Genomic DNA, 56,385 nt, shown 5'->3' on the forward strand with positions numbered 1-56,385 from the left:
AACCACTGAGCTAAGGGGCCGTGGCGGTGAATTATAAAGTAACTCCCCGCAGCAATCCAGCCATTCACACCTGCCTGCTGTTTTTATAAACAACGCATAATCAATCCTTTATACTTCAATTACGATGTATCGATCGGGAGTAAAGATGATCAACGATATTCTGGCCCCTGGCCTGAGGGTGGTGTTCTGCGGAATTAACCCGGGCAAGTCCTCGGCGCACACCGGTTTTCACTTTGCCCATCCGGGCAATCGCTTCTGGAAGGTGATCTATCAGGCCGGGTTTACCGACAGGCTGCTCAAGCCCGAAGAGGAGCAGCACCTGCTGGATACGCGCTGCGGGATCACCATGCTGGTCGAGCGGCCTACGGTGCAGGCGAGCGAGGTTAACCTGCATGAGCTGCGAAGCGGCGGGCGAGAGCTGGTCAAAAAGATAGAGGATTATCAGCCGGCCGCGCTGGCGATCCTCGGTAAGCAGGCCTACGAGCAGGCGTTCAGCCAGCGCGGGTCGCAGTGGGGCAAGCAGGCCATCACCATCGGCGTGACGCAGGTGTGGGTGCTGCCGAATCCGAGCGGGCTCAACAGGGCGACGCTGGATAAGCTGGTGGAGGCGTATCGGGAACTTGATGAGGCGCTGATGGTGCGGGGGCTTTAGGCCTGATGCCCTCACCCTAGCCCTCTCCCTCAAGGGAGAGGGAGACGTCTGTGCCGGCATTATTTTGTGGGGAGCCCTGAGCCCACAGGGAGAGGGGATAGGCAAAAAAAAGCTCCCAATCGGGAGCTTTTTGCTGTTTACCTGGATTAATCGTCCAGGAAGCTACGCAGCACTTCAGAGCGGCTTGGATGACGCAGCTTACGCAGCGCCTTCGCTTCGATCTGACGGATACGTTCGCGGGTTACATCGAACTGTTTACCCACTTCTTCCAGCGTGTGGTCGGTGTTCATATCGATACCGAAACGCATACGCAGTACTTTCGCTTCACGGGCGGTCAGGCCAGCCAGCACGTCGTGCGTTGCAGCACGCAGGCTCTCGGTGGTTGCAGAGTCCAGCGGCAGCTCGAGGGTGGTATCCTCGATGAAATCACCCAGATGCGAATCTTCATCATCACCGATTGGTGTTTCCATGGAGATAGGCTCTTTGGCGATCTTCAGCACTTTACGGATCTTGTCTTCCGGCATCAGCATGCGCTCGGCCAGCTCTTCTGGCGTCGGCTCGCGGCCCATCTCCTGCAGCATCTGGCGGGAAATACGGTTGAGCTTGTTGATGGTCTCAATCATATGCACCGGAATACGGATGGTGCGCGCCTGATCCGCGATAGAGCGGGTGATAGCCTGACGGATCCACCAGGTTGCGTAGGTGGAGAACTTGTAGCCACGACGGTATTCAAACTTGTCTACCGCTTTCATCAGACCGATGTTGCCTTCCTGAATCAGATCCAGGAACTGCAGACCACGGTTGGTGTATTTTTTGGCGATAGAGATAACCAGACGCAAGTTCGCTTCAACCATCTCTTTCTTCGCACGGCGGGCTTTCGCTTCACCGATGGACATACGACGGTTGATGTCTTTAACCTGCTCGATGGTCAGGCCGGTCTCTTCTTCAATCTGATGCAGCTTCTGCAGGCCGCGATGCACATCGTCCTTCACGTCGTGCAGTTTTTCAGACCACGGCTTGTTCATCGCGATAGCCGCGTTGAACCAGGTTTCGCTGGTTTCGTTGCCGGTGAAGAGGGTGATGAAGTTCTTCTTCGGCATTTTGCACTGCTCAACGCACAGCTTCATGATGATGCGTTCCTGGGTACGTACGCGATCCATCATCACGCGCATGCTGTTCACCAGGTAGTCGAACTGTTTTGGCACCAGGCGGAACTGTTTGAACACTTCAGACAGTTTCAGGATCTCTTCCTGAGCGGCGGCATGGCTGCGGCCTTTCGCTTTGATGGTGTCACGCGTCACTTCGTACTGGGTACGCAGCTCGGCAAACTTCTCACGCGCCAGTTCCGGGTCGATGCTGTTGTCATCATCCGCGGTGTCGTCGTCGCTCTCTTCCTCATCTTCGTCTTCGTCATCATCCATCTCTTCCTGAGACAGTTCAGAACCGACGTGAGTGGCGGTAGGCGCCATATCTTCTTCAGCGTTCGGGTCGACAAAACCGGTGATCAGGTCAGACAGGCGCGCTTCTTCCGCTTCAACGCGATCGTACTGCTCCAGCAGATAGGTGATCGCTTCCGGGTACTCGGCAACAGAGCACTGAACCTGGTTGATCCCGTCTTCGATGCGTTTTGCGATGTCAATTTCGCCTTCGCGGGTCAACAGTTCAACGGTACCCATTTCGCGCATGTACATGCGGACCGGGTCAGTGGTACGCCCGATTTCAGATTCCACGCTGGACAGTACCTGTGCAGCAGCTTCTTCCGCATCTTCGTCAGTGTTGTTGGAGGTTTCAGCCAGCAACAGATCATCGGCATCCGGTGCTTCTTCCATCACCTGAATGCCCATGTCATTGATCATTTGGATGATGTCTTCGATTTGATCTGAATCGACGATATCTTCCGGCAGATGGTCATTGACCTCGGCATAGGTCAGATAGCCTTGCTCCTTACCACGTTGGACAAGAAGTTTCAGCTGTGACTGCGGGTTTTGCTCCATAAGACGGTATCCACACTTAATTCGTTTGATTGGTGTCGGCGATGGGGCTGCCAACCTTTAAAGCGAGGGCGTACTTATATTTTTGCCGCTGCCTCTCAGTGCGGCTGCCGGGGGCTTCCCGATCGATATTCGGCACTTAAGCCGTTAAATACTTCATCCTTCACGTTGTCTCTGCGTTAGCTGCGTTCTCTCATCCTGGTCATGTACTTATGTACACTCCCAGGAGTTCGTTCACTTGCTGCCTTGATACAACGCGAATGATATTGTCTTTCACCTATTTCTTCGCCAGTTCCTGGTTAATCATCCAGAGCTCCCGGCGTTCTTCGCTGCTCAAACCGTGTGTGCGCTCGCGAGCAATCAACTCTTCCTGGCGCAGCTCAAGCATCGAATCAAACATATGGTTGAGTGAGTCGGTGAACGTTTTTTCTGCAATGTCCTTATCTGCTATATCGTCCCACATCGACAATTTTTCAAGGGTAGCGGCCTCTTTTGTGCCGCGATAATGCTCTAAAAGTTGTCCGGTGGTCAGACCTGGCTGAGACAAACAAGTGTTGACCAGTTCTGAAAATAAGCCAAGTCCGGGCAATTTTTCGTGGTTCAAACCCGCCAGCGACGGCACCTGTGGCGCAAGCTCGGGATTTTGTACCAGCAACCCTATCAGTATACGCATGGTTGTGCGTTTTAGCTGAGGCGCGGCGCGAACCGCACCGTTTTCAGCGTGTTTAGGCATTAAACGTTCAAGCTGGCTGTCATCCAGAATGCCGAGCTTGTTGCCTAACTCCTGACGCAGATAGATGCGCAGCGTTTCGCCTGGCACCTGGCTGATTAACGGCAGCGCCAGCGTACTGAGCTGCGCGCGCCCGTCAGGGGTACTCAAATCGACCTGCGGCATCAGGCTGTTAAACAAAAACGTGGAGAGCGGCTGAGCCTGCTCCATCCGCGCTTCAAATGCCGCTTTGCCCTCTTTACGCACCAGCGTATCCGGGTCTTCGCCGTCGGGCAGAAACATAAAGCGCAGCTGACGGCCGTCGGTCATGTAGGGGAGCGCGGTTTCCAGCGCGCGCCAGGCGGCGTCGCGTCCGGCGCGGTCTCCGTCGTAACAACAAATCACGTTGTTGGTCACGCGGAACAGCAGCTGGATGTGATCCGCCGTCGTGGACGTTCCTAACGACGCCACCGCGTAGTTAATGTCGTACTGCGCCAGCGCCACGACGTCCATATACCCTTCGACGACCAGAAGACGCGGAGGTTCCGCGTTATTCTGTTGCGCCTCATAAAGGCCGTAGAGCTGGCGGCCCTTATGGAAAATATCGGTTTCCGGGGAGTTGAGGTACTTCGGCAGGGCATCACCCAGCACGCGACCACCAAAACCAATTACCCGGCCACGCTTGTCGCGGATGGGGAACATCACCCGTTCGCGGAAGCGGTCGTAGCTTCGTCCCTGGTCGTTGGTGACCAGCATGCCTGCATCGATGAGAGACTTACGATCTTCGCTATTACCGCCAAAACGCTTTAACACGTTGTCCCAGCCGGGCGGGGCGTAACCAATAGCGAAACGCGCAATGACATCGTCGCTCAGTCCGCGCTTGTTCAGATACTGACGCGCAGGCTCAGCCGCAGAGTGCTTAAGAGACTGTTGGTAAAACGAATTCAGGCCATCCATCAGTTGATACAGCGTTTGCCGTTGATGGCGCTCGATCTGACTTGGCCCACTGCCTGCTTCATACGGCACTTCAAGGTTATGCATCGCCGCCAGCTCTTCGACGGTTTCAACGAACTCGAGCTTGTCGTAGTTCATCAAAAAATCGACGGCATTACCGTGTGCGCCACAGCCGAAGCAATGGTAGAACTGCTTTTCACCGTTTACGGTGAAGGAGGGGGTTTTTTCGTTATGGAACGGACAGCACGCATGGTAGTTCTTGCCCTGCTTTTTCAGCTTTACCCGCGCGTCGATGAGATCGACGATGTCGGTTCTGGCGAGCAGGTCATTGATGAAAACGCGTGGGATTCTTCCGGCCATATGCCCCAAAATTTTAAGCGACTTATAAACGAAAACAAGCCGCGCATTCCTTCCGGAAGCACGGCCTTACGACTATTACTCTGTCTGTCAATTGAGGGCTTTGGCCCTCAACCAATTAGTACAGACGAGTACGGCGTGCGTTTTCGCGAGCCAGTTTCTTCGCGTGACGTTTCACAGCGGAAGCTTTAGCGCGCTTACGTTCGGTCGTTGGTTTTTCATAAAACTCACGACGACGAACTTCAGCCAGAACACCTGCTTTCTCGCATGAACGTTTGAAGCGACGCAGTGCTACGTCGAACGGCTCGTTTTCACGTACTTTAATTACCGGCATGTAACTCTCACCTTTAATAAATTCGGTTTGCCGCTGGCATCAACGCCAGCTTATTTCAAAATGGTGCGGAATTTTACTGCAAATGCTGCTGCTTTGTAAAGCACCGATGCGATTTTGAAAGGGACTTTAATAAGGGTGAGGAGTATACACGAGCCTTCTTCCTGGGGCGAACAAAGTTTTACATCAACCCGCCCAGGCTCTACACTGCGCGGTATTGAAACGAGGTAAAACAAGTCATGCGTGTACTGGGTATTGAAACATCCTGCGATGAAACCGGCATCGCTATTTACGACGACGAAAAAGGCCTTCTGGCCAACCAGCTGTATAGTCAGGTGAAATTGCACGCTGACTACGGCGGCGTCGTGCCTGAACTGGCCTCTCGTGACCACGTGCGTAAAACGGTTCCCCTGATTCAGGCGGCGCTGAAAGAGGCCGGGTTGAGTTCAAACGATATCGACGCCGTGGCCTATACCGCGGGCCCGGGCCTGGTCGGCGCGCTGCTGGTTGGCGCGACGGTTGGCCGTTCGCTGGCCTTCGCGTGGGATGTTCCGGCCATTCCGGTTCACCATATGGAAGGGCACCTTCTGGCGCCGATGCTGGAAGATAATCCGCCTGAGTTTCCGTTTGTGGCGCTGCTGGTTTCGGGTGGGCATACGCAGCTGATCAGCGTGACCGGCATTGGCAAGTATGAGCTGCTGGGCGAGTCGATCGACGACGCCGCCGGTGAAGCGTTCGACAAAACCGCCAAGCTGCTGGGGCTGGATTACCCGGGCGGCCCGATGCTGTCCAAAATGGCGTCCCAGGGAACGGAAGGGCGCTTTGTCTTCCCGCGTCCGATGACCGACCGTCCGGGGCTGGATTTCAGCTTCTCTGGCCTCAAAACTTTCGCGGCCAATACTATCCGCAATAATGATAACGACGAGCAGACGCGTGCCGACATCGCCCGTGCGTTTGAAGATGCGGTAGTCGATACGCTGATGATCAAGTGCAAGCGCGCGCTGGATCAGACAGGCTTTAAGCGCCTGGTGATGGCCGGTGGCGTCAGCGCCAACCGCACGCTGCGCGCGAAGCTTGCTGAGATGATGCAAAAACGTCGCGGGGAAGTGTTCTATGCACGTCCGGAGTTCTGTACCGATAACGGGGCAATGATCGCCTACGCCGGGATGGTGCGTCTGAACGCCGGTGCAACGTCCGACCTGAGCGTGTCCGTGCGTCCGCGCTGGCCGCTGGCGGAACTGCCGGAGGCGTAACCCTCACCCTAACCCTCTCCCACAGGGAGAGGGGATCATAGGACTACACCCGCAGCATCCCTTTCTCTTCCAGAAACGCAATAATCGTCGTCAGGCCGTCGCCCGCTTTCAGGTTGGTAAACGTCCACGGACGCTCGCCGCGCATGCGGTTGGTGTCGCGCTCCATCACCTCCAGCGAAGCACCCACGTACGGCGCGAGATCGGTTTTGTTGATCACCAGAAAATCGGATTTGGTGATCCCCGGCCCGCCCTTGCGCGGGATTTTTTCCCCTTCGGCTACGTCGATCACGTAGATGGTGAGATCCGCCAGCTCCGGGCTGAAGGTTGCGCTCAGGTTATCGCCGCCGCTTTCAACGAAGATCAGATCCAGGTTGCCGAACTTCTCGCTGAGCGCTTCTACCGCCGCCAGGTTCATCGAAGCATCTTCGCGGATGGCGGTATGCGGGCAGCCGCCGGTCTCCACGCCGACGATGCGCTCCGGCTCCAGTGCGCCCGCTTCGGTAAGAATGCGCTGATCCTCTTTGGTGTAGATATCATTCGTCACCACCGCCAGGTGATACGTGTCGCGCATTGCTTTGCAGAGCGCTTCCAGCAGCGCGGTTTTACCCGACCCCACCGGGCCACCCACGCCCACGCGCAGGGGATGTTTGTAATCAGCCATGTTGCTTCCTCAGGAACGGAATAGTCGTGAATATTGTGTTTCGTGCCGCGCAGAGGCGATGGCGGACAGCGGCGTCGCCGCGCCTATCTCGTCGTCACTGCATAAAAACGCCTGTTCAAACCGGGCAGCAAAATGGTCGCTCAGTTCGATAATCAATTGCTGCGCCGCCTGCTGCCCAAACGGCACCAGCTTGACGCCCGCCATCACCGCGCTCTCCATCCAGCTGTAGCCGAGGCTCAGGGCCAGCTCGCGCACGCTAATGCCCCAGCGCGCGCCGAGCCACGCCATGCCGCAGAGCTGGCTTTGCAGACACAGCGCCAGCCACGCGGGCGGACAGTCAGGCTCCCAGCTTTTGATGAGGCGCGTAAAGGCCGCCCCACGGTTGCGCTCTTCTTCGCGCAGCTCGCGCGTTTCCCGGCAGGCGAGCAGCCAGGACGTCCAGCGCGTGGCCGCCGACAGATCGTCCTGCTCGCAGGCCTGGCAGAGACGGTGAAACAGCGGCAGATCGACGCAGAAAAAGCTCTGCTCCATCTGCTGGATTTGCCAGTGCTTAAAGGCCCCCGCGTCGGTAACCCAGCCTGCTTCAACGGCCCACTCCAGTCCCTGCGACCAGGTAAACGACCCGACCGGCAGGCTGCTGCTGGAGAGCTGCATCAGGCGCAGCCGCTGGCGGGAATCATCCATTAGCTCATCAGCGCCAGCAGGGCGGAGACGATCAGCCCGCCGCCGAAGGTTTTACGCAGGCCGTCGTGACGGCGCAGCAGCAAGCCTGCGGCGAAACTGGCGCACAGCACGGTGGCGCTGGCGAACATAAACCCGCTGGTGAAGAGCCAGAAGCTGTGGCCGGACATCTCCACGCCGTGCGCCCAGCCGTGAAACATCGCCAGAGCCGGTACCGCCAGCAGCAGGCGGTTTTCGGTTTTAAACATCATCACGCCGGATACCGCCAGTGAGGCGATGATCAGCATCTCCATGCCGCTGAAGCCGCCGAGCAGGCTGCCCGCAATGGCACCGACAAGCATCATCCCGAGAGTGGCAAATGGCAGCAGGAGCTTGCGTCCGCTCAGCGCAGAGAGCACGCCCGCGCCGGTCAGCATCAGCAGGTGATCGAGCCCGGTCAGCGGATGGAGAAAACCGGCCTGAAAGCTGTCGGTGCCGTGGCCGGGGTGGGCGAGCGCCGGAACGGAAAAGGCCAGAAGCAGCAGAGGTAAATACTTACGCATGATGAATCCTTAATGTGAATGGGCGTGAGAGTGGCTGTGGGCATCGCTGGTATAAGCACCCGCTTCCGGTTCAAACGGCAGGCTGGCAAAGGCCACCTCCAGACCAAACTGGCGCAGCATGTCGTCGAGCACGTGATCGTGGTGATAGCGCAGCTCGCCGGGCATGATCTGCAGCGGCACGTGGCGGTTGCCCAGGTGGTAGCAGGCGCGGGCGAGCAGGAACGGATCGGCGCAGCGCACCACGGAGACGGACTCCGGCGCGGCGATCACCTCGATCACCTCGCTGCCGTCGTCGGTGGTCAGCAGGTCGCCCCCGCGCAGCAGCAGGCCGCGCGGCAGCATCAGCCCGGCTTCGCGACCGTCGTTCAGCGCCACGCGGGCGCGGCTTTTTACCCGCACGTCAATCGGCAGCGTGACGCTGGCGGTAATCGGGTGCGCATGGTCCAGGCGTTGGGTTAAATAGATCATTATTACTCCTCAAAACAGGAAATAGCGTTGCGCCATCGGCAGAACGTCAGCCGGTTCGCTGGTAATCAGTTCGCCGTCGACGCGCACCTCGTAGGTTTGCGAATCGACGGTGATATTCGGCTGCAGGCCGTTGTGGATCATGTCCGCCTTTTTCACCGTCCGGCAGCCTTTCACCACCGCGGTGGCGCTTTGCAGGTTGAGTCGTTGCGGGATGCCGTTGGCACTGGCGGCCTGCGAGACAAACGTCAGCCGGGTGGCGTGGCGCGCGGCGCCCAGCGATCCAAACATCGGGCGGTAATGCACCGGCTGCGGCGTGGGGATCGAGGCGTTGATATCGCCCATCGGCGCGCAGGCGATCATCCCGCCCTTGACGATGGTGGCGGGCTTCACGCCGAAGAACGCCGGGGACCAAACCACGAGATCCGCCAGTTTGCCCGCCTCGATGGAGCCCACTTCATGGGCGATGCCGTGGGTGAGCGCCGGGTTAATGGTGTATTTGGCGACGTAGCGCTTTACGCGGAAGTTGTCGTTTTCGCCGGTCTCTTCCGGCAGGGCGCCGCGCTGGACCTTCATGCGGTGCGCCACCTGCCAGGTGCGGATAATCACTTCCCCGACGCGGCCCATGGCCTGAGAGTCTGACGAGGTGAGCGAAAACGCGCCGATGTCGTGCAGCACGTCTTCAGCGGCGATGGTCTCACGGCGAATGCGCGACTCGGCAAACGCCACGTCCTCGGCGATATCCGGATCGAGGTGATGGCAGACCATCAGCATGTCGAGATGCTCGTCGATGGTATTGACCGTGTAGGGCAGCGTCGGGTTGGTGGAGGAGGGCAGAATATTCGGGTGCGCGCAGGCGGTAATGATATCCGGCGCATGGCCGCCGCCTGCCCCCTCGGTGTGGAAGGTGTGAATAGTGCGCCCGCCAATGGCGGCCAGCGTGTCTTCCACAAATCCGGACTCGTTCAGCGTGTCGCTGTGCAACGCCACCTGAATATCCATCTCGTCAGCGACCTCCAGCGAGCAGTTGATGGCCGCAGGCGTCGCGCCCCAGTCTTCGTGAATTTTCAGCCCGATGGCGCCGGCGGCAATCTGCTCGCGCAGGGCGTTCGGGTTGGAGCCGTTACCTTTGCCGAGCAGGCCGATATTCACCGGCAGCGTATCGGCAGCCTGCAGCATGCGGGCGATATACCACGGTCCTGGCGTGCAGGTGGTGGCGTTGGTGCCCGCCGCCGGTCCGGTGCCGCCACCGATCATGGTGGTGACGCCGGAAACCAGCGCCTCTTCCGCCTGCTGTGGGCAGATCCAGTGGATGTGGGTGTCGATCCCGCCAGCGGTGACGATCTTCCCCTCGGCGGCAATCACTTCCGTTGCCGCTCCAATCGGGATCGTCACGCCAGGCTGAATGTCCGGATTGCCGGCTTTGCCGACGGCAAAGATCCGCCCGTTCTTGACGCCGATATCGGCCTTCACGATCCCCCAGTGATCGACGATCAGCGCGTTGGTCAGCACCAGATCCACGCAGTCGTCTGCGGTCATCTGTCCCTGACCCATGCCGTCGCGGATCACCTTCCCGCCGCCGAACTTGACCTCTTCGCCGTAGGTTGTGAGATCGTCTTCCACTTCTATCCAAAGCTCGCTGTCGGCCAGCCGCACCTTATCGCCGGTGGTAGGGCCGAACATATCGGCGTAAGCCCGGCGCGAAATTTCAGCCATGTTTCACCTCTCCCATCACCTCGCCGCGAAAACCGACTATGCGCTGTGCGCCCGTAACCTCAACCAGCGTCACTTCGCGCTTCTGGCCGGGTTCAAAACGCACGGCGGTACCCGCCGGAATATGCAGCCGGTAGCCTTTGGTGGCTTCCCGGTCAAACTTCAGCGCCGGGTTGACCTCATAAAAGTGGTAGTGCGATCCGACCTGGATCGGCCGGTCACCGTGGTTTTCGACGATGACGCGCCGGGTTTCACGCCCGACGTTGAGGGCAATATTGCCGGGCTGGATCTGGTATTCGCCTGGGATCATCACGCGCTCCTTAGACGATCGGGTTATGGACGGTGACGAGCTTGGATCCGTCCGGGAAGGTCGCTTCGACCTGAATATCCGGGATCATCTCCGGCACGCCCTCCATTACCTGGTCGCGCGTCAGAACGTGGCGGCCCGCTTCCATCAGCGAGGCGACGGTTTCGCCATCGCGGGCGCCTTCCATAATGAAGGCACTGATCAGCGCGACCGATTCCGGATAATTGAGCTTTACCCCGCGCGCAAGGCGGCGTTCGGCAACCAGCGCGGCGGTGAACAGCAACAGCTTGTCTTTTTCTCTGGGGGTCAGTTCCATAACGTTTCTCTTATGTCTGCCAGATACGCGGCGAACAGGCGGTTTTGGTGGTGAGAAGCGGGCGAAGCGACTGCCAGACGTCGCGCATCACCCGCTGGCAAATCAGGTTATCGTGGGAGAGAAAACGCACCGACAGCAAATCGTCAGTGAGCGTTGCGCCGGCAAAAGTACCCAGCGGGGCGAGCCGCTCGCGCACCGTGTCGAGGTGCGTTTCACCGGCCGGGTAGAACAGCAGCGTGCCGAGCCACGGATGCCCGGCAACGGGCGTGAGATCGCCGTTGCTGAGATGCTGACGCTCAATCAGGCGCGGCGCGTCGTCGACCCAGACCTCAAGGCGGCTCTCCAGCGTGCCGTGGCTGAAGGTTTCATTAATCACCGGGCGTCCCAGGCAGTACAGCTCCCACGCCAGCAGCGTGCTGGTGGACTTAAGGTGAAAGACGGAGCGCAGCGCGGCATTCGCGCCGGGAAAGACAATGGTGTCCTGCGGCAGCCACTCGAGCGTGGATCCATCATCGAGATAAAAGTGCTGATTGAGGCAGGCCTGCGGGCCGCTGCTGCGATAGAACTTACTGGCGCCGGGCATGGTGATAAGCACATGGCTGTTGGCATCCAGCCGGACAGAAATATCCAGCGTATCGCCGCCCACAACGCCACCGGGTGGGTGCAGCAGATAGAGGTGGCAGGTTTCGCCTTCAGGATAAAACGGCCGCTGAACGGTAAGCGGCCCGAGGTGATGAGCGGAGTGCAGGAGGGTTTTCTCAGGGGTGTGACAAAACTGCAGGGCAAGCGACGCCTGCCAGCCTTTATACGTATTATCAGTGACCTGAGCTGCTAACATGCTGCATCCATCTGCTCATCATCGGGGTCGTTTCAGTATGCCCTGGCAGAATTGAAGGCTGTCATATGAGTCGCTTATGGATAAAAACGGCTCATGTGATTTTCGCCCAGCGGCGCTACGCTTGCACGGGCCTACAAGATAATGCGCAGTGTAGGCCGGGTAAGCGCGGCGCCATCCGGCAGGAAAGCCTAGCGGTAATCCTCCGCATCCACGTCATACCCGGACGGCTCCCAGCGGATCGCCAGCAGGGAGGCCAGGCCGATAAACGGCGCCAGGGCAATCACCCAGAACACGGCGGTGTCGAGGGAGGCGACCAGCAGCGGGAACAGGAACAGCGACAGCGTGGAACTGCTGCGCATTAGCGTCTGGTTGAGACCCACGCCGACGCCGCGCAGTGAGGTCGGGTAGCTCAGCGAGGCAAACGTCATGGTATGTGCACCCGGACCAAATCCCTGACCGAACAGGAACAGTGCCAGCATGCCGACGGCAACCACACCTTCCGCTGCGCCTTCTGGCCGCCCTACCAGCGCCAGCCCGAGTAGCGCGACCAGCTGGCAGGCGTAGCCCGCAAGCGACATCCGCCAGGCACCGAAGCGCGGCACGTAGCGTACCGCCAGCAGCCCGCCGACAAAGGCAAACAGCAGGTTAAGCACCAGAGAAATCAGAATGGTGGTGAGCATCGACTGGACAAAGAAGCTGGAGATGATCACCGGCAGGCCAAACGCCACGGCGTTATAGGCAAACGACGAAACGACAGACAGCAGCGTGGCGAGCGTCGTACGGCGTAAATAGATGCCGCGAAACAAATTCAGGTAGTTGGACCATTTCGCTTTATTGACGACTGGGGCGGGCTGGCTGAGCGCGTCCTGCGGCACGTGGGCATTGATGTTATAGGACTGGCGCAGGATCGAGGCTGCCTCTTTCAGGTTGCCCTGATTCGCCGCCCAGACCGGCGATTCGCTCATGTAGCGGCTGCGGATGGCGATAATCACCAGCGCCGGTACCGCGCCAAAGCCCAGAATCAAACGCCACAGCCAGTCGCTGTGGCTTCCCGGCAGCACGGCGTAGAAGAAGAGCACCAGCAGGTACGAGATGCTGATGGCGGCATACCAGGTGGGGCACCACATCGCGACGCTGGAGGCCTTATTCCCCGGGCCTTTGAGTTTGGCAAACTCGCTTAAAAACGCCATCGCCACGGGAAGGTCGATCCCCACGCCGAGCCCCATCACAAAGCGGGCGCCCGCCAGCACGTATTCGTTAGGTGCCAGCGCACAGGCGATGGCGGCCACCACGAAGAAGAGCATGTCGGCCATAAAGACCCGGTAGCGGCCAATCTTGTCCGTGAGGTATCCGCCGAGCAGCGCCCCGACAATGGCCCCGAAGGTAATGGCCGAGGCCACCATGCCGGTGCCTGCCGGCGTAAGGTTAAATTCTCGGGTGATGTCTTTTATGCCGAAGGCCAGCGCGCCGAGGTCGTAGGCATCGAGAAAAATTCCGCCCAGCGCGATACCGATGACGATGCGCGCATTCGCCCGTCCCTGAGAACCGTCATTGACCAGCCGCGAGACGTCAGCGGCGCTGCGCACCCACTGGATGTCGCCGTTCGCTGAATGTTGTGGTGTTGAAAGGGGAGTGGTGTCTGTAATGTCTGCCATTTTCTTCTGATGTGGTTGTGTTGTGTCTCTAACAGTTACCACAGGCAGAAGGTGGCCAAAATCACATTTGGCTATAAGGCATAACTAACCCTTCGGAGCGTCTTTTTTCTTTCTCTTGAGCTTCGTCCAGATTTTGGTCTCCTGACGACGCCACAGGCGCTGAATATTATCGTGATGGCGCAGCAGGATAAGGCAGGAGAGCATCGACACCGGGAAGGTAAACTGGGGTTTGAACCACCAGACGTAGAACGGGGCAATCAGCGCGCTGACAATGGCGCCCAGGGACGAATAGCCGCTCAGAAGAATGGTCAGCAGCCAGGTGCCGGCCATGACGCCGGTTAAATCCCAGCCGATAGGCGCAATGGCGCCAAAAGCCGTAGCCACGCCTTTGCCGCCTTTAAAGCCGAAGAATACGGGCCAGATATGACCAACGCAGGCGGCAATGGCAATGAGCCCCAGCCAGAACGGCGTAACGCCCAGCGCATACGCGCCCCAGACGGGTAGCATCCCTTTCAGAACATCAAAAATCAAAACCGCTACGGCTGCTCCCTTGCCGCCAATTCGTAGTACGTTGGTCGCTCCCGGGTTCCCGGAACCACTTTCACGCGGGTCAGGTAACCCGGCGATGCGGCAGACCAGAATGGCGCTGGAGATTGAGCCGCAAAGGTAGGCGAGGAGGATCATTCCAGGCGCGATTGCACTCATAACGCTGTTCCGTTTTGAAAATGTATCTGTATTCTCAGCATCTGTGGATAATACGCATAATTCGCCGGAAGTGGTATCCGGTTTAGCCAAAAAGCAGGCAGGTCGTGATGGATATTGTATTTATAGAGCAACTTTCGGTAATCACCACTATTGGTGTTTACGACTGGGAACAGACCATCGAGCAGAAGCTGGTGTTCGATATCGAAATGGGCTGGAATAACCGCAAATCGGCAAAAAGCGATGACGTGAACGATTGTCTGAGCTATGCCGACATCAGTGAAACGGTCATCGCCCACGTTGAAGGGCAACGCTTTGCGCTGGTCGAGCGGGTGGCGGAGGAAGTGGCTGAACTGCTGCTCACCAAATTCAATTCGCCGTGGGTGCGCATCAAGCTGAGCAAGCCGGGCGCGGTGGCGCGAGCCGCTAATGTCGGCGTCATCATCGAGCGTGGCACAAATCTGAAAGGACAGATTTAACGTCATAATAGCTAAACCATTTTAGGTTATACCGGTCTTAAAGCTGTATCTTTCACGGTAGCCGTTGGGGCGACCGTTTTTTTATATCTTTTTAGGGGTTTATAGATGAGCGATATGCACTCGCTGCTGGTGGCGGCAATACTGGGTGTGGTCGAAGGATTGACGGAATTTTTACCCGTTTCCAGTACGGGCCATATGATTATCGTTGGCCATCTGCTGGGCTTTGAAGGCGATACCGCAAAGACGTTCGAAGTAGTCATTCAGCTGGGTTCGATTCTGGCGGTGGTGGTGATGTTCTGGCGTCGTCTGTTTGGTCTGATCGGCATCCATTTTGGTCGTCTTCCTCAGCGCGAAGGTGAAGGCACCGGCCGTCTGACGCTCATCCATATCCTGCTCGGGATGGTCCCAGCGGTGGTGCTGGGCCTGGTTTTCCATGACGCCATCAAGTCTCTGTTTAACCCGATTAACGTGATGTACGCGCTGGTGGTGGGGGGCTTCCTGCTGATCGCCGCAGAAGTGCTGAAGCCAAAAACGCCGCGCGCGGAAGGCCTGGACGACATGACGTATCGTCAGGCGTTTATCATTGGCTGCTTCCAGTGTCTGGCGCTGTGGCCGGGCTTTTCGCGTTCAGGCGCAACGATTTCTGGCGGGATGCTGATGGGCGTGAGCCGTTATGCCGCGTCGGAGTTTTCGTTCCTGCTGGCGGTACCGATGATGATGGGTGCCACCGTACTCGACGTTTATAAGAGCTATCACTTCCTGACGGCTGGCGACATTCCGATGTTCGCCGTGGGATTCATCACCGCGTTTATCGTGGCGCTGATTGCCATCAAAACCTTCCTGCAGTTGATCAAGCGTATCTCGTTTATCCCATTCGCGATCTACCGCTTTATCGTGGCGGCTGCGGTGTACGTGGTCTTCTTCTGACCGATAGCCCTCAGTCTTTCGGCTGAGGGCAATGCTTTTCCTTCCAGTCCGATACCGCCTGAATTCGCCGTTTTGTCAGCTCTTCCCGAATCTCCGGTCCTTTGAATCCCGCGTCGACAACGTCTTTCGTCGGCACCGCTTTTGCCACTTCCCAGGCTTTACGCAGCAAACGACCCTGCGGGTAATCGCACGCTTCAAACCCGGTACGACCGCGCACGTCCGCTTCGCTGGTGAGCGCGATTTGCTCCACGCGCTGGGGTTTGCGCCAGGCGTCGATGTTATCGAAAAGCTTGACGATGGTGGCCGGCTTCAGGATCGGGAAGGTGTGGATCAGGTCGTGGAACTCGGCGACCAGTTTCGCCAGATCGCGGATCTCGTTCGGTACGCGCAGACGCTGGCACAGCCCCTCGACCAGCTTCACCCCTGCCGGGCCGTGCCCGTGGTGGCGAGGCCAGAATTCTTTTGGCGTTAAGCCTTTGCCGAGATCGTGGCACAGGGTGGAAAAGCGTACGTCCACGTCCGGGCTGAGCATGGCCGCCATGCTGAGCGTCATCAGCGTATGCACGCCGGTATCAATTTCCGGATGCCATTTCGCCGGGGCGGGAACGCCAAACAGCGCGTCTATTTCCGGGAACAGCACCTTCAGCGCGCCGCAGTCGCGCAGGACCTGGAAAAAGACCTGCGGGTTGCGCGTGGTGAGGGCATTTTCCGTCTCTTTCCAGACGCGCTCTGGCGTCAGGTGTGCAAGCTCGCCCGCCTCGGTCATGGCGGTCATCAGCGCCATTGTCTCATCGGCAATACGGAAGCTGAGATGGGCGTAACGCGCGGCAAAGCGCGCCACGCGCAGGACGCGGAGTGGATCTTCAGAAAACGCGGGGGAGACGTGACGTAAAAGACGGTTGCGCAGATCGTCCTGGCCGCCATAAGCGTCAACGATCTGGCCGTTTTCGTCCTGCGCCAGCGCGTTGATGGTGAGATCGCGGCGCAGGAGATCTTGCTCCAGCGTGACGTCCGGCGCGGCATAGCAGGTGAAGCCGGTATAGCCCGAGCCCGATTTCCGCTCGGTACGCGCCAGGGCATACTCTTCGCGGCTTTGCGGGTGCAAAAACACGGGGAAATCGCGGCCTACCTGCTGGTAGCCCGCGTCGAGCATCTCTTCAGGGGTGGCGCCAACCACCACCCAGTCTTTATCTTTGACCGGCAGACCTAACAACGCATCACGTACCGCACCACCGACCAGATAACTCTTCACGCCTTACACTCCCGTTTTCTCTTTTCCAGAATGATACGTAAGTCTGGCAGAGAAGACGAATTAGTTCATCCAGCGGTCTTTACGCTTACGGCTTGGGATCAGATGCGGCAGTACCAGGCCCAGCACCAGACCAACGCCCAGCACGCCGCCGCCATACATGAACCACTGCATGATGATGGTGCGCTGTTTGTCATCGAGCTGCAGATTGGCGGCATTCACTTTCTTCTGCGCGACAATCAGCTCATTTTTCAGTTTCTGGTTCTCTTCTTTCAGACCGTTAATCACGCCGTCGCTTTGCGCCACTTTCTGCTGCATTTCAGCGGTGCGCTGGTTCCAGGTTCCGTCGATGTTGTTCAGCTTATCGGTCAGGGTTTTCACCTGGTTTTCCAGATCCGGGACGCGGGTGCGCAGGCTTGGCACGGTGCTCAGCTCTTTCAGCGGGATCCAGGAGGTGCGACCGGTACTGTCGCGTACCTGGCCGTAGTTGGTGTCCGCGTTGGTTTGTAACAGCGTGACTTCCTCGCCGGCATTTACCGTGCCCACGAGGCGATAATTATCTCCAGGGCCACTGCGTACCCAGGTGTTCAGTTCGTCAGAAACGTAACGCTTCTCTTCAGCGTGCACTGCGGTTGCGGCGCTAAAAGCGAGTAAAGTAAGTCCAATCAGGCGTAATTTAAGCATCATTAGTCGTTATTTTCATAAATAGTGGAACGATAGTAGTGGCAACAGTGTCTCTACGCAAAGCATTCATCAGCAATCAGAATCATCTGTGTCACGACTCTACACATTTACGCCCGTCAAATTGCTCATTGCATGGCAATTTGGCGCAAAATACTATGTACTGACAAACAAATGGCGAGGAAGTTCGCCCTCATTGACGCGTCTGTGACGCCCGCAAAAGTACAAGGCTATGGCTCAGGAAATCGAATTAAAATTTATCGTCGAAAAAGACAGCGTTGACGCACTCCGCCAGCATCTGCATACGCTTTCCGGCGAACACCATGCACCGGTACAACTGCTTAATATCTATTACGAAACGCCGGACAACTGGCTGCGCCGCCACGATATGGGGCTGCGCATCCGCGGTGCGAGCGGTCGCTACGAGATGACGATGAAAATTGCCGGCCGCGTGGTCGGCGGTTTGCATCAGCGCCCGGAATACAATATCGACATCAGTAAGCCAGAACTTGAGCTGGAACGTTTCCCGACTGAAGTCTGGCCGGAAGGTGAGCTGCCTTCCACGCTGGCGGAGCAGGTGCAACCGCTGTTCAGCACCGATTTCTGGCGTGAAAAATGGCTGGTGACGGAAGGCAAAAGCCGCATCGAAATCGCCCTGGATTTGGGGGAGGTGAAGGCGGGAGAGTTTCAGGAGCCGATTTGCGAACTGGAGCTTGAGCTGCTGGAAGGGGATGCGAATGACGTGCTGAAGCTGGCGCGCAGGCTGGTAAACCAGTCCGGATTACGTCAGGGGAGCCTGAGCAAAGCCGCTCGGGGTTACCATCTGGCCGCCGGGAATGCGCCGCGCGTGCTGAAAGAGACGACCATTTTGCACGTTGCGCCGAAAGCCAGCGTTGAACAGGGCCTGGAAGCCGCGCTGGAGCTGGCGCTTTCTCAGTGGCAGTACCATGAAGAGCTGTGGGTGCGAAACGTGAAAAACGCCAAATCCCACGTGCTGGCGGCGATTGCCCTGGTGCGCCATACCCTGACGCTGTTTGGCGGTATCGTTCCTCGAAAAGCGAGTGCTCACTTACGCGATCTGCTGACGCAAACCGAAACGCTGATGCTCTCCGACGTCTCTGCGCAAACGGCGATCTACAGCCCGCAAACCGCGACGGCAAAACTGGCGCTGACCGAGTTCCTGGTGACGCGCGGCTGGCGCCCATTCCTGGATGCGAAGGCAGAGGCCAAAATCGCGGAAAACTTCAAACGCTTCGCGGATATTCATCTTTCCCGTCATGCCGCTGAGCTGAAGACCACTTTTGCTTATCCGCTGGGCGACCAGTATGGCGATCAGCTTCCCCGCCTTTCGCGCAACGTCGACAGCATGCTGCTGCTTTCCGGCGCTTATGATGGCGCGAAGGCCCAGGCCTGGCTGGAAAACTGGCAGGGACTGAAGCATGCCATTGAAACCCGTCAGCATATCGAGATTGAGCATTTCCGTAACGAGGCCATTTCGCAGGAGCCGTTCTGGCTGCACAGCGGAAAACGTTAACTCTGGCAAGGAACCCCAATAATGCCGCTTTCTTCGCAGTTACAGCAGCAGTGGCAGACCGTTTGCGAACGTCTGCCTGAGTCATTACCGGCGTCATCGTTAAGCGAGCAGGCAAAGAGCGTGCTCGCCTTCAGTGATTTTGTACAGGAAAGTATCGCCGCCAACCCGGACTGGCTGGCGGAGCTTGAGAACGTACCGCCGCAGGCAGACGAGTGGCGGCATTATGCTGGCTGGCTGCAGACTGCACTTGAAGATGTGGCGGATGAGGCCACGCTGATGCGCGTCCTGCGCCAGTTCCGTCGCCGGGTGATGGTGCGCATTGCCTGGGCACAGGCGCTGGAGCTGGTGAGCGAAGAGAGCACGCTGCAGCAATTAAGCGAGCTGGCGCAAACGTTGATTGTCGCCGCGCGAGACTGGCTCTACGCCGCCTGCTGTAAAGAGTGGGGCACGCCGTGCAGCGAGGAAGGGGTTCCTCAGCCGCTGTTGATTCTGGGAATGGGCAAGCTGGGCGGCTGCGAGCTGAACTTCTCCTCCGATATCGACCTGATTTTTGCCTGGCCGGAGAACGGCTCCACGCGCGGCGGGCGTCGCGAGCTGGACAATGCGCAGTTCTTTACCCGTCTCGGCCAGCGCCTGATTAAGGCGCTGGATCAGCCCACGCAGGACGGTTTTGTTTACCGCGTGGACATGCGTCTGCGTCCGTTTGGCGACAGCGGGCCGCTGGTGCTGAGCTTTGCGGCGCTGGAAGATTATTACCAGGAGCAAGGACGCGACTGGGAGCGTTACGCGATGGTCAAAGCGCGGATCATGGGCGACAGCGACGACGCTTACGCCAACGAGCTGCGCGCCATGCTGCGTCCGTTCGTGTTCCGTCGCTATATCGACTTCAGCGTCATCCAGTCCCTGCGAAATATGAAAGGGATGATTGCCCGCGAGGTGCGCCGCCGTGGTCTGAAGGATAATATTAAGCTCGGCGCGGGCGGCATCCGCGAAATCGAATTTATCGTTCAGGTCTTCCAGCTTATTCGCGGCGGACGCGAGCCGTCGCTGCAGTCCCGTTCATTGTTACCGACGTTGAGCGCCATTGCTCAGCTGCATCTCCTGCCGGACGGCGACGCGCAAACCCTGCGCGAGGCCTATCTTTTCCTGCGTCGTCTGGAAAACCTGCTGCAAAGCATCAATGATGAACAGACTCAGACCCTGCCGGGCGACGACCTGAACCGGGCGCGTCTGGCCTGGGGAATGCGCGTGGAAGACTGGTCAACGCTGACCGAACGGCTCGATGCCCATATGGCAGGCGTACGCCGAATTTTTAACGAGCTGATCGGCGATGACGAAAGTGAGTCGCAGGACGATGCGCTCTCCGAACACTGGCGCGAGCTGTGGCAGGATGCGCTTCAGGAAGATGACACTACGCCGGTGCTGACGCACTTAACCGACGACGCGCGCCATCGCGTGGTAGCGCTGATTGCTGATTTCCGCCTTGAGCTGAACAAACGCGCCATCGGCCCGCGAGGCCGTCAGGTGCTGGATCACCTGATGCCGCATCTGCTGAGCGAAGTCTGCTCGCGGGCGGATGCGCCGGTGCCGCTGTCGCGCATGATGCCGCTGCTGAGCGGGATTATCACGCGTACCACGTATCTTGAACTCCTGAGCGAGTTCCCCGGCGCGCTGAAGCACCTGATTACGCTCTGCGCCGCGTCGCCGATGGTGGCCAACAAGCTGGCGCGCTACCCGCTGCTGCTGGATGAGCTGCTCGACCCAAATACCCTTTATCAGCCGACGGCGACCGACGCCTACCGGGACGAGCTGCGTCAGTATCTGCTGCGCGTGCCGGAAGAGGACGAAGAGCAACAGCTGGAGGCGCTGCGTCAGTTTAAGCAGGCCCAGATGCTGCGCGTGGCGGCCGCGGATATCGCCGGAACGCTGCCGGTAATGAAAGTGAGCGATCACTTAACCTGGCTTGCGGAAGCAATTATCGACGCGGTGGTGCATCAGGCCTGGGTGCAGATGGTGGCGCGCTACGGCCAGCCGAAACACCTGGCCGACCGTGACGGTCGCGGCTTCGCGGTGGTGGGCTACGGTAAGCTTGGCGGCTGGGAGCTGGGCTACAGCTCCGATCTGGATTTAATCTTCCTCCACGACTGCCCGGTTGACGTGATGACCGACGGCGAGCGCGAGATTGACGGGCGGCAGTTCTACCTGCGCCTGGCGCAGCGCATCATGCACCTGTTCAGCACCCGCACCTCGTCGGGCATTTTGTATGAAGTGGATGCCCGTCTGCGCCCGTCCGGCGCGGCGGGTATGCTGGTTACTTCGACGGAGTCCTTCGCCGATTACCAGAAGAATGAAGCCTGGACGTGGGAGCATCAGGCGCTGGTGCGCGCCCGCGTGGTATATGGCGATCCGCAGCTCAAAACGCAGTTTGACGTCATCCGCAAGGAGGTCATGACCACCCCGCGCGACGGCAGTACGTTGCAGACCGAAGTGCGCGAAATGCGCGAGAAAATGCGTGCGCACTTAGGCAATAAACATCGCGATCGCTTTGATATTAAAGCCGATGAGGGCGGAATTACCGATATTGAGTTTATTACCCAGTATCTGGTACTGCTGCACGCGCACGACAAGCCGAAGCTGACGCGCTGGTCCGATAACGTGCGCATTCTGGAACTGTTGGCGCAAAACGACATTATGGACGAGCAGGAGGCGCAGGCCTTAACCCGCGCCTACACCACGCTGCGCGACGAGCTGCATCACCTGGCGTTGCAGGAGCAGCCGGGGCACGTGGCGCTGGACTGTTTTATCGTTGAACGCGCTCAGGTAACGGCCAGCTGGCAGAAGTGGCTGGTGGAACCGTGCGTAACAAATCAAGTGTGATATTATCGCGCGCAAATTGTGAATCTTTCTGGAGTCAGGAATGAAAGTAACACTGCCAGAGTTTGAACGTGCTGGGGTAATGGTTGTTGGGGATGTGATGCTGGATCGCTACTGGTACGGGCCGACCAGCCGCATCTCTCCGGAAGCACCGGTACCGGTAGTTAAGGTCGACACCATTGAAGAGCGTCCCGGCGGCGCGGCAAACGTGGCGATGAACATTGCCTCTCTGGGCGCGCATTCGCGTCTGGTGGGCCTGACCGGCATCGACGATGCGGCGCGCGCGCTGAGCAAGTCGCTGGCGGACGTGAACGTGAAGTGCGACTTCGTTTCTGTTCCGACCCACCCGACGATCACCAAGCTGCGCGTGCTGTCGCGTAACCAGCAGCTGATCCGCCTCGACTTTGAAGAAGGGTTCGAAGGCGTTGATCCTGAGCCGCTGCACGAGCGTATCAACCAGGCGCTGGGCAATATTGGCGCGCTGGTGCTCTCTGATTATGCAAAGGGCGCTCTGGCCAGCGTGCAGACAATGATCCAGTTGGCGCGTAAAGCCAGCGTGCCGGTGCTTATCGACCCGAAAGGGACCGATTTTGAGCGCTATCGCGGCGCGACGCTGCTGACGCCAAACCTGTCAGAGTTTGAAGCGGTGGCGGGCAAGTGCAAAACCGAAGAAGAGCTGGTTGAGCGCGGCATGAAGATCATTGCTGACTTCGAGCTGTCCGCGCTGCTGGTGACCCGCTCCGAGCAGGGAATGACGCTGCTGCAGCCGGGCAAAGCGCCGCTGCATATGCCAACCCAGGCGCAGGAAGTGTACGACGTAACCGGTGCCGGTGATACGGTGATTGGCGTCCTGGCGGCGACGCTGGCGGCGGGTAACTCCCTCGAAGAAGCGTGCTACTTTGCGAACGCGGCGGCGGGCGTGGTGGTCGGCAAACTCGGGACGTCTACCGTTTCGCCTATCGAGCTGGAAAACGCCGTGCGCGGTCGTGCCGATACCGGTTTTGGCGTCATGAGCGAAGACGAGCTGAAAGTGGCCGTCGCCGCTGCGCGCAAGCGCGGTGAGAAAGTGGTGATGACCAACGGCGTGTTCGACATCCTGCATGCGGGCCATGTCTCCTATCTGGCGAATGCGCGTAAGCTCGGCGATCGCCTGATTGTGGCGGTCAACAGCGATGCGTCGACGAAACGCCTGAAGGGTGAAACGCGACCGGTGAACCCGCTGGAGCAGCGTATGATCGTGCTCGGCGCGCTGGAAGCCGTGGACTGGGTGGTGTCGTTTGAAGAAGACACGCCGCAGCGCCTGATTGCCGGTATTCTGCCGGACCTGCTGGTGAAAGGCGGTGATTACAAACCGGAGCAAATCGCGGGGAGCGAAGAGGTCTGGGCCAACGGCGGTGAGGTGATGGTGCTCAACTTTGAGGACGGGTGTTCAACCACCAACATCATTAAGAAGATCCAGAAAGACAGTCAGTAAAAAACGGGCCAGTTGGCCCGTTCGTTTTCCTCCCTCTCCCTGTGGGAGAGGGCTGGGGTGAGGGCATCAGGCCGCACTTACTCCTGGTCATCCACCGGCGGAATCGCCGGCGCCGGCTTCACTTCTTCCGGGGTATTGCGGTTTTCCAGCTCGGTCAGACGCTGTTCCAGCAGCGCCAGCTTTTCGCGGGTGCGCAGCAGAACCTGCGTCTGCACGTCAAACTCTTCGCGGCTCACTAAATCAAGGCGAACTAACTGCGCCTGCAGCGTCTGGCGGATTTTCTTCTCAACGTCATCACCAAATTCACGAATGCCTTTTGGCATGGACTCGTGAACCTGACGCGCAATTTGCTCAATTTTCTTCGGGTCAATCATAGTGGCTTCCCTTGATAAAACGGTGTTGATGAACATTGTAGCGCGTCATGCTCCAGGATAAAGCAGATTTGTTTGAAGCTTATGCATTGCCCAGGTTAATCAATAGCGTTATAGTTATCTCGCTTATTCTCAGGGCGGGGCGAAATTCCCCACCGGCGGTAAATCAGCTTAACGCTGAAAGCCCGCGAGCGCTTTGGGTGAATACTCAAAGGTCAGCAGATCCGGTGTAATTCCGGGGCCGACGGTTAGAGTCCGGATGGGAGAGAGTAACGATCCAGCCGGGCATGGGCCCGCTCACGTTATCTTTTTGCCGCTTGTACGGCGCTCCTAAGACTGCCCTGATTCTGGTAACCATAATGTTAATGAGGTTTTTTTACCATGAATCAGACGCTACTTTCCTCTTTTGGCACTTCAACTCAACGTGTTGAACATGCACTGGATGCACTGCGCGAAGGCCGCGGTGTGATGGTGCTTGACGATGAAAACCGTGAAAACGAAGGCGATATGATTTTCGCCGCCGAAAACATGACCGTTGAGCAGATGGCGCTGACCATCCGTCACGGTAGCGGCATCGTATGCCTGTGTATTACCGAAGATCGTCGTAAGCAGCTCGACCTGCCGATGATGGTTGAAAACAACACCAGTGCTTTCGGTACCGGTTTTACCGTGACCATCGAAGCGGCGCACGGCGTGACTACCGGTGTATCTGCGGCTGACCGTCTGACCACCGTTCGTGCAGCGATTGCCGATGGCGCTAAGCCGTCCGACCTGCATCGTCCAGGCCACGTCTTCCCACTGCGCGCGCAGGCGGGCGGCGTGCTGACCCGTGGCGGTCACACCGAAGCGACTATCGACCTGGTGACGCTGGCAGGCTTCAAACCTGCGGGTGTGCTGTGCGAGCTGACCAATGATGATGGCACCATGGCGCGCGCGCCGGAGTGCATCACCTTTGCGCGCCTGCACAACATGCCGGTGGTGACCATTGAAGATCTGGTGGAGTATCGCCAGGCGCACGAGCGCAAAGCCAGCTGAAATTGCTGATGTGAAAAAGCCGGGGAAACCCGGCTTTTTTGTGTCTAGTGGTAGTTGATTTTGAACAGCACGACGGTTTCAAAAGGGCCGGATGTGATGCCTTCCCCCTCAGCTTGCGAGAGTTCAGCAGTATAGGTGGTCTCATGCTGCAGCGCTGACCCGGTAAAATCGGCATATTCATCGTACTGGTTGAACGTATAGGGCTGCGCGCCGTTGAGAATGCGCAGCTTTAAGCCGTTGCCGATCAGCAGCGCGGTGTCATTGGCCGTGAGCGTTTTATCGGTATAGAACGACGAGTCGATTTTAAAACCGTCTGAACACTGGGCATCCTGCGTTTTGGTCGTTTTTACGGTGAAAGTGCGGTTACGCGTTCCCTGATTCACAATATCGCGCGCGCTGAACGTGCCGAAATCAATCTCCTGATTTTCAGGCGTGATGCTGAACGTTGCCCCGCAGTCCAGCACGGTAATATTTTGCAGGCCGTTAATGTGATATTTGAGGTTTTTGGCATCCCAGAGGGCATTTACGCCACCTTTACCGTCAAACTGGACGACGATGTAATCTCCCAGTGAGCTGACGTAGCCCTGCGGTGGAACTGCCTTGAGCTTAACATACAGTCGGAAGCGCGCCGCGAACGTGCGCGAAGTATGCATATCCAGGGCATTACCCGTACAGAGATAGTTCTGCCAGCCCAGCTCAATGATCTGCTCCGGTGTATATGTGTTGAAGGTGTTATTGTCCAGGCACTGGTGCGTGTCCACGCCGAAGGTCTGCCCGGAGGCATCGTAATCCATCCCTTCATACGTTACCCCCAACTCGTAATAAGGATCTGACGTGGAAGGGTAGGGGTTCACCCATGCGAACACATCCTCGTTTTCATAGTTGGAGGCGGTATTTCTGTCGCAGTAAACCGGGATTCTAATGTCGCTGGATTCCCAGATTTTTTGCCCCACCTTCGCGTTGCTGGGAATGGAAAATTGAGAGACCGTTTTGGTTTGCTCAACGGGGCCGTTTTGGGCACCAAGATAGCAGTTCAGCGCCAGCGCCTGCTTAAGAGGCAGCAGCACCAGCGCAAAAAGAAACAGGTTAACGAGACGTCGCATGTTGCCCCACCTTTCTCGGCGTTAGCGTGCAGGCAGACGAACCGGAACACGCCAGATCGACCTTACGCAATGCGCCGTAATCATCAATATAACCGATGCTGTATCCGCTGTTTTCTGGCTCACTCAGCGTGAGTGTGCGGGTGGCGAAAGGCGCGAGCATCAGGCTGTCGAAGCCAGGCAACATGGTTTTGCCGTTGTTGCTCAGCCACGCCAGCGTGATGAAGTACGGCGTAGGGTTATGCAGCGTCATGGTTTTACCCGACAGGGTGATGGCGAGCTGCATTTCCGTTTCCTCCCCTGGCTTTTTGCGAATAGCGTCGGGACGCCAGAACAGCTTAATGCGGCTTTGCATGGCAACCTGCATCACGCTGCGATCGTCTTTCTGGCTCTCGCTTTTAGGCGGCACTTCGCGCAGGTTGAAAAAGAACAGGGTCTCTCTGTCTTTAGGCAGCTCGCGTGTTGCGGGCTGTTTGACTACCCGCACCTGCGATGAGGTGCCGGGCTCAATACGCTGCACGGGAGGAAGTACCATAAAATGGCTGTCCTCTTTGCGGCCTTCTTCATCTTCAATCCAGGCAAGCGCCAGATAGGGAAGCGCTTTACTTTGGTTTTCAATCGTCAGGCTGCTGGCTTTGTCGCTTTCGGGAAAGACAATACGCGTGCGATCCAGGTTAATCGCCGCGTAAGAGGCGCAGGAGCCAAAGAGAAAAAGGGTTGCTGCTAACAGGTGTGATTTCATCATGATATCTACTGGCAGGGCAGCATAAGCTGCGTCGTGTTTTCCAGAGTGGCAGGCAGGGAGAAGCGGCATTGCTGGCCGTCTCCCCACTTCACCGTAAAATGTTGTTCCGCTTTGACCGCACCCAGCCAGAGATGGCCATTTTCGGCAACGATGCCGACCTCGGTGCCGGTATCCTGGTCGCGAACCTGCGCGCCGAGGGGCGGCGTGCCGGTGGCCGTACGCAAAATGCCGACAATATCCTGCCCCTGACGGGTGGTAATTTGTCGATAGCCAATGGCACCTTCGGTCCATGTGGAGCGGATCACGCGATTGTCGACATCAACGCCATCCGGCAGCGTGCTCAGATTGACCTGAACGCTGGCGGGTAAATAGCTCGAAAAAGCGGGTAACACGCCGATCCCAAACGCGTTGGTGGCATCACGCATCATATTCAACGGGATGTTACCTATCCCATCGGTGCTGACCATCACGCGTGGTTCGTTGCCATAGCTTCGGCGATGCAGTGCGGCACCGTAAGCCGTTGCGGTGAACGAGCCGTTCCAGCTTGCGCTAACTGAACGGTATTCGTTGGCCTTGTAGCTTCCGGAAAGATTGAGATCCCCCATCCCGGAATAATGCTGATAGTTGCCGCTGAGCTGCGCGCCAGCGTCGGGCTTTTCACTTTCGGTACCCGCTGATATTCCCCAGGTGTTATTTCTGTCTGAGGAGTCGTACCAGGAGAGCATCTGGCTCGTATTGTCACTGTTTTTCAGGTCGTAGTTCAGGCGATGATCGGGATCGAGAGGGACGCTTAGCGAGACGTAAAACTGGGTGTCATCGTTCTGATCCTGATAATGGGTTTTGCTCCAGGAGGCCGTGATGCCGAGGTTTTTCCAGCGACCCATATCGAAGTTATAGCCTGCGGTAAGCGTGCCGGTGGTGGAGGGGGCTCTGTCCCACCAGGTCTGGCGCAGCATGCCAAGATACAGGTTCAGCGACAGGGCAGGTATGTACTGGCTGGCGGTAATGCTCAGGGTCTGCTTTTCCGTCTCCTTATTGTCCTGCTCATTTTCAAGAAAACGGGCGTAGCTGAGAAAGCGGCTGTCTGAATAGCGGTAGCTGGCAAGCGTCAGCTGGCTGCCGGTGGTATCAAAACGCTTGCTGTAGTTGATGCGGTAGCTGTAACCCGTCTGTTTATCTTTACCGGTGGGCTGGCTGGTGGCCTGCGTGACATCAAACGAGAGTGCGCCCAGCACATCCAGGTTTTGCCCGATGCCCGTAGCCAGCGCGCGATAATCACTGCCGCTGTTCAGTACGCCGCCGTACAGTGAGGTGTTGGACAGCACGCCCCAGGAAAATTCGCTGCTCAAAAACGCATCGCCTTCAATGCGGTGCGAGCTGTCCTCGCGGGCTTTCCCTCCCGACAGTTTGTAGCGAAGCTGGCCTTTGCGGGTAAGGAACGGCACTGACGCCGCAGCAACCTGAAATGTGCTGGTTCGTCCATCTTCTTCAGCGACCTTGACGTCCAGGGTGCCCTGTACGGACTGATTGATATCCTGAATCACAAAGGGGCCCGGTGGTACGTTGGTTTGATAGATAATTCGATCAGACTGGGAGACGGTCACGGTCGCATTGGTCTGGGCGATACCGGAAATTTGCGGCGCATAGCCGCGCAGGGACCAGGGCAACATACGTTCGTCGCTGATAAGCGATGCCCCGGTATAGGAGAAACCGTCAAAAATATCAGACTGTAAATCAGATTCGCCCAGCGTCAGCCTGGAGCCCAGCGTGGGCAGTGGGCGAAACAGATAAATGCGGGAAAGGCGGCCATCGCTCTGCGACCCGTCCTCGTTGTGATTAAGCGCGTACTGATAATCCCCGCGCAGTCGCCAGCTGCCGAGATTCACCCCGGCGGTGCCGTAGGTGTTGACGTTATCACTGCTTCCGCCCTCGTCGGGCTGGTAGCGGCTGGCGAACAGGTTGTAGTCGAGCAGAACGCCAGAGATCCCAGAATCCCAGGTTGCCGGGGGCATCCAGTTGGTTGAGCGATACTGTAGCCAGGCCTGAGGTATCGTGACCTCAAGGGTTTGCGTTGCCTGAATGAAATCAAAGCGTACTTCCGGTAAGCCGGAGAAATCGACGCAGCCCTCTTTTTCAGGAAGGGTGCTGCGTATTTTATCGTCAAGACCAAAGGTGTCGGCCAGATCTGAGGGAATGCATACCGCCGTGGCATCGCCTGCTTTCTGCCAGGTTAACGGCCAGCCATTCGCCAGGAGTATGTTATTCACCGAAACGGTAACAAAATAACGGCCGGGCGTAACGCCAGTTTTTTCTTTAAATTGAGAAATATCAATATTTCCGCGCTGGTCTTTATCAATGGCATTAATATTAAACTCAACCGCGGGAAGGGAGAATGATACAAAAAAGCCGGCAATGATGATTATTAATAATGAACTGTATTTCATCATTCAGCTCTCGAATAATATAACAAAGAGGGCTGGCAATATATTGCCAGCCGAAATGAGCTATTACGGCGCGATTATTTATAAGCCAGCACGTAATTTGCGGTGGACTCCACCAGACCCGCCGTGGCTGTTTTACCGGAAGCTACTTCCATCTGCGCTTTGAAATGCAGCGTTTGGGTTGCGGAACCTGTAGACAGATCGAGCGTTTTTTCTGTACCTAACGTGATTGGGGATTCTGCGCTGTCGAGCAGGCGCACACCCACGTTCTGCGCGCCGCCCGCGTAGGTATTGCTCATCAGGCTGGTGTCCGTCGCGTCTGTCGCTGTGCTACTGAAGGTCACATCGACTTTGGTTACTGGGGTACCGGTTTCGTCTGACGGATCAAGCTGGCAGTTTTCAATATTAATATCGACCGGCACCGCCGTTGATTTTTTGTTGGTATTAATCATGGCCGTGGTGATCTGGCCAAGGTCAATCTGTTTATCTACGCTATCGGGTGCAATGTTACATGGCGCATCAATAACGACGCCCTTAAAGGTGATTTTTCCAGAACCCTGGTCAGCGGAACAGGCGGTACCAGAAAGCAGGGTCGTTAAGGCAAGCGCTAACAACGTTTTTGAAGCCTTGTTCATAAATAGTCCTTATTATAAATTTGAGCTATAACAGCATTTTATGTTGAAGGCTGCATTCTAGTTCTGATTGTAACAATCTGTTATTAAAAATAATTAAAGCCTAATTAAGTTTTATTTTATTTATGATTTTGGTGAATGAGAGGAAGTAAAGAAACAGAATATAAAAACGGGCAGAACAGCAGGTATTGCTGCTCTGCCCGTGACTTCTGTGCAGATGGAGAGACTAAAATACGATCAGCCAATCCCTGCTGACTGTAATAACACCAGGCTAAGTCCCATTACGGACATTCCGCAAAGCACGCCATAGCTGGGGTTGTTATTGGGGTCGATCTCTTTTGCCAGCGGCATCAGTTCATCTACCGAAAGCGCGACCATAATCCCGGCGACCGCTGCCATGATGGCGGCCATCACAACGGGGGAGACCAGGCTACCCAGGATCAGCCAGGCCAGCACGCCGCCGAGAATTTCTGCCATCCCTGATATCCCTGCCCAGAACACGGCGGTGCGCTTTGAGCCGGTGGCGGCGTAAACCGGCCCGGCGACGGCCAGTCCTTCAGGAATATTGTGTAAGGCGACCGCCAGCGCGATGCCAAAGCCCATTTCCAGATTGCTGCTGGCCGTCACGTAGGTGGCGACCCCTTCCGGGAAGTTATGCAGGCTGATGCCCAGCGTCAACAGAACCGCCGTTCGCTTAATATTCCGCGGCATGGGCGTTACGTTTTTCTGCATTAAATCCTGCGGGTGCGCGTGCGGCAGCATACGGTCGAGGGCAAAGTATCCCAGCAGGCCAAAGACAAACATGCCGTAACCCAGCAGCGGAGACATGCCTTCTGTGCCTAGGGCGGCAGGGAGCATCTCCATCAGGGAGATGAGCAGCATGATCCCGGCAGCAAATCCCAGTGAAAAGGCCAGTACGCGGTTAGATGGCTTCTGGCCAAGCACGCCGAGGATCGCACCGATGAAGGTCGCGGCGCCCGCCAGTATGGTCAGGATCAAGGGGACTGACATGCATTGCTCCTTATGATAATGATTCTCATTAATGGTAGTGATTCATTGTGCGCAAAGCGAGAGAGCGCGCTCTGTTTTACACATTCCTTACATTCAAATTTCCTGATGATGATCTTCACGCTTATCTGCGTTCATCTTTGCCCGATTGGGCGTAATGTAGCACCATTAAATTGACACCTTCTGTAAGGATATCACCATGACTTCTTCCCGTATGCCAGCCCTGTTTTTAGGCCACGGTAGCCCAATGAACGTTCTGGAAGACAACGTCTACACCCGCGCATGGCATCATCTGGGCGAGACGCTGCCGCGTCCAAAAGCAATCGTGGTGGTGTCTGCGCACTGGTTTACCCGTGGGACGGGCGTGACCGCGATGGAAACGCCAAAAACCATTCATGATTTCGGTGGCTTCCCGCAGGCGCTGTATGATACGCATTATCCGGCCCCCGGCTCGCCCGAGCTGGCGCAGAAGCTGGTGGATTTGCTGGCACCTGTCCCGGTAGCGCTGGATAAAGAAGCCTGGGGCTTTGACCATGGCTCGTGGGGCGTGCTGATCAAAATGTATCCTGAAGCGGATATCCCGATGGTGCAGTTGAGTATCGACAGCACCAAACCTGCGGCATGGCACATGGAGATGGGCCGTAAGCTGGCATCGCTTCGTGATGAAGGCATTATGCTGGTGGCGAGCGGCAATGTGGTGCATAACCTCCGCACGGCGCGCTGGCACGGTGAAAATACCCCGTACCCGTGGGCGACCTCTTTTAACGACTACGTAAAAGCGAACCTGACCTGGCAGGGCCCGGTCGAAGAGCATCCGCTGGTGAACTATCTGGAGCACGAGGGCGGTTCGCTCTCTAACCCGACGCCGGAGCACTTCCTGCCGCTGCTGTACGTTCTTGGCGCGTGGGATGGTCAGGAACCGGTGACGATCCCGGTCGACGGTATTGAGATGGGGAGTTTGAGTATGCTGTCGGTGCAGATTGGGTAATAAAAGCAAAACGGCAACCGCAGGTTGCCGTTTTTAGTGTTTGCACCCTCTCCCGTGGGAGAGGGTCGGGGTGAGGGCATCAGGCTGCACTCTACTCCACGAAAATGTGCGGATAGAACCGTGACAGATCCTGCGTGATCAGCGCGCGATCTTCGCGGATGCCAATCCCTGCAGGCTGGTCGTTGATGAGCCAGCTGCCAATCAGCGTATAGCTGTCGCCAAATTTCGGCAGTTGATAGAACTCCTGGACGATCATCCCTTCCTCGCCGTAAGGCCCTTCAACCGCTTCCAGCGTCTTACCGTTTTCGATAATCGACACGTTCGCCCCTTCGCGGGAGAAGATCGGCTTAACGACGTATTTTTCCATTTGCGGGAAATCGTCTTCCGCAAAGTAGGCTGGCAACAGGTTCGGGTGGTTCGGGAACATTTCCCACAGCACTGGCAGCAGTGCTTTGTTGGAGATAATGCTCTTCCAGGCCGGTTCCAGCCAGCGTACGCCAGCATCTTCCAGCTTGGTGGAGAACATCTCGCGCAGCATGTATTCCCACGGGTAGAGCTTGAACAGGTTGCTGATGACCTGATCCTGCATATCCGTAAACTGACCTTTTTCACCCAGGCCGATATCCTCGATATAGAGGAACTCGGTCGCTACCTCCGCTTCGGCGGCGCAGTCCTGCAGATACTGAACCGTTCCGCGGTCTTCTTCCGTATCGCGGCAGCAGGCGAGATGCAGCAGGTTGAAGCCATGCTGTTCGCGCAGCTCGGCAAAACGCTCAATCAGCTTTTCCTGCAGGCTGTTGAACTGGTCGCTGCCTTCCGGCAGGTTTCCGGCATTAGCCTGGTCTTCCAGCCAGATCCACTGGAAGAACGCCGCTTCGTACAGGGACGTCGGCGTATCGGCGTTGTTTTCCAGAAGCTTAGGTTCACCCACGCCGTCCCACGCCAGGTCGAGGCGAGAATAGAGCGACGGCTGGCTGGTTTTCCACGACTGGCGCACAAAGCCCCAGGTGTGCTTAGGAATGCGGAATTTTGCCATCAGCTCGTCGCTGTCGATGACTTTTTCCACGACCTTGAGGCACATCTGGTGCAGCTCTGCCGTCACCTCTTCCAGTTTTTCAACCTGGGCCAGCGTGAGCTTGTAATAGGCGTCTTCACACCAGTACGGCTCGCCGTACATGGTGTGGAAGTTAAAACCGTATTCGGTGGCTTTTTCACGCCAGTCCGGGCGCTCGGTGATACTGACTCGCTCCATGATCAGCCGCCCATTGAGCGAGTCGAAGACCCGGTCGCGCTGCGCTGCATGGTGGTTTGTTTCGCCACAGATTCACCAAAGCCACCGCGGGTGATGGTGCTGGTGGTGGCCGGTTTTGGTGCCATCGCCGTTTTAGGCACGGTCGTGGTACGGCCAGGCGTTGCTGCACCGTAGTTTTTACCGGTGGCGTCTGTGTATTTACCGTATGCCGGGCTGTTTGGGTTTTTGGAGCTAAACAGCGGCTGCTGCTGGTAGCCCGCGCCGCCGCTCATCATGCGGCCCATCATGTAGCCCGCCATCAGCGGCATCCAGAAGCTGCCGCTAGACTGCGCCTGCGCCTGGTTTTCCGGCGCCATGCCTGCCTGAGCAGGAGCCTGCTGGCACTGGCCTTCGCCGAATTCCGCCACGCAGTCTTCGCGCGAAGCATATTTCGGTGCAGTACGTTCCGCTTCTTTCAGCGCGCTGTTATAAGCCGTCTTACATTCGGCAGCTTTACCGGTTGCGGCCGAGCAGTCGTCGGCGTTTTGATACATCGAGACCGTTTCGTCGCTTTGCTCACAGCCTGCCAGCATAAAGACGGCGGTGACCGCCAGTGCAACAGGGGTGAGGTGACGTGCGTTCCAGCTTTTGCGGAACGACGCGTGATTCATCGTTTTTGTCCGTTTCATATTTGTCTTCCAGGACCCAGTGGTAATAACGCTCAGGATAGAGGATGAGTGGTTGAAAATGAAGCGAAGAGGGGCGGAATGAGGGGGATCTTTACGTTGGCTTACGTTCGGGTGTGATTTTGCGCCGGGTGGCGCTGCGCTTACCCGGCCTACGATCAAGTAGGCCCGATAAGCGAAGCGCCATCGGGCAATGCTTAATTACGGAACGGATTATTGCCTTTGCTGGCAGGCGTAGTGGTACGCGCGGCAGCTGGCTGTGCAGCAGGGGTATTGCTGTCACCGTTGAAGTTATCAACTGCGGCAACCTGCTCCGGGTTCTCCGGTGCAACGCTGTCCGGAGAGGTGGAGACCGGTTTACCCAGCGCGCTGTTCAGCATCTGCAGGTCTTGCTCGTTCAGCGTACCCAGAGCCTGTTTGATATTCAGCTGGTTAATCAGGTACTGGTAACGTGCGCTGGAGAGCTGCTGTTTCGCGTTATAAAGCGTGGTGGTCGCGTCCAGCACGTCAACGATAGTACGTGTACCGACGGAGTAACCCGCTTCCATCGCATCCAGGGAGCTCTGTGCAGACACAACGGCCTGTTTATAGGCGTTGATGCTGCTGATCGACGCGTTCACGTTATTGAAAGAAGAACGCACGGTCTGCACCACGTTGCGGTGGGCGCTTTCCAGCTGCTCGCTCGCGCCAACAAAGTTGTACTGCGCCTGTTTCACCTGGGAGTTGACCTGACCGCCCTGGTACAGCGGCAGGGAGAAGCTCAGGCCCACTTTGTTCTGACCCTGGTTGCTGTCGTCGTACTGGGCTGAGTTGGTTTTAGAACCGCTATAGGTCGTATCAGAGACACCGGTAGACGCGCTCAGGCTCAGGGTTGGCAGATGGCCGTCCTGCGCCTGACGAATTTGCTCGCGGGCCAGGTCCTGGCTCAGACGCGCCTGCAGCAAGGTCAGGTTGCGGTTTTCCGCTTCTTTCAGCAGGGCGTTAACGGCCTGCGGTTTATCCGTTTTAAAGCTGTCGACGTTCAGGGACGCCAGTTCAGGATAGTAATTCCCGGTAACCTGGCGAAGAGATTCCAGCGCGTTATCGAGATTGTTACGCGCGGTCACTTCGTTGGCCAGCACGGTGTCGTACTGTGAACGGGCGTTCTGCACGTCGGTGATCGCCACCAGACCCACGTTGAAACGCTGGGTGGTTTGATCTAACTGACGGTAAATCGCCTGTTTCTGCGCTTCGGTGTAGGACAGCGCGTCAATCGCGCTCAGTACGTTAAAGTAAGCCGTTGCAGTGTTCAGGATCAGCGTTTGCTGGTCGGTCTGATAGGTCACATCCTGGATACCCGCGCTCTTTTCCTGCAGGGTCAGGGCGCGCCATTTGGACATATCAAACAGCGTCTGTGTTAATTGCAGTGAGGCGCTGGTAGCATTGGAGTTAACGCCGTTAGCGTCGCGGAAACCGTTGCTGTAGGTATAATCTGCACCTAAACCTAACTGTGGCAGCAATGGGCTACGCGCTTCGTTAATCTTTTCAAACGCAGCATCACGATCGGCCGCTGATTTACGTAAATCAGGGTTGCCCAGACGTGCCTGCTGGTAGACCTGTAACAGGTTTTCCGCCTGGCTCATTGCACTGAAGCCCGTCAGGCTCAGGCCGATAAGGATGGGGAGCAATTTCTTCATTTGCATTCCTTGTTGTGAAGCAGTATTAGCGCTGATCTAATTAAAAAATAATTGCCGATTCTAACAGAATCATCCACACCAAAAGGTTGGCGTTACGTGCCATCTGGCGGTAATTTGCACCAATCTATCATATAGCCTTACAAACGGCAGCCAAACAGCCTTGAAATTCATAATTTCATCACCATTGCTACCAGGACTCGACTCATGCAAAAACCAGAAAAGTTGCCCGTGACATTCGCCAAAAACGATGTAGAAATTATTGCACGAGAAACGCTTTATAGCGGTTTTTTTTCAATGGAACTTTACCGTTTCAGGCATCGCCTGTTTAACGGTGAAATGAGCGGCGAAATCAGACGCGAAATTTTTGAGCGCGGGCATGCGGCAGTCTTGCTACCCTTTGACCCAGTGCGCGATGAAGTTGTGCTGGTGGAACAGATCCGCATAGCTGCTTATGACGTGAGCGAGAGCCCGTGGCTGCTGGAGATGGTGGCCGGGATGATCGAAGAAGGTGAATCGGTCGAAGACGTCGCCCGGCGCGAGGCGCTGGAAGAGGCGGGGCTGGTGGTGGGCCGCACAAAACCGGTGCTGAGCTATCTTGCAAGCCCGGGAGGCACCAGCGAGCGCTTGTCCATTATGGTGGGTGAAGTGGACGCCACGACGGCGGAAGGGATCCACGGTCTGGCAGATGAAAACGAAGATATTCGGGTTCATGTGGTGAGCCGGGAGCAGGCTTATCAGTGGGTAGAAGAGGGGAAAATCGACAACGCAGCGTCTGTCATCGCCCTGCAATGGCTACAGCTGCATTATCAGACATTACGAAACGAGTGGAAAAAATGAAGCGCTATACGCCTGACTTCCCAGAAATGATGCGCCTGTGCGAAACCAATTTCGCACAATTGCGCCGCCTGCTGCCGAAAAACGACGCACCCGGCGAAACGGTAAGCTATCAGGTGAGCAACGCGCAGTATCGGTTAACGATAACAGAATCAACGCGCTACACTACGCTGGTGGAGATTGAGCAAACGGCACCCAGCATTAGCTACTGGAGCCTGCCGTCGATGACGGTTCGCCTCTATCACGACGCGATGGTCGCTGAAGTGTGTTCGAGCCAGCAGATCTTTCGCTTCAAGGCGCGGTATGATTACCCGAATAAAAAGTTGCATCAACGCGACGAAAAGCATCAAATTAACCAGTTTTTAGCCGACTGGCTAAGATATTGTTTAGCACATGGAGCAATGGCGATTCCGGTTTGTTAGCGTCATAAACCTACCTAAGGACACCATTTGGAAAGCCTGTTGAACCTGACTGTTGCTGGTGGGGCGCCAGTCAGGATATTACAAATCACCGATACCCACCTTTTTGCCGAAAAGCATGAGACGCTACTGGGGGTCAACACCTGGGAGAGTTATCAGGCGGTACTGAGCGCCATTCACGCTGAAAATCGTGTATGCGATCTGATTGTCGCAACCGGCGATCTGGCGCAGGATCAATCCTCCGCGGCCTACCAGCATTTTGCTGAAGGCATCGCGAGCTTTAGCGTACCTTGCGTCTGGCTGCCGGGAAATCATGATTTCCAGCCCGCGATGTACAGTTCCCTCCATGATGCGGGGATCTCTCCGGCGAAATGCGTTTTTGCGGGCGAACAGTGGCAGATCCTGCTGCTGGACAGCCAGGTGTTCGGCGTCCCGCACGGTGAGTTAAGCGAGTTTCAACTCGACTGGCTGGAGACCAAACTGGCTGCTGAACCTGCACGTCATACGCTGTTGCTGCTTCATCATCATCCTCTGCCTGCCGGGTGCAGCTGGCTCGATCAACACAGCCTGCGCAACTCCGCGGCGCTGGATCGCGTGCTGGCGAAGTTTCCGCGGGTGAAAAATCTGCTGTGTGGGCATATTCATCAGGAACAGGATCTCGACTGGAACGGACGTCGGATGCTGGCGACGCCGTCGACGTGCGTTCAGTTTAAGCCGCACTGCGCCAACTTTACGCTGGATACCATCGCGCCAGGCTGGCGCTGGCTGGAACTGCATGCCGATGGCACGCTGACCACGGAAGTCTGTCGTTTAACCGGCGCGCAATTCCGCCCGGACACCGCTTCAGAAGGCTATTGATGTCTACGCTCCTTTATCTGCACGGATTCAACAGCTCGCCGCGCTCCGCAAAAGCGACACAGTTTCGCCAGTGGCTGAGCGAGCATCACCCCGACGTTGAGATGATCATCCCACAGCTACCGCCTTACCCGGCCCAGGCCGCGGAAATGCTGGAATCTATCGTGCTCGGGCACGGCGGAGAATCATTCGGTGTGGTCGGCTCATCGTTGGGCGGGTACTACGCCACCTGGCTCTCGCAATGCTTCATGCTGCCCGCCGTTGTGGTTAATCCGGCGGTACGGCCATTTGAGCTGCTGCGGGACTTTCTCGGCGAAAACGAGAACCCCTACACCGGCCAGCAATATGTGCTAGAGTCACGCCATATTTACGATCTCAAAGTTATGCAGGTCGACCCGCTTGAGGCACCGGATCTTATCTGGCTGCTGCAACAGACGGGAGATGAAGTGCTGGATTACCGCCAGGCAGTGGCGTATTACGCATCCTGCCGCCAGACTATAGAAGAGGGCGGAAACCATGCTTTCACGGGCTTTGAGAATCATTTCACCCAGATTGTCGATTTTCTTGGACTGCACAGCCACTGACAATCAATGCGAATTGCTAGTTTAAATCATGACGCAAACCTATAACGCTGATGCCATTGAGGTCCTCACCGGGCTTGAGCCGGTTCGCCGCCGCCCGGGGATGTACACCGATACGACGCGCCCAAACCATCTGGGCCAGGAAGTTATTGATAACAGTGTGGACGAAGCGCTGGCGGGCCATGCCAAACGCGTTGATGTCATCCTGCATGCCGATCAGTCGCTGGAAGTCATCGACGACGGGCGCGGCATGCCGGTGGATATCCACCCGGAAGAGGGTGTGCCAGCCGTTGAGCTGATCCTCTGTCGCCTGCATGCGGGCGGTAAGTTCTCCAACAAGAACTACCAGTTCTCCGGTGGCCTGCACGGCGTGGGCATTTCCGTCGTCAACGCCCTGTCCAAACGCGTGGAAGTGAACGTCCGTCGCGACGGCCAGGTCTATAACATCGCCTTTGAAAACGGCGATAAGGTGCAGGATCTGCAGGTTGTCGGCACGTGCGGTAAACGCAACACCGGCACCAGCGTCCACTTCTGGCCTGACGAAAGCTTCTTCGACAGCCCGCGCTTTTCCGTTTCTCGCCTGACGCACCTGCTTAAAGCCAAAGCGGTGCTGTGTCCGGGCGTAGAAATCACCTTTACCGATCACGTTAACAATACCGCACAAACCTGGTGCTACGCCGATGGTCTGAACGACTACCTGTGCGAAGCGGTAAACGGCCTGCCAACGCTGCCGGAAAAACCGTTTGTCGGTAACTTTAGCGGCGATACCGAAGCCGTGGACTGGGCGCTGCTGTGGCTGCCTGAAGGTGGCGAGCTGCTGACCGAAAGCTACGTTAACCTGATCCCAACCATGCTCGGCGGTACCCACGTCAACGGCCTGCGTCAGGGTCTGCTGGATGCAATGCGTGAGTTCTGCGAATACCGCAATATCCTGCCGCGCGGCGTGAAGCTGTCGGCGGAAGATATCTGGGATCGCTGCGCCTACGTGCTCTCCGTGAAGATGCAGGATCCGCAGTTTGCCGGCCAGACCAAAGAGCGCCTGTCGTCACGCCAGTGTGCGGCGTTCGTCTCCGGCGTGGTGAAAGATGCGTTTACCCTGTGGCTGAACCAGAACGTTCAGGCGGCAGAGATGCTGGCTGAAATGGCCATTTCCAGCGCCCAGCGTCGTCTGCGCGCCGCAAAGAAAGTGGTGCGTAAAAAGCTGACCAGTGGCCCCGCGCTGCCGGGCAAGCTGGCGGACTGTACCGCGCAGGATCTCAACCGTACCGAGCTCTTCCTCGTGGAAGGGGACTCGGCAGGCGGATCGGCCAAGCAGGCGCGCGATCGCGAATATCAGGCGATCATGCCGCTCAAGGGTAAGATCCTGAACACCTGGGAGGTCTCTTCAGATGAAGTGCTGGCCTCGCAGGAAGTCCACGATATTTCGGTAGCGATCGGCATCGATCCCGACAGCGACGATCTGAGCCAGCTGCGCTATGGCAAGATCTGTATCCTCGCGGATGCGGACTCCGATGGTCTGCACATCGCCACGCTGCTGTGCGCGCTGTTTGTGAAGCACTTCCGTACGCTGGTGAAAAACGGTCACGTCCACGTGGCGCTGCCGCCGCTGTACCGTATCGACCTTGGCAAAGAGGTTTACTACGCGCTGACGGAAGAAGAGAAAGCGGGCGTGCTGGAGCAGCTCAAGCGTAAGAAGGGCAAGCCTAACGTTCAGCGCTTTAAAGGGCTGGGCGAGATGAACCCGATGCAGCTGCGCGAAACGACGCTGGATCCGAACACGCGCCGTCTGGTACAGCTAACGATCAGCGACGAAGACGAACAGCAAACCAACGCCATGATGGATATGCTCCTTGCCAAGAAACGTTCGGAAGACCGACGTAACTGGCTGCAGGAGAAAGGCGATATGGCGGATATCGAGGCCTGATGTCCCCTCACCCCAGCCCTCTCCCCAAAGGGGAGAGGGTGTTTAATTCCCCTCTCCCCTTTGGGGAGAGGGTTAGGGTGAGGGGAACACCCCGCACTGAAATCAAAACTCCATCTTCACCGTAAACTGCACTTCGCGCGGATCGCCAATCTGGTTGCCCAGGTTGTTGGTCGCGATAGATGAGGTGTAGTAGGTCTTATCAAACAGGTTCTTCACGTTGACCTGCAGCGTCACCGGATACTGCAGCTTCATCTTATACGCCGCAAACGCATCCGCTACGACATACCCCGGCAGGTAGTAATCCGCCCCGTTGGTCGCTGAGCGACGGCTCACGCCGTGCCCGCCGCCGCCGAGCGTCAGGGTATTTCCGGCAAACGCATTGTGAATATCGTAGGTCAGGAACAGGGAGCCGGTGTGGCGCGGCACGTTAGGCAGCGGTTTGCCGGCATAGTCCGGATCTTCCAGCACTTTCGCGTCGGTATAGCCGTAGCTGGCGATGATATTCGTGTTTTCGGTCAATGACCCGGCAAGATCCACTTCAACGCCCTGAGAGCGCACGCGGCCCGCGGTTTTGGCGACGGTTTCATCTCCAATGCTCTCGGTGTACAACACGTTGCGCTTGTGGATATCAAACAGCGCAATGTTGGCGGTAATGCCGTTGAACAGGTCAAACTTGGCGCCCACTTCGTAAGCATTCGACGTTTCCGGCGGCAGGTCGCCAATGTAGCTCGCAATGGACGACTGCGGCATAAACGTTTGTGAGTAGTTGGCAAACAGCGAGACGGATGGCGTGAGCTTGTAAACCAGCCCCAGCTTCGGCGTCCACTGCTCATCGCGGCTGTCGGTATTGACGTTGAACGGACGGCCTTTGCCCGCGTACTGGGTGTAATACTGATAGCGCATGCCTGCCACGGCGATCCAGTTATCGGTCAGGTACAGGGCATCCTGCGCGTAGGCGGAATAGCTCTCCTGCTTGAGCGTCTGGTCGCTGTCGGACGCCGAGACGGTGGTGCACTTGCCGAGGCTGCCGTAACTCGGGTTGTAAATGTTGAAGTCCTTAACGTTCTTACAGCGGAGCATATCCGTACGCAGCAGATCGTAATTCTCATACGACACGCCGGTCAGGATCTCATTGTAAAAGCCTGCGATATCTACGTTCCCCTGCAAATCCGCGCGGGTGCTGTGCATGCGCTGGGTCGAGCCCTGGGTCGCGTCCACGCGGCGGGTCAGGTTGCCGGTTTTTGAATCATAGGCCATCACGCGGGCCTGGTTATCGCTGTATTTATCCTGGCTGAAGCTGTAGTCGAACTTCGCGGTCCACTGGCTGTTAAGGCGATATTCCGCGTTAAGTTGGGCGAGGTCAGACTGCCCGTCGGTGATATTAAACGGCTCGTCAAAGCGGGTTTTGCGATCCACATTCACCGGCTGTTTGGTGTTGAGATCGAAGATCGTTCCGCGATCGAACGGCGTCTTATAGTCGCGATGCGAATAGAGCACGGTCACGGTGGCATCGTCGCCAAACCAGGTGAGCGACGGGGCGATAAAGGTGCTGCGTTCGTTGCCAAAATTACGCCAGTAATCCTCGTCCTGATATTCGCCCGTAAGGCGATAGGCCAGACGCGTGCCGTCAATCGGGCCGGTCACGTCTACCTGTCCGGTGCCGCCGCCAAAGCTGGAGGAGGTGGCAGAAATTGAACCGCCGAAGGTCTTCTCCGGGCGTTTGGTGACGACGTTAATCAGGCCGCCCGGATCGAGAATGCCATAAAGCGTTGAGGCCGGGCCTTTCAGCACCTCCACGCGCTCGGTTGCGGCATTAAAGCTGCGCGGCAGTACGGTGCGCAGGCCGTTGGTCATGATCGAGCCGTCGCGGTTCGCGCCAAATCCGCGGCGCACAAAGGCATCCTGCGTGCCGCCCAGGGTGTTGGTCTGCACCACGTTGCTGACGTTATAGAGCGCTTCATCCAGCGTGGTAGCGTGCTGATCCCCCAGCACTTTATCGCTGACGGTATTCACCACCTGCGGGATATCCAGCATCGGCATGTTGGTTAGCGTGGCGGTGGAGGTATTCAGCGGCTGATAGCCATTCGTGGCCTCCACCACGGTATTTGGATCGGCGGTGACGGTAAGCGTTTCGCCGTCTTTAGCCGCGGTGGCGTCTGCCGCCTGCACCAGCGGTGCCATAAACAGCAGTGAAAAGAGCGCGCGCCCTTTTACCCCAGAGAGGGAAGGTGTGAACGTAGCCATTACATCTGTTATCCCGAAATATCCCGCGAATGACGTTTCGCGAAAGAATGTGTGAGTCATTGCCCTTAATGGTCTGCTCGTTAGCCAGAAATGGCATCGAACATGTAATTGAGAATCATTCAATCATGTGCGGATGTAGTAGTAAATGGAAAAAATCAAAAATCAGCTACAGCCATAAGCGGTGCGTAAAAGTGCAGAGCAATAATATTCAATACATTGAAATTGAAGCTTTTATTAGTTTGATGTTTTTTGTAATGCCTTCCGTTTACCCCTTGTGTTTTCAGGGTGTTTCTTCTCTTGACTACTACATAGCGCGGCGTCAAACTCTCAAAAGAGAATGAGTTTTATTTTTATTTGTTATTTTTTTCATTACGTTGGCGTTCACGTGGCTCACAACACAAACAAACCGGGACTGGTTCTGGAGAACCTCTCTGCGGGCTATCAGAAAAAAATCATCATTGATGAGATCTCCCTTGCGATCCCTCAGCAGAAAATGACGGTGCTGGTAGGGGCGAATGGCTGCGGGAAATCCACGCTGTTGAGCACTATCGCGCGGCTGCTGCAGCCGCTTGGGGGAATCGCGCTGCTGGACGGCAAAGCCATTCATGAGCAGCCAACCAAAGCGGTTGCCCGCCAGCTTGGCATTCTGCCTCAGTCCCCGCTGCTGCCGGAAGGGTTAACCGTCTTCGATCTGGTCTCGCGCGGACGGTTTCCCTGGCAAAATTTTATGCGTCAGTGGAGTGACGAAGACGAGCTGGCGGTGGAAGAGGCCCTGCGCCTGACCGGCACGGCAGACTTTGCGCATCTGCCGGTCGAAAGCTTGTCCGGCGGCCAGCGCCAGCGCTGCTGGATCGCCATGGCGCTGGCGCAGCAAACGCCGTATATCCTGCTGGATGAGCCCACGACATTTCTCGACCTCCGCTATCAGGTGGAGATCCTGGAGCTGCTGCACACCCTGACCCGCCAGCACGGACGTACCGTGGTGGTGGTGCTCCACGATCTCAACTTCGCGGTGAACTACGGCGATTCGCTGGTCTTTTTACGCCAGGGAAAAGTGGAGGGGGTATTGCATGAAGGCGACGTCTGCACGCCGGAGCTAATTAAAGCGGTGTTCGATGTCGACGTGCATATGTCCATTAACCCATTGACCGGCAAACCGTTCTTTATGCCCTTTCGTCAGGTCGTGGAAAAATGATGATGCGCACGTCTCTGGCATTTATCCTTTTTGCGCTCCTGCTGGTGGCGGCAGCGGTTGCACACCTCGGGATCGGCGCGCGCGTTATTCCTCCCTGGACGGTGGCCCAGGCTTTTTTCGCTTTCGACCCGCATAATTTCGACCATAACGTCATCATCAGGCTGCGCCTGTTACGCCTCGTTGCAGCAACGGTGACCGGCGCGGCGCTGGGCGTGGCGGGGGTATTATTGCAGTCGGTCATCCGCAACCCGTTGGGCGAGCCGCATATTCTGGGGCTCAATGCCGGGGCGGCGCTGGCGGTGGTGCTGACGAGCGCGCTGGGGCTGGCCCTGCCGGTTGGTCAGCCGCTTATTGCCGCCGCCGGTGCCGCCACGCTGTTTTTGCTGGTGCTGATGTTCTCCTCTTCCGGTCGTACCGGGCTCACGCCGATGAAAATCACCCTGTGCGGCGTCGCGATGTCGGCTTTTGCCTCGTCAGTCACCGCTGCCGTGCTGATTCTGGACGAACAGACGCTGCTCTCCCTGCGTACCTGGCTGGCAGGGGATTTAGCCGGGGTTAACGCCCAGACGCTGCAGAGCGCCCTGTGGGCCGCGGCAGCCGGTTTAGTTCTCGCTATCGGACTGTCGCCATCTCTCAACATGCTGGCGCTGGGCGACAGAATGGCCCAGGGGCTTGGCGTGTCGCTGCTGAAAACCCGCCTGCTTGCCCTGCTGGCGATTGCGCTGCTCTGCGGCGCGGCCGTCTCCATCGCCGGGCCGATTGGTTTTATCGGCCTGGTGGTGCCGCAGCTTATTCGCCGTCTGGTGTCGGTCGATCTACGTGCGATGGTGCCGCTGTCCGCCCTGTGCGGCGCGCTGGTTCTGCTGCTGGCGGATATCGCTGCCCGCACGCTGTTTACGCCCTGGGAGCTGGCAACCGGCATCATGACCGCGCTGGCTGGTGCCCCCGTCTTTATCTTCATGGCCTCGAGGATGTTTAAATGAACCGCGCCGGACTGCGTGCGCTGCGCGTTGGCGCCTTCTCGGCGCTGGTTCGTCCAAAGGCGCTGGCGTGTCTGGTCATCCTGGCGCTGGCCGCCTGCCTGCTGACAGGTTTTGGCCTGACGCACGGTTCCCTGCCCATTCCCACTTCCGCCATCGGGCGCGCGCTGTTTTACCCAGAAAGCCTGACGGCGGAGGCGCGCTACATCGTGATGGACATCCGCCTGCCGCGCCTGCTGATGGCGATACTGTGCGGCGCCATGCTCGGCATGGCAGGTGCGGCAATGCAGTCAATTACCCGCAATGGCCTGGCTGACCCGGGGCTTATCGGCGTGAAAGAGGGCTGTAGCGCGGCGGTACTGCTGCTGATTTTTCAGTTTCCGGCGCTGGGCCTGGCCTGGCGCCCGCTGGTCGGGATGGCTGGCGGGCTGCTCACCGCGCTGCTGGTTATCGCCCTGGCGCGCGATATCTCGCGCCCGCGATTCATCCTGATCGGCATCGGCGTGTCGTGGGCGTTTGCCGCGGCAATGGGCGTCTTTATTACCACAGCTGACGTGCGCGACGTGCAGACGGCGATGCTCTGGCTGGCGGGAAGCCTGCACGCGGCCAACTGGACGCTGGTGGGGCTGGCCGCACTCTGGGCGGCTCCCGCGTTTGCGCTGCTGCTGTTTACCGCGCGGGCCGCAGACGTGGCGTTGCTCGGCAATCAGGCCGCTACGGGCCTTGGCGTTCGCACAACCCGGCTGGCGCTGCTGCGGGTTCTCGCCCCGGTAGTGCTGACGGCGGCCAGCGTCTCCTGCGTGGGCAGTATTGGTTTCGTGGGGCTGATTGCCCCGCATATGGCACGCCTGCTGCTGCGCGGTGGGCAAACCGCGCTCTTGGCGGGAAGCGCCGTGCTGGGCGCGCTGCTGGTGCTGCTGGCGGATAACGTTGGCCGTCTGGCATTCCTCCCGCTGCAGCTGCCGGCGGGAATTGTGATTTCACTGATTGGCGGACCGTTTTTCCTGCTGCTGCTCTGGCAGCGTCGGGACAGATTTTAGGGGACTATGATGCGCGTAGTATTTTCGATGCTGTTGCTGGTGGGGTTTGCGGTGAGCGCGGCGGAGCCGACTCAGGTATTTACCGACGATTTGGGACGCAAAGTCGTTGTGCCGGTTCATCCGAAGCGGATTGTCTCATTACACGATCTGGATATCACCATTCCGCTGATTGAGCTAGGCGTGCCGCCTGTGGCGAGCCATGGCCGTACGCGGCCGGACGGCAGCCATTTTCTGCGCTCCAGCGGGATGTTGACGGGTGTCGACTTCAATAATTCCGACATCAAATTTATCGGCACGGCGGATATCGACATTGAAGCGATCGCCGCCGCAAAGCCTGACCTGATCGTGACCGAGCCGACCCGTAACACGCCGGTGGATCAGCTGGCGAAAATTGCCCCGACGGTAAGCATCGATCATCTCGACGGCGGCGCGCCGGAGATCTACCGCAAGCTGGCGCAGCTCACGGGCACGCAGGCGCGGCTGAAGATACTTGAGCGTCGCTATCAGGAGCAGATCGAGGCGCTGAAAGCGACGGTGGATACCCGCAAAATTAGCGTGTCCGTGATTCAGGCGAATCAGGGGAAGATTAACGCCATGCACAGCTACCACTCGCTGGGCCGCGTGCTGCGTGATGCCGGGTTCACCTTCCCGCCGCTGATTGATTCCATTCCTGAAGGTGGGCGGATTGACGTCAGCGCCGAGCGCCTGCCGGAGCTGGATGCCGATTTTGTGTTTGCCACCTGGCGCGGGGATACCGGCGATAAACCGCAGGACGAACTGGCGGCGATGGATGCGGTGATGCCGGGCTGGTGTCAGTTCCTGAATGCCTGCCGGACCGGGCATTACGTGCTGATCTCGCGCGAAGAGGCGATCTCGAATTCGTTTGCCTCGTTAGGGCTGATGGCCGCGCAGGTGCAGTCACAGATTGCCGGGCGTCCGCTGCCGGAGGCGTCACGGTGATCCGCAAAGAGAAAGGACGCGTGGATGTCTATGGCGACCGCTTTCGCGCCCGCGCGCATCAGCTGTCGCCGCGCCTGCTGCAGGTCGCACGCTATATCCACGACAACCGCGAAGCGGTGATGGAGCAGACGGCAATGGAGATTGCTGCGGGGCTGAAAACCTCGGACGCCACGGTGGTTCGCGCCATTCAGGCGCTGGGTTTCGCCGGGTTGCGCGATCTGAAGCAGACCCTGGAGCAGTGGTTTGGTCCGGTGGTGACGTCCAGCGAAAAGATCTCCACCACGGTGAATACGCTTGCCAGCGACGTCAACGCGAGCATCGATTTTGTGCTGGAGGGGCATCAACACACCTGCAACGTGTTATCCGAGCCGCACAACCGCTTCGCGATGGCGCAGGCGGTTTCACTGCTGGCGCAGGCGAAGCAGGTCGCCATATTTGGCATTGGTGCATCAGGCATTCTGGCCGAGTACACCGCCAGGCTGTTCAGCCGCATGGGGTTACCCGCCACGCCGCTTAACCGCACCGGAATAGGGCTTGCGGAACAGCTGATTGCGCTTCAGCGCGGCGACGTGCTGGTGATGATGGCGCAGAAGTCCGCGCACCGGGAGGGGCAAACCACGCTGCGTGAAGCTAAACGTCTGGGTATTCCAACTATCCTGCTGACTAACGCCCTTGATTCGCGTTTCAGTAAGGAGGCCAGCGTGGTGATCCACGTTCCGCGCGGCGGGGAAAAGGGCAAAATCCCGCTCCACGGCACGGTGCTGCTGTGTCTGGAGATGATCATTTTATCCGTCGCCTCCACCGAGCCGCAGCGCACCATCAAGTCCATGAAGCGCATCAACGAGTTACACCGTGGGTTAAAACCGGGGAAGAAAAGCAGCTGATTTCCCCGGCTCGCGGATCACGCTTTAGGAATACGCAGCGTCTGGCCAGGATAGATTTTATCCGGGCTGGAGAGCATCGGGCGGTTAGCCTCAAAAATCTTATTGTACTGGTTGGCATCGCCGTACACGGTTTTGGAGATAGCGCTCAGCGTATCGCCGGATTTCACCGTGTAGTAGGTGGCTTCATCTTTGGCATCGGTCGCGGTGATGTTGTTCTCCACCTCGCTGACGCCCGCGATGTTCCCGACGGCAACCTGGATTTTCTCTTTCTGCTCCTGGGTCAGCCCGTCGCCCGTCACGCTGGCTTTGCCGTCGGTGACGTTAACCTGAACCTTATCTGAACCGGGAATATTGAGTTTTTTGAGATGCTCGGTGATTTTGTCGCTCTGGCCTTTATGATCGGTCAGGTTATCCCATAGCTTTTCGCCTGCTTCTTTCACGAAGTTAAAAAGACCCATTCCATCCTCCTGTTAATCATGAAGTCAGAATAAGCATAGCAGTTGAGTTTTAAGCCGATAAAAAAAAGCCCGGTAGCGCTGACGCACACCGGGCCTGGTATGTTCTCCCTCTCCCCGTGGGAGAGGGCTGGGGTGAGGGGAACTTAAACCCCTTGCTCCAGAATGCGGATGTGGGTTTCCAGCACGTCACCCTTCACTGCGTCGCTCCACGCTTTCATGTGTGCGGTCTGCAGGTGCGCTTCAAGATGCGCGACGGTTTCCCACTGCTCAACCATGATGATCGAGTCTGGTGCGGTCGCCTGGAAGCTGGCGTCAGTGGCGGCATCCACCATCGGCGCGTAGCCGTGGCAGCCTTCTTCTTTCAGTACGGTCGGGATAATTTTCGCGAACTGATCCAGCACCGCCTGGCGGTGATGTTGACCTGGACGAGTACGGATTTCTGCAATAACGGTAAGCATTGTGACTACTCCTTTAATTCCAGGGTACCAGTTAAGCAAAAATTTCCGCGAGATGCTTGCGATATTCTGCGATATAGCTCGGGACATCAGGCATTTTAATCACGTCGTTGACAATAAAGGTCGGCAGCGGATCCATGCCCAGGAACTGGTTAGCCTTGTGGAACGGCAGGTACGCGCCGTCAACGCCCACGCCTTCGAAGAACTGATCTTTCTCTGTGAACGCTTCCATCGGCGCGTTCCAGGTCAGGGACAGCATGTATTTTTTGCCCTGAATCAGGCCGCCGGAACCATATTTTTTAGAGGCATCGGAGCGGGTACGGCCGTCGCTGGCATACAGTGAGCCGTGGCCTTCGGTGAACACGTCGTCCATGTATTTTTTCACGGTCCACGGCGCACCCATCCACCAGCCCGGCATCTGCCAGATCACTACGTCGGCCCACAGGAAGTTCTGCACTTCGGCCTTCACGTCGTAATTGCTGTCCGCGCGCACGACCTTAACATCATGCCCGGCGTCGCGCAGGAAACCGTCCGCGACCTCGGTCAGGGTGTCATTCAGCTGGCCTTTAGAGTGCGCGAATTCTTTTGCGCCATTGATAATCAGAATGTTGCTCATTATTTGTCCTCGGTGATGAGAGTATGGCGAGTATTCTACGCGCGAGGACGGTGCGGTAAAATAAGCAAAATGTGCAAAGTCTTTTGCGTTAAATGCAATAATCCCTTACCAGCCGACCTTCACTTCAAAGCCCCCTTCAGGCGCATTATTCAGCGAGACGTGCATCCCATGCAGGGCGGCAATGCGTCTGACGATAGATATCCCCAGCCCGCTGCCCGTGGCATCCTGGCCCGGCGGACGATAAAAGCGTTCGCCGATGCGCGCCAGCGCGTCGGGTGAAATACCGGGGCCGTTGTCGCGAACGGTAAAGCTGCGCGGATCCAGCGTCACGTCCACCACGCTGCCGCGCGGGCTGTAGCGAATCGCGTTATCCAGCAGGTTGCGCACCAGCAGGCTCAGGAGCAGCTGCTGGCCCGTGCGCGTAACCTCTGGCGCATGGATGTTCAGGCGAATATCAATGCCTGCCTGCCGGGCCGGATGCCAGATATCCAGCACGGCCGACTGCAGTAAATCGGCCAGGGTAATCGGTTCGACATCGTCGAGATTATCCAGCGAGTCCAGACGCGACAGCGTGAGGAGCTGATCCACCAGCCGGGAGGCGCGGTCAATACCCGCATGCAGCTGCATCAGCGCTTTTTCCCGCGCCTGCGGATCGTCCTGGGAAAGCTGCGCCACGTCGGTTTGCACCTTCAGGGCCGCCAGCGGGCTGCGCAATTCGTGGGCGGCATCGGAGGTAAAGCGGCGCTCGCGGGTCATCATCTCCTGAGTGCGCGCGAAGAGATGATTCAGCGCGTCGAGCAGGGGACGCACTTCGGTTGGTACGCCCTCCGTCGGCAGTTTATCGGTGGCATCCGGTGAACGAGAACGCAACGTCTGCGCCAGCTTTTTCAGCGGCTTCAGCTCGCGGCTTAACAGGACGATTAGCAACAGCAGCATCACGGGCAGCGCCACCAGCCACGGCGTGAGCTGCGAGCTGACCACGTCCAGCGCCATATCCTGCCGATACTCCCACTCCTGGCCGACCACCACGCGGTACTTCCCGTCAGGCGACGTCAGCCATAAGAAACGCCATTCGTCGTTGTCGTCCTGCAGCTGCCCATTATCGAACCCGTCGCGGCGATAGTGGTACGGAATATCGCGGCCGTTTTCACCGTCGTTGAGGATCATTTTGCCGTCGACGGTGTAGATGGCGAACGCCAGCGCGTCGTCGTCCAGGTGTCCGTGTTTGGCTTTCTTGGGCACTTCGCGCATGCGTTCAGGCGCGCGAAGCTCGTCGAGATCCATCGTCAGCAGCCGTTTGGCAAACAGCATCTGCTGGGTATCAAAGAGCTTGTCGAGCTTATGCGTCGTTTGCTGCCAGGCGACCAGGCTGGCGGCAAACCAGGCCGCAAGCGACAGCAGCAGGAAGAGAATCGTCAGGCGAAGTTTCAGGCTCAGCTTCATGCGTCACCCAGGGTATAGCCGATGCCGTGCACGGTGCGGATAAACTCGCTGCCAAGCTTGCGGCGCAGATGATGGACGTGAACCTCGATGGCGTTGCTGGAGACGTCATCGTCCCAGGTATAGAGTTTTTCCTCGATAAGCTTTCGCGGCAGCACCCGGCCCGCGTTACGCATTAACAGCTCAAGCAGCGCGAACTCTTTGGGCTTTAGCGTCAGGGGAGCGCCGTCCAGCGTGGCGACGAGGCGGGTCGGATCGAGCGTAACCTTACCGTGGCGTAGCGCGCTGCACGCCTGGCCGTGGCTGCGACGGACCAGCGCTTCGAGGCGAGCCCCCACTTCAATCAGCGCGAACGGCTTACAGAGATAATCATCCGCGCCCAGGCGCAGCCCTTCGACGCGCTGATTCAGCGCATCCCGCGCGGTCAGGATCAGTACCGGCTCGCTGCGCCCGCTTTCGCGCCACGCGCGCAGGATCTCAAGCCCGTCGACTTCCGGCAGCGTCAGATCCAGCACCACGGCATCATAGGGCGCGCTATACAGTGCGGCCTGACCGGTTTTTCCATCGGTAAACCAGTCCACGCTAAAGCCCATTTTGCCTAATCCCGTCTTAATACCGTCGCCGATTAAGGTGTCGTCTTCTACCAGTAAAATGCGCATGTTCCCTCCGTGATGCCGCCAGTAAACCCTCTGTAAGCGCCTGCTGTACAGTAAAAATAAATAAATTTTTCCCTTAAGAAGTTGTTAAGGATTACCCTGTTAAATGGTTTGCGAAACCAGATTAAAGGGAGAGTTAATATGAAAAAATTCGCTGCTATTGCCGCCATCATGATGATGACCACTGCCCCCGTTTTTGCCGCGCAGGGCGGATTTAACGGCCCGTCTGCCGCGCCAACCCAGACCCAAACGCAGGCAGGCGGTTTTGTCGATAATGATGCGAACCTCACCACCGCGGTGAAGGTGAAAGAGATGAAGGACGATAGCTGGGTGAAGCTGCGCGGGAACATCACCCAGCGCCTGTCCGACGACCGCTACACCTTCCGCGATGAGACCGGCACGGTAAACGTCGAGATTGACCACAAGCGCTGGAACGGCGTGACCGTTACCCCGCAGGATAAAGTGGAAATCCAGGGCAAGGTCGATAAAGAGTGGAACGATTTTGAAATCGACGTGAAGCAGGTTATTAAGCTGAACAAATAACCCGGAAAGGGCCGCATAAGCGGCCCTTTTTCTTTGTGACTCAACTCGCCAGATAGGGTAGTATCTGCGGCAATATTGCCTGAAACCCATCGGTTTCTGAGTTGAGGAATCACACGTAATGAGCGATATGGCAGAGCGCCTCGCGCTACATGAATTCACGGAAAACGCCTACCTGAACTACTCCATGTACGTCATCATGGACAGGGCGTTGCCGTTTATCGGGGATGGCCTGAAGCCCGTTCAGCGCCGCATCGTCTATGCGATGTCCGAGCTGGGGCTGAACGCCACCGCCAAGTTTAAGAAATCCGCACGTACCGTCGGTGACGTGCTGGGTAAATACCATCCGCACGGCGACAGCGCCTGTTATGAAGCGATGGTGCTGATGGCCCAGCCGTTCTCTTACCGCTATCCGCTGGTGGATGGGCAGGGGAACTGGGGGGCACCGGACGATCCGAAATCCTTCGCGGCGATGCGTTATACCGAATCCCGCCTGTCAAAATATGCCGAAGTGCTGCTGGGCGAGCTGGGACAGGGAACCGTTGACTGGGTACCTAACTTCGACGGTACGATGCAAGAGCCGAAGATGCTGCCTGCGCGTCTGCCGAACATCCTGCTGAACGGCACCACCGGTATCGCGGTCGGTATGGCGACGGACATTCCGCCGCACAACCTGCGTGAAGTGGCGAAAGCCGCCATCACCCTGATCGAACAGCCGAAAACCTCGCTGGACGAGCTGCTGGATATCGTGCAGGGGCCGGATTACCCGACCGAAGCCGAAATCATCACCTCGCGTGCGGAAATCCGCAAAATCTACCAAAACGGTCGCGGCTCCGTGCGCATGCGCGCGGTGTGGAATAAAGAAGACGGTGCCGTGGTGATCACCGCGCTGCCGCATCAGGTCTCCGGCGCGAAAGTGCTGGAGCAGATCGCCGCCCAGATGCGCAATAAAAAGCTGCCGATGGTGGACGACCTGCGCGACGAATCCGACCACGAGAACCCGACCCGTCTGGTGATCGTGCCGCGCTCTAACCGCGTGGATATGGAGCAGGTGATGAACCATCTGTTCGCCACCACCGATCTGGAAAAAAGCTACCGCATTAACCTGAACATGATCGGCCTCGACGGTCGCCCGGCGGTGAAAAACCTGCTGGAGATCCTCAGCGAATGGCTGACGTTCCGCCGCGATACGGTACGCCGCCGTCTGAACCACCGTCTGGAGAAAGTGCTTAAGCGCCTGCATATCCTCGAAGGTTTGCTGGTGGCGTTCCTCAATATCGACGAAGTGATTGAGATCATCCGCACCGAGGACGAACCGAAGCCCGCGCTGATGTCTCGCTTTGGTATCAGCGAAACCCAGGCCGAAGCGATCCTCGAACTGAAGCTGCGCCATCTCGCCAAACTGGAAGAGATGAAAATCCGCGGCGAGCAGAACGAGCTGGAAAAAGAGCGCGATCAGCTGCAGGCGATCCTCGCGTCCGAGCGCAAGATGAACACCCTGCTGAAGAAAGAGCTGCAGGCCGATGCTGACGCATTTGGCGATGACCGTCGCTCTCCGCTGCACGAGCGCGAAGAAGCGAAGGCGATGAACGAACACGACATGCAGCCGTCCGAGCCGGTGACCATTGTCCTGTCTCAGAGCGGCTGGGTGCGCAGCGCCAAGGGTCATGATATCGACGCGCCGGGGCTCAGCTACAAGGCGGGCGACAGCTTCAAAGCGGCGGTGAAGGGCAAGAGCAACCAGCCGGTGGCGTTTATCGACTCCACCGGTCGCAGCTACGCCATCGACCCGATCACGCTGCCTTCCGCGCGCGGTCAGGGCGAGCCGCTCACCGGTAAGCTGACGCTGCCGCCGGGCGCGACGGTTGACCATATGCTGATGGAAGCCGATGACCAGAAGCTGCTCCTGGCGTCTGATGCGGGGTACGGTTTTATCTGTACCTTCAACGATCTCGTCTCTCGTAACCGTGCCGGTAAGGCGCTGATCAGCCTGCCGGACAACGCTCACGTGATGGCGCCGCTGGTGATCGAGAACGAAAGCGACATGCTGCTGGCGATCACCACCGCCGGACGTATGCTGATGTTCCCGGTAAGCGATCTGCCGGAGCTGTCAAAAGGCAAGGGCAACAAGATCATCAACATCCCGTCGGCGGAAGCCGCGAAAGGCGAAGATGGCCTGGCGCACCTCTTCCTTCTGCCGCCGCAGAGCACGCTGACCATTCATGTCGGCAAGCGTAAAATCAAACTTCGCCCGGAAGAGTTGCAGAAGGTGGTGGGTGAGCGCGGTCGCCGTGGCTCGCTGATGCGCGGTCTGCAGCGTATTGACCGCGTGGAGATTGACTCTCCTGCACGCAGCACCGCGGGTGACAGCGAAGAGTAATGTCGTGATACCCCCCTCCGTCCGGAGGGGGAATTCAGTAAAATTTCCCGTAAAATCGTTGTTAATTCGTGCGTTGCGATTAACAATACGCGCTCGTAATAAAGTCCTTACCTGGCCACAGGTGAAGTATAATTGTCAGCTGTTGGGGCTTCAGAGGTCGCTATGCTATACATTGTTCGTCTCATTCTTACCGTTATCTACTGCATTCTGGTCTGTATTTTCGGCTGCATCTATTGCCTGTTCAGCCCGCGTAATCCGAAGCATGTTGCCACCTTTGGCCATATGTTCGGTCGCCTGGCACCGCTGTTTGGTCTGAAGGTTGAAAAACGTCTGCCTGAAGGGGCTGAGAATTTCGGCAACGCCATCTATATCGCTAACCATCAGAACAACTACGATATGGTGACCGCCGCAAACATCGTTTTACCACCGACCGTGACGGTGGGGAAAAAGAGCCTGCTGTGGATCCCGTTTTTCGGTCAGCTGTACTGGTTGACCGGTAACCTGCTGATCGACCGCAATAATCGTGCGAAAGCGCACAGCACCATCGCCGAAGTGGTGAATCATTTTAAGAAGCGCAAAATCTCTATCTGGATGTTTCCGGAAGGGACGCGCAGCCGTGGGCGTGGCCTGCTGCCGTTTAAAACCGGTGCGTTCCATGCCGCAATTGCGGCGGGCGTTCCAATTATTCCCGTGTGCGTTTCCAATACATCGAATAAGATTAATCTTAACCGCCTGAATAACGGGCTGGTGATTGTCGAAATGCTGCCACCCGTCGATACCAGCAAATACGGTAAAGACCAGGTGCGCGAGCTGGCAGCACACTGCCGTGAGCTGATGGCTCAGCATATTGCGCAGCTCGATAAAGAAGTCGCAGAGAGAGAAGCCGCCGGTAAGATTTAATCCGGCGTTGAAGGGAAAACGAATTCCCGCGTTGTTAGTCGTTTCAGATGGAGCTTATATGTCACTCAGTCGGCGTCAGTTTATTCAGGCTTCGGGGATCGCCCTTTGTGCGGGTGCGATGCCGCTGACAGCCAGCGCCGCCGGGCAGCAGCAGCCGCTGCCCATTCCGCCGTTGATTGAATCCCGTCGTGGGCAGCCGCTATTCCTGACCCTGCAGCGTAGCCACTGGTCTTTTACCCAGGGCACGCGTGCGTCTATCTGGGGCATTAACGGGCGCTACCTTGGGCCGACCATCCGCGTGTGGAATGGCGATGACGTTAAGCTCATCTACAGTAACCGTACCGCTGAAAATGTCGCCATGACCGTCAGCGGCTTACAGGTTCCTGGCCCGTTGATGGGCGGTGCCCCGCGCATGATGTCACCTAATGCTGACTGGGCGCCCGTGCTGCCAATCCGCCAGAGTGCGGCCACGCTGTGGTATCACGCTAACACCCCTAACCGCACCGCTCAGCAGGTCTATAACGGCCTTGCCGGAATGTGGCTTATTGAGGATGAGGTCAGTAAAGCTCTGCCGATCCCGAACCACTACGGCGTGGACGACTTCCCGATTATTATCCAGGACAAACGGCTGGATAATTTTGGTACGCCGGAATACAGCGAGCCGGGCAGCGGTGGCTTTGTTGGCGATACGCTGCTGGTCAACGGTGCACAAAGCCCCTACGTTGAGGTCTCGCGTGGTTGGGTGCGCCTGCGCTTGCTTAACGCCTCTAACTCGCGCCGCTATCAGCTCCAGATGAGCGATGGCCGCCCGCTGCACGTGATCTCCGGCGACCAGGGCTTTTTACCGGCGCCGGTGTCCGTCAAACAGCTGGCGCTCTCGCCGGGCGAACGTCGTGAAATTCTCATTGATATGACCAACGGGGATGAAGTGTCTTTGACCTGCGGCGAGGCGGCCAGCATTGTGGATCGCATCCGCGGGTTCTTTGAACCGTCGAGCATTCTTGTTTCCACGCTGGTGCTGACCCTGCGCCCGACCGGTCTGCTGCCGCTGGTAACCGATAGCCTGCCCATGCGCCTGCTGCCGCAGGAGATCATGAGCGGCTCGCCGGTGCGCAGCCGTGATATCAGCCTGGGCGACGATCCGGGCATCAACGGCGCGCTGTGGGACGTTAACCGTATCGATATTACCGCGCAGCAGGGGACCTGGGAGCGCTGGACGGTTCGCTCGGATATGCCGCAGTCGTTCCATATTGAAGGGGTGTCATTCCTGATCCGCAACGTCAATGGCGCAATGCCGTTCCCGGAAGATCGCGGCTGGAAGGATACCGTCTGGGTGGATGGCCAGGTCGAACTGCTCGTCTACTATGGTCAGCCTTCGTGGCCGCACTTCCCGTTCCTGTTCCACAGCCAGACGCTGGAGATGATGGACAGGGGCTCCGTGGGGCAGATGCTGGTGAATCCAGCGCCGTAAAGTTTTTTTCTCCCTCTCCCTGTGGGAGAGGGTTGGGGTGAGGGGACAACACCCCGCATAATACCCCTTCATTTCCCGCAATGATCCAGCGTATAATCCCCGCCCTTTTGTCTATTTTTTCTTCGGAAGCATTATGAGCGCAATTTCCCTGATCCAGCCGGATCGTGACCTCTTCTCCTGGCCCCAGTACTGGGCGGCCTGCTTTGGACCGGCACCGTTCCTGCCGATGTCCCGGGAAGAGATGGACCAACTGGGCTGGGACAGCTGCGACATCATTCTGGTCACGGGCGATGCC

54 protein-coding genes, 1 tRNA gene and 1 riboswitch (2 of these 56 only partly in view) are annotated in these 56,385 nt (G+C 57.6%); of the genes, 24 read left to right on the top strand and 31 right to left on the bottom strand.

Annotated features, from left to right (window positions below):
* Positions 1-20: transfer RNA gene (locus ABR39_RS16520), tRNA-Ile, on the bottom strand; it reaches 56 nt to the left of the window's first position.
* 125 nt (positions 21-145) lie between these two features.
* Here ABR39_RS16520 and mug point away from each other — a divergent pair.
* On the top strand, positions 146-652 hold the full coding sequence (gene mug / locus ABR39_RS16525; protein ID WP_047347802.1) for a G/U mismatch-specific DNA glycosylase: 507 nt from the start codon (positions 146-148) through the stop codon (positions 650-652).
* 146 nt (positions 653-798) lie between these two features.
* Here the strand turns inward: mug and rpoD are convergent, their stop codons facing one another.
* The 3 genes from rpoD to rpsU form a co-directional block, all read right to left on the bottom strand.
* Positions 799-2,646, bottom strand: a complete 1,848-nt coding sequence (gene rpoD / locus ABR39_RS16530) for an RNA polymerase sigma factor RpoD (RefSeq protein WP_023309228.1) — start codon at positions 2,644-2,646, stop codon at positions 799-801.
* Positions 2,647-2,920: 274 nt separating this feature from the next.
* Positions 2,921-4,666 carry a DNA primase gene (gene dnaG, locus ABR39_RS16535; protein WP_047347803.1) on the bottom strand — a complete coding sequence of 582 codons (1,746 nt, stop codon included), beginning with the start codon at positions 4,664-4,666 and terminating at the stop codon, positions 2,921-2,923.
* A 115-nt stretch (positions 4,667-4,781) separates the two neighbouring features.
* Complete coding sequence (gene rpsU, locus ABR39_RS16540) at positions 4,782-4,997, bottom strand: 30S ribosomal protein S21 (protein WP_001144069.1); 216 nt, start codon at positions 4,995-4,997, stop codon at positions 4,782-4,784.
* Between the two features lie 236 nt (positions 4,998-5,233).
* Here rpsU and tsaD point away from each other — a divergent pair, with 236 nt between their 5' ends.
* On the top strand, positions 5,234-6,247 hold the full coding sequence (gene tsaD / locus ABR39_RS16545; RefSeq protein WP_047347804.1) for a tRNA (adenosine(37)-N6)-threonylcarbamoyltransferase complex transferase subunit TsaD: 1,014 nt from the start codon (positions 5,234-5,236) through the stop codon (positions 6,245-6,247).
* A gap of 43 nt (positions 6,248-6,290) precedes the next feature.
* Here tsaD and ureG read toward each other — a convergent pair whose 3' ends face one another.
* The 10 genes from ureG to plsY all read right to left on the bottom strand — a co-directional run bounded on the left by ureG (position 6,291) and on the right by plsY (position 14,130).
* Positions 6,291-6,908: an urease accessory protein UreG gene (gene ureG / locus ABR39_RS16550; RefSeq protein ID WP_047347805.1), complete on the bottom strand. Its 618-nt coding sequence runs from the start codon at positions 6,906-6,908 to the stop codon at positions 6,291-6,293.
* 9 nt (positions 6,909-6,917) lie between these two features.
* The gene (locus ABR39_RS16555) at positions 6,918-7,592 is read right to left on the bottom strand and encodes an urease accessory protein UreF (protein ID WP_047347806.1); all 675 of its coding nucleotides are present in this window, start codon (positions 7,590-7,592) and stop codon (positions 6,918-6,920) included.
* Positions 7,592-8,131 carry a HupE/UreJ family protein gene (locus ABR39_RS16560; protein WP_047347807.1) on the bottom strand — a complete coding sequence of 180 codons (540 nt, stop codon included), beginning with the start codon at positions 8,129-8,131 and terminating at the stop codon, positions 7,592-7,594. The genes ABR39_RS16555 and ABR39_RS16560 overlap by 1 nt, the downstream gene beginning before the upstream one ends.
* 9 nt (positions 8,132-8,140) lie before the next feature.
* On the bottom strand, positions 8,141-8,599 hold the full coding sequence (ureE, locus tag ABR39_RS16565) for an urease accessory protein UreE (protein ID WP_047347808.1): 459 nt from the start codon (positions 8,597-8,599) through the stop codon (positions 8,141-8,143).
* Between the two features lie 9 nt (positions 8,600-8,608).
* Entirely contained in the window at positions 8,609-10,312 is a 1,704-nt protein-coding gene (ureC, locus tag ABR39_RS16570) for an urease subunit alpha (protein WP_047347809.1), read from the bottom strand.
* Positions 10,305-10,619 carry an urease subunit beta gene (locus tag ABR39_RS16575; protein WP_047347810.1) on the bottom strand — a complete coding sequence of 105 codons (315 nt, stop codon included), beginning with the start codon at positions 10,617-10,619 and terminating at the stop codon, positions 10,305-10,307. Before ABR39_RS16575 ends, ureC begins: the two co-directional genes overlap by 8 nt.
* Before the next feature lie 10 nt (positions 10,620-10,629).
* The gene (locus tag ABR39_RS16580) at positions 10,630-10,932 is read right to left on the bottom strand and encodes an urease subunit gamma (RefSeq protein WP_003862556.1); all 303 of its coding nucleotides are present in this window, start codon (positions 10,930-10,932) and stop codon (positions 10,630-10,632) included.
* Positions 10,933-10,942: 10 nt separating this feature from the next.
* On the bottom strand, positions 10,943-11,770 hold the full coding sequence (locus tag ABR39_RS16585) for an urease accessory protein UreD (protein WP_047347811.1): 828 nt from the start codon (positions 11,768-11,770) through the stop codon (positions 10,943-10,945).
* 188 nt (positions 11,771-11,958) lie between these two features.
* The gene (locus ABR39_RS16590) at positions 11,959-13,425 is read right to left on the bottom strand and encodes an MFS transporter (protein ID WP_047347812.1); all 1,467 of its coding nucleotides are present in this window, start codon (positions 13,423-13,425) and stop codon (positions 11,959-11,961) included.
* A gap of 84 nt (positions 13,426-13,509) precedes the next feature.
* The gene (plsY, locus tag ABR39_RS16595) at positions 13,510-14,130 is read right to left on the bottom strand and encodes a glycerol-3-phosphate 1-O-acyltransferase PlsY (protein WP_047347813.1); all 621 of its coding nucleotides are present in this window, start codon (positions 14,128-14,130) and stop codon (positions 13,510-13,512) included.
* A 107-nt stretch (positions 14,131-14,237) separates the two neighbouring features.
* Between plsY and folB the strand changes: the two genes are divergently transcribed.
* Together folB and bacA are read left to right on the top strand one after the other, a co-directional pair.
* The gene (folB, locus tag ABR39_RS16600; protein ID WP_047347814.1) at positions 14,238-14,606 is read left to right on the top strand and encodes a bifunctional dihydroneopterin aldolase/7,8-dihydroneopterin epimerase; all 369 of its coding nucleotides are present in this window, start codon (positions 14,238-14,240) and stop codon (positions 14,604-14,606) included.
* A 105-nt stretch (positions 14,607-14,711) separates the two neighbouring features.
* Positions 14,712-15,533 carry an undecaprenyl-diphosphate phosphatase gene (gene bacA, locus ABR39_RS16605; RefSeq protein WP_047347815.1) on the top strand — a complete coding sequence of 274 codons (822 nt, stop codon included), beginning with the start codon at positions 14,712-14,714 and terminating at the stop codon, positions 15,531-15,533.
* A gap of 10 nt (positions 15,534-15,543) precedes the next feature.
* On the opposite strand, the gene ABR39_RS16610 is transcribed toward bacA, so the two are convergent.
* Positions 15,544-16,785 (bottom strand): multifunctional CCA addition/repair protein, encoded by a 1,242-nt coding sequence (locus ABR39_RS16610; RefSeq protein ID WP_047347816.1) that lies wholly within the window; start codon positions 16,783-16,785, stop codon positions 15,544-15,546.
* Positions 16,786-16,845: 60 nt separating this feature from the next.
* Entirely contained in the window at positions 16,846-17,466 is a 621-nt protein-coding gene (locus ABR39_RS16615; protein WP_024906484.1) for a TIGR04211 family SH3 domain-containing protein, read from the bottom strand.
* A 229-nt stretch (positions 17,467-17,695) separates the two neighbouring features.
* Between ABR39_RS16615 and ABR39_RS16620 the strand changes: the two genes are divergently transcribed.
* From ABR39_RS16620 to hldE, 3 genes are read left to right on the top strand one after another with little or no spacing between them, the layout of a single operon-like run.
* Positions 17,696-18,997, top strand: a complete 1,302-nt coding sequence (locus ABR39_RS16620; RefSeq protein ID WP_047347817.1) for an inorganic triphosphatase — start codon at positions 17,696-17,698, stop codon at positions 18,995-18,997.
* A 21-nt stretch (positions 18,998-19,018) separates the two neighbouring features.
* A complete protein-coding gene (gene glnE, locus ABR39_RS16625; RefSeq protein WP_047347818.1) occupies positions 19,019-21,874 on the top strand; it encodes a bifunctional [glutamate--ammonia ligase]-adenylyl-L-tyrosine phosphorylase/[glutamate--ammonia-ligase] adenylyltransferase in 2,856 nt (951 codons plus the stop codon).
* Between the two features lie 40 nt (positions 21,875-21,914).
* Positions 21,915-23,345: a bifunctional D-glycero-beta-D-manno-heptose-7-phosphate kinase/D-glycero-beta-D-manno-heptose 1-phosphate adenylyltransferase HldE gene (gene hldE / locus ABR39_RS16630; protein WP_047347819.1), complete on the top strand. Its 1,431-nt coding sequence runs from the start codon at positions 21,915-21,917 to the stop codon at positions 23,343-23,345.
* A gap of 77 nt (positions 23,346-23,422) precedes the next feature.
* Here the strand turns inward: hldE and ubiK are convergent, their stop codons facing one another.
* Positions 23,423-23,719 (bottom strand): ubiquinone biosynthesis accessory factor UbiK, encoded by a 297-nt coding sequence (gene ubiK / locus ABR39_RS16635; RefSeq protein ID WP_020689465.1) that lies wholly within the window; start codon positions 23,717-23,719, stop codon positions 23,423-23,425.
* A gap of 121 nt (positions 23,720-23,840) precedes the next feature.
* A riboswitch (FMN riboswitch) is annotated at positions 23,841-23,991 on the top strand.
* Between the two features lie 106 nt (positions 23,992-24,097).
* Here ubiK and ribB point away from each other — a divergent pair.
* Positions 24,098-24,751, top strand: coding sequence for a 3,4-dihydroxy-2-butanone-4-phosphate synthase (ribB, locus tag ABR39_RS16640; RefSeq protein ID WP_033146666.1), 654 nt, complete (start codon positions 24,098-24,100; stop codon positions 24,749-24,751).
* A gap of 44 nt (positions 24,752-24,795) precedes the next feature.
* Here the strand turns inward: ribB and ABR39_RS16645 are convergent, their stop codons facing one another.
* From ABR39_RS16645 to zupT, 5 genes are all read right to left on the bottom strand, one after another.
* On the bottom strand, positions 24,796-25,854 hold the full coding sequence (locus tag ABR39_RS16645; RefSeq protein ID WP_047347820.1) for a fimbrial protein: 1,059 nt from the start codon (positions 25,852-25,854) through the stop codon (positions 24,796-24,798).
* Positions 25,838-26,596: a fimbrial biogenesis chaperone gene (locus tag ABR39_RS16650; protein ID WP_047347821.1), complete on the bottom strand. Its 759-nt coding sequence runs from the start codon at positions 26,594-26,596 to the stop codon at positions 25,838-25,840. Before ABR39_RS16650 ends, ABR39_RS16645 begins: the two co-directional genes overlap by 17 nt.
* A gap of 5 nt (positions 26,597-26,601) precedes the next feature.
* Positions 26,602-29,043 (bottom strand): fimbria/pilus outer membrane usher protein, encoded by a 2,442-nt coding sequence (locus tag ABR39_RS16655; protein WP_047347822.1) that lies wholly within the window; start codon positions 29,041-29,043, stop codon positions 26,602-26,604.
* A gap of 71 nt (positions 29,044-29,114) precedes the next feature.
* Positions 29,115-29,672: a fimbrial protein gene (locus tag ABR39_RS16660; RefSeq protein WP_047347823.1), complete on the bottom strand. Its 558-nt coding sequence runs from the start codon at positions 29,670-29,672 to the stop codon at positions 29,115-29,117.
* 234 nt (positions 29,673-29,906) lie between these two features.
* The gene (gene zupT, locus ABR39_RS16665; protein WP_045404035.1) at positions 29,907-30,680 is read right to left on the bottom strand and encodes a zinc transporter ZupT; all 774 of its coding nucleotides are present in this window, start codon (positions 30,678-30,680) and stop codon (positions 29,907-29,909) included.
* A 196-nt stretch (positions 30,681-30,876) separates the two neighbouring features.
* Here zupT and ygiD point away from each other — a divergent pair, with 196 nt between their 5' ends.
* Entirely contained in the window at positions 30,877-31,665 is a 789-nt protein-coding gene (gene ygiD, locus ABR39_RS16670; protein ID WP_047347824.1) for a 4,5-DOPA dioxygenase extradiol, read from the top strand.
* A gap of 91 nt (positions 31,666-31,756) precedes the next feature.
* Here ygiD and ABR39_RS16675 read toward each other — a convergent pair whose 3' ends face one another.
* The 3 genes from ABR39_RS16675 to tolC all read right to left on the bottom strand — a co-directional run bounded on the left by ABR39_RS16675 (position 31,757) and on the right by tolC (position 35,258).
* Positions 31,757-32,917, bottom strand: a complete 1,161-nt coding sequence (locus tag ABR39_RS16675) for a glutathionylspermidine synthase family protein (RefSeq protein ID WP_047347825.1) — start codon at positions 32,915-32,917, stop codon at positions 31,757-31,759.
* Between the two features lie 2 nt (positions 32,918-32,919).
* A complete protein-coding gene (locus ABR39_RS16680; RefSeq protein WP_047347826.1) occupies positions 32,920-33,585 on the bottom strand; it encodes a DUF1190 family protein in 666 nt (221 codons plus the stop codon).
* Between the two features lie 194 nt (positions 33,586-33,779).
* Positions 33,780-35,258, bottom strand: a complete 1,479-nt coding sequence (gene tolC / locus ABR39_RS16685) for an outer membrane channel protein TolC (RefSeq protein WP_047347827.1) — start codon at positions 35,256-35,258, stop codon at positions 33,780-33,782.
* A 204-nt stretch (positions 35,259-35,462) separates the two neighbouring features.
* Here tolC and nudF point away from each other — a divergent pair, with 204 nt between their 5' ends.
* From nudF to parE, 5 genes are read left to right on the top strand one after another with little or no spacing between them, the layout of a single operon-like run.
* Positions 35,463-36,095 carry an ADP-ribose diphosphatase gene (nudF, locus tag ABR39_RS16690; protein ID WP_025758512.1) on the top strand — a complete coding sequence of 211 codons (633 nt, stop codon included), beginning with the start codon at positions 35,463-35,465 and terminating at the stop codon, positions 36,093-36,095.
* Positions 36,092-36,514 (top strand): DUF1249 family protein, encoded by a 423-nt coding sequence (locus ABR39_RS16695; protein ID WP_014833293.1) that lies wholly within the window; start codon positions 36,092-36,094, stop codon positions 36,512-36,514. Before nudF ends, ABR39_RS16695 begins: the two co-directional genes overlap by 4 nt.
* A 27-nt stretch (positions 36,515-36,541) precedes the next feature.
* Positions 36,542-37,369: a 3',5'-cyclic-AMP phosphodiesterase gene (cpdA, locus tag ABR39_RS16700; RefSeq protein WP_047347828.1), complete on the top strand. Its 828-nt coding sequence runs from the start codon at positions 36,542-36,544 to the stop codon at positions 37,367-37,369.
* Positions 37,369-37,950, top strand: coding sequence for an esterase YqiA (yqiA, locus tag ABR39_RS16705; RefSeq protein WP_047347829.1), 582 nt, complete (start codon positions 37,369-37,371; stop codon positions 37,948-37,950). The genes cpdA and yqiA overlap by 1 nt, the downstream gene beginning before the upstream one ends.
* A 28-nt stretch (positions 37,951-37,978) precedes the next feature.
* Positions 37,979-39,871: a DNA topoisomerase IV subunit B gene (gene parE / locus ABR39_RS16710; protein WP_047347830.1), complete on the top strand. Its 1,893-nt coding sequence runs from the start codon at positions 37,979-37,981 to the stop codon at positions 39,869-39,871.
* 102 nt (positions 39,872-39,973) lie between these two features.
* On the opposite strand, the gene ABR39_RS16715 is transcribed toward parE, so the two are convergent.
* Positions 39,974-42,115: a TonB-dependent siderophore receptor gene (locus ABR39_RS16715; protein ID WP_047347831.1), complete on the bottom strand. Its 2,142-nt coding sequence runs from the start codon at positions 42,113-42,115 to the stop codon at positions 39,974-39,976.
* A gap of 385 nt (positions 42,116-42,500) precedes the next feature.
* Between ABR39_RS16715 and ABR39_RS16720 the strand changes: the two genes are divergently transcribed.
* The 5 genes from ABR39_RS16720 to ABR39_RS16740 are packed head-to-tail and all read left to right on the top strand — an operon-like array spanning position 42,501 to position 47,174.
* Positions 42,501-43,310 carry an ABC transporter ATP-binding protein gene (locus ABR39_RS16720; protein WP_047348179.1) on the top strand — a complete coding sequence of 270 codons (810 nt, stop codon included), beginning with the start codon at positions 42,501-42,503 and terminating at the stop codon, positions 43,308-43,310.
* Positions 43,310-44,293 (top strand): FecCD family ABC transporter permease, encoded by a 984-nt coding sequence (locus ABR39_RS16725; protein ID WP_047347832.1) that lies wholly within the window; start codon positions 43,310-43,312, stop codon positions 44,291-44,293. Before ABR39_RS16720 ends, ABR39_RS16725 begins: the two co-directional genes overlap by 1 nt.
* On the top strand, positions 44,290-45,330 hold the full coding sequence (locus tag ABR39_RS16730; RefSeq protein ID WP_047347833.1) for a FecCD family ABC transporter permease: 1,041 nt from the start codon (positions 44,290-44,292) through the stop codon (positions 45,328-45,330). Before ABR39_RS16725 ends, ABR39_RS16730 begins: the two co-directional genes overlap by 4 nt.
* A 9-nt stretch (positions 45,331-45,339) precedes the next feature.
* Entirely contained in the window at positions 45,340-46,290 is a 951-nt protein-coding gene (locus ABR39_RS16735; RefSeq protein ID WP_047348180.1) for an iron-siderophore ABC transporter substrate-binding protein, read from the top strand.
* Entirely contained in the window at positions 46,287-47,174 is an 888-nt protein-coding gene (locus tag ABR39_RS16740; RefSeq protein WP_047347834.1) for a MurR/RpiR family transcriptional regulator, read from the top strand. The genes ABR39_RS16735 and ABR39_RS16740 overlap by 4 nt, the downstream gene beginning before the upstream one ends.
* A 17-nt stretch (positions 47,175-47,191) precedes the next feature.
* On the opposite strand, the gene lysM is transcribed toward ABR39_RS16740, so the two are convergent.
* From lysM to qseB, 5 genes are all read right to left on the bottom strand, one after another.
* Positions 47,192-47,632: a peptidoglycan-binding protein LysM gene (gene lysM, locus ABR39_RS16745; RefSeq protein ID WP_003862507.1), complete on the bottom strand. Its 441-nt coding sequence runs from the start codon at positions 47,630-47,632 to the stop codon at positions 47,192-47,194.
* 143 nt (positions 47,633-47,775) lie between these two features.
* A complete protein-coding gene (locus ABR39_RS16750) occupies positions 47,776-48,090 on the bottom strand; it encodes a putative quinol monooxygenase (protein ID WP_008502984.1) in 315 nt (104 codons plus the stop codon).
* Positions 48,091-48,121: 31 nt separating this feature from the next.
* On the bottom strand, positions 48,122-48,703 hold the full coding sequence (locus tag ABR39_RS16755; protein WP_047347835.1) for an NAD(P)H-dependent oxidoreductase: 582 nt from the start codon (positions 48,701-48,703) through the stop codon (positions 48,122-48,124).
* Positions 48,704-48,808: 105 nt separating this feature from the next.
* Entirely contained in the window at positions 48,809-50,146 is a 1,338-nt protein-coding gene (gene qseC, locus ABR39_RS16760; protein WP_047347836.1) for a quorum sensing histidine kinase QseC, read from the bottom strand.
* Positions 50,143-50,802, bottom strand: coding sequence for a quorum sensing response regulator transcription factor QseB (gene qseB / locus ABR39_RS16765; protein ID WP_047347837.1), 660 nt, complete (start codon positions 50,800-50,802; stop codon positions 50,143-50,145). Before qseB ends, qseC begins: the two co-directional genes overlap by 4 nt.
* A gap of 138 nt (positions 50,803-50,940) precedes the next feature.
* Here qseB and ABR39_RS16770 point away from each other — a divergent pair, with 138 nt between their 5' ends.
* From ABR39_RS16770 to ABR39_RS16790, 5 genes are all read left to right on the top strand, one after another.
* Complete coding sequence (locus ABR39_RS16770) at positions 50,941-51,342, top strand: YgiW/YdeI family stress tolerance OB fold protein (protein ID WP_047347838.1); 402 nt, start codon at positions 50,941-50,943, stop codon at positions 51,340-51,342.
* Between the two features lie 118 nt (positions 51,343-51,460).
* Positions 51,461-53,719, top strand: a complete 2,259-nt coding sequence (gene parC, locus ABR39_RS16775; protein ID WP_047347839.1) for a DNA topoisomerase IV subunit A — start codon at positions 51,461-51,463, stop codon at positions 53,717-53,719.
* Between the two features lie 162 nt (positions 53,720-53,881).
* Entirely contained in the window at positions 53,882-54,619 is a 738-nt protein-coding gene (gene plsC, locus ABR39_RS16780; protein ID WP_029740707.1) for a 1-acylglycerol-3-phosphate O-acyltransferase, read from the top strand.
* A gap of 58 nt (positions 54,620-54,677) precedes the next feature.
* Positions 54,678-56,090, top strand: coding sequence for a cell division protein FtsP (ftsP, locus tag ABR39_RS16785; protein WP_047347840.1), 1,413 nt, complete (start codon positions 54,678-54,680; stop codon positions 56,088-56,090).
* Between the two features lie 133 nt (positions 56,091-56,223).
* Positions 56,224-56,385, top strand: the 5' end (the start) of a protein-coding gene (locus ABR39_RS16790; RefSeq protein WP_047347841.1) for a YgiQ family radical SAM protein. 2,010 nt of this gene lie beyond the right edge of the window; 162 of the gene's 2,172 nt are visible here — the first part of the coding sequence; its start codon is at positions 56,224-56,226; its stop codon lies off the right edge, out of view.

The organism is Enterobacter genomosp. O (assembly GCF_001022965.1).
GTDB lineage: Bacteria > Pseudomonadota > Gammaproteobacteria > Enterobacterales > Enterobacteriaceae > Enterobacter > Enterobacter cloacae_L.

Excerpts from the sequence above, each read along its gene's own strand:
- mug (WP_047347802.1), top strand. The coding sequence starts at position 146 with ATGATCAACGATATTCTGGCCCCTGGCCTGAGGGTGGTGTTCTGCGGA.
- rpoD (WP_023309228.1), bottom strand. The coding sequence starts at position 2,646 with ATGGAGCAAAACCCGCAGTCACAGCTGAAACTTCTTGTCCAACGTGGT.
- dnaG (WP_047347803.1), bottom strand. The coding sequence starts at position 4,666 with ATGGCCGGAAGAATCCCACGCGTTTTCATCAATGACCTGCTCGCCAGA.
- rpsU (WP_001144069.1), bottom strand. The coding sequence starts at position 4,997 with ATGCCGGTAATTAAAGTACGTGAAAACGAGCCGTTCGACGTAGCACTG.
- tsaD (WP_047347804.1), top strand. The coding sequence starts at position 5,234 with ATGCGTGTACTGGGTATTGAAACATCCTGCGATGAAACCGGCATCGCT.
- ureG (WP_047347805.1), bottom strand. The coding sequence starts at position 6,908 with ATGGCTGATTACAAACATCCCCTGCGCGTGGGCGTGGGTGGCCCGGTG.
- ABR39_RS16555 (WP_047347806.1), bottom strand. The coding sequence starts at position 7,592 with ATGGATGATTCCCGCCAGCGGCTGCGCCTGATGCAGCTCTCCAGCAGC.
- ABR39_RS16560 (WP_047347807.1), bottom strand. The coding sequence starts at position 8,131 with ATGCGTAAGTATTTACCTCTGCTGCTTCTGGCCTTTTCCGTTCCGGCG.
- ureE (WP_047347808.1), bottom strand. The coding sequence starts at position 8,599 with ATGATCTATTTAACCCAACGCCTGGACCATGCGCACCCGATTACCGCC.
- ureC (WP_047347809.1), bottom strand. The coding sequence starts at position 10,312 with ATGGCTGAAATTTCGCGCCGGGCTTACGCCGATATGTTCGGCCCTACC.
- ABR39_RS16575 (WP_047347810.1), bottom strand. The coding sequence starts at position 10,619 with ATGATCCCAGGCGAATACCAGATCCAGCCCGGCAATATTGCCCTCAAC.
- ABR39_RS16580 (WP_003862556.1), bottom strand. The coding sequence starts at position 10,932 with ATGGAACTGACCCCCAGAGAAAAAGACAAGCTGTTGCTGTTCACCGCC.
- ABR39_RS16585 (WP_047347811.1), bottom strand. The coding sequence starts at position 11,770 with ATGTTAGCAGCTCAGGTCACTGATAATACGTATAAAGGCTGGCAGGCG.
- ABR39_RS16590 (WP_047347812.1), bottom strand. The coding sequence starts at position 13,425 with ATGGCAGACATTACAGACACCACTCCCCTTTCAACACCACAACATTCA.
- plsY (WP_047347813.1), bottom strand. The coding sequence starts at position 14,130 with ATGAGTGCAATCGCGCCTGGAATGATCCTCCTCGCCTACCTTTGCGGC.
- folB (WP_047347814.1), top strand. The coding sequence starts at position 14,238 with ATGGATATTGTATTTATAGAGCAACTTTCGGTAATCACCACTATTGGT.
- bacA (WP_047347815.1), top strand. The coding sequence starts at position 14,712 with ATGAGCGATATGCACTCGCTGCTGGTGGCGGCAATACTGGGTGTGGTC.
- ABR39_RS16615 (WP_024906484.1), bottom strand. The coding sequence starts at position 17,466 with ATGCTTAAATTACGCCTGATTGGACTTACTTTACTCGCTTTTAGCGCC.
- ABR39_RS16620 (WP_047347817.1), top strand. The coding sequence starts at position 17,696 with ATGGCTCAGGAAATCGAATTAAAATTTATCGTCGAAAAAGACAGCGTT.
- glnE (WP_047347818.1), top strand. The coding sequence starts at position 19,019 with ATGCCGCTTTCTTCGCAGTTACAGCAGCAGTGGCAGACCGTTTGCGAA.
- hldE (WP_047347819.1), top strand. The coding sequence starts at position 21,915 with ATGAAAGTAACACTGCCAGAGTTTGAACGTGCTGGGGTAATGGTTGTT.
- ubiK (WP_020689465.1), bottom strand. The coding sequence starts at position 23,719 with ATGATTGACCCGAAGAAAATTGAGCAAATTGCGCGTCAGGTTCACGAG.
- ribB (WP_033146666.1), top strand. The coding sequence starts at position 24,098 with ATGAATCAGACGCTACTTTCCTCTTTTGGCACTTCAACTCAACGTGTT.
- ABR39_RS16645 (WP_047347820.1), bottom strand. The coding sequence starts at position 25,854 with ATGCGACGTCTCGTTAACCTGTTTCTTTTTGCGCTGGTGCTGCTGCCT.
- ABR39_RS16650 (WP_047347821.1), bottom strand. The coding sequence starts at position 26,596 with ATGATGAAATCACACCTGTTAGCAGCAACCCTTTTTCTCTTTGGCTCC.
- ABR39_RS16655 (WP_047347822.1), bottom strand. The coding sequence starts at position 29,043 with ATGATGAAATACAGTTCATTATTAATAATCATCATTGCCGGCTTTTTT.
- ABR39_RS16660 (WP_047347823.1), bottom strand. The coding sequence starts at position 29,672 with ATGAACAAGGCTTCAAAAACGTTGTTAGCGCTTGCCTTAACGACCCTG.
- zupT (WP_045404035.1), bottom strand. The coding sequence starts at position 30,680 with ATGTCAGTCCCCTTGATCCTGACCATACTGGCGGGCGCCGCGACCTTC.
- ygiD (WP_047347824.1), top strand. The coding sequence starts at position 30,877 with ATGACTTCTTCCCGTATGCCAGCCCTGTTTTTAGGCCACGGTAGCCCA.
- ABR39_RS16675 (WP_047347825.1), bottom strand. The coding sequence starts at position 32,917 with ATGGAGCGAGTCAGTATCACCGAGCGCCCGGACTGGCGTGAAAAAGCC.
- ABR39_RS16680 (WP_047347826.1), bottom strand. The coding sequence starts at position 33,585 with ATGAAACGGACAAAAACGATGAATCACGCGTCGTTCCGCAAAAGCTGG.
- tolC (WP_047347827.1), bottom strand. The coding sequence starts at position 35,258 with ATGAAGAAATTGCTCCCCATCCTTATCGGCCTGAGCCTGACGGGCTTC.
- nudF (WP_025758512.1), top strand. The coding sequence starts at position 35,463 with ATGCAAAAACCAGAAAAGTTGCCCGTGACATTCGCCAAAAACGATGTA.
- ABR39_RS16695 (WP_014833293.1), top strand. The coding sequence starts at position 36,092 with ATGAAGCGCTATACGCCTGACTTCCCAGAAATGATGCGCCTGTGCGAA.
- yqiA (WP_047347829.1), top strand. The coding sequence starts at position 37,369 with ATGTCTACGCTCCTTTATCTGCACGGATTCAACAGCTCGCCGCGCTCC.
- parE (WP_047347830.1), top strand. The coding sequence starts at position 37,979 with ATGACGCAAACCTATAACGCTGATGCCATTGAGGTCCTCACCGGGCTT.
- ABR39_RS16715 (WP_047347831.1), bottom strand. The coding sequence starts at position 42,115 with ATGGCTACGTTCACACCTTCCCTCTCTGGGGTAAAAGGGCGCGCGCTC.
- ABR39_RS16725 (WP_047347832.1), top strand. The coding sequence starts at position 43,310 with ATGATGCGCACGTCTCTGGCATTTATCCTTTTTGCGCTCCTGCTGGTG.
- ABR39_RS16730 (WP_047347833.1), top strand. The coding sequence starts at position 44,290 with ATGAACCGCGCCGGACTGCGTGCGCTGCGCGTTGGCGCCTTCTCGGCG.
- ABR39_RS16735 (WP_047348180.1), top strand. The coding sequence starts at position 45,340 with ATGCGCGTAGTATTTTCGATGCTGTTGCTGGTGGGGTTTGCGGTGAGC.
- lysM (WP_003862507.1), bottom strand. The coding sequence starts at position 47,632 with ATGGGTCTTTTTAACTTCGTGAAAGAAGCAGGCGAAAAGCTATGGGAT.
- ABR39_RS16750 (WP_008502984.1), bottom strand. The coding sequence starts at position 48,090 with ATGCTTACCGTTATTGCAGAAATCCGTACTCGTCCAGGTCAACATCAC.
- ABR39_RS16755 (WP_047347835.1), bottom strand. The coding sequence starts at position 48,703 with ATGAGCAACATTCTGATTATCAATGGCGCAAAAGAATTCGCGCACTCT.
- qseC (WP_047347836.1), bottom strand. The coding sequence starts at position 50,146 with ATGAAGCTGAGCCTGAAACTTCGCCTGACGATTCTCTTCCTGCTGCTG.
- qseB (WP_047347837.1), bottom strand. The coding sequence starts at position 50,802 with ATGCGCATTTTACTGGTAGAAGACGACACCTTAATCGGCGACGGTATT.
- ABR39_RS16770 (WP_047347838.1), top strand. The coding sequence starts at position 50,941 with ATGAAAAAATTCGCTGCTATTGCCGCCATCATGATGATGACCACTGCC.
- parC (WP_047347839.1), top strand. The coding sequence starts at position 51,461 with ATGAGCGATATGGCAGAGCGCCTCGCGCTACATGAATTCACGGAAAAC.
- plsC (WP_029740707.1), top strand. The coding sequence starts at position 53,882 with ATGCTATACATTGTTCGTCTCATTCTTACCGTTATCTACTGCATTCTG.
- ftsP (WP_047347840.1), top strand. The coding sequence starts at position 54,678 with ATGTCACTCAGTCGGCGTCAGTTTATTCAGGCTTCGGGGATCGCCCTT.